Here is a 57,671-nt window from a genome sequence, read left to right as displayed (position 1 = left end):
CGGCCACCAGCGGCGTGCCCGCATCCGAGCAATAGGCGACGCTGCCGCCTTCGGCCAGCGCCGCCAGCAGCGCCGGGCGGGCGCGGTCGCCGTTATGGTCGTGATAGGACAGGATCCGCCGTCCCCGCAGCGGGATGCCGTGGATGTCCATCAGGTGGCGCAGCACGCGGGTATCCTCGGCTGCCAGCTGATCGGCGCTGTTCAGCACATCCAGCGCGCGCAGCGTGATGTCGCGCGCGGCCCCGATGGGTGTCGCGACCAGATAGAGACCCGGCGCCAGCCGCGCGGCCTCGACATGGGCACCAAGGCGGCGGGCGGGTTCCGACGGCGGCCTTGGGCCTGCGCGGTCGCCGCCTGCCCGGTCGGCTGCTGTCTGGTTGGCCCCCGTGCGGTCGGGGCCTGCGTTCTCATCGTGGCGGTCGGTCATCCTGCCTCCCCTGGGGCGCCCTGAACGGGCTGGCGCTGATTGCCATTCGCGGGCGCAGGTCATAGGCTGCTACCAGCCACGCACTGTCTATCGCCACGCGCCTTATATCACTCAGCAGGGAAATTTCACATGTTCGCCTCCGCCACAACCCGGCCCGCCCTCTCACGGCCGGCCACGGGTCTGCGCCGTGCGCTTGTCAAGACCGCCACGATCGTCTCGGCCCTGTTCCTTGCCGCCTGCGAGCCGACCGGCAGCGGCAGTCAGGCCAGCGGACCCCAGACCGGCCCCCTGATCGATCCGTCCGAGCCGGTGCGCGTGGCCCTGCTGGCCCCTGCCGGAACCGGATCGCAGGATCTGGAATGGCTGGCGCGCAGCCTGAAGAACGCCGCGCGGATGGCGGCGGGCGACGCGCAGGGCGCGGCCATCGATCTGCGGATCTATGACAGCGGCGCCTCGACCGAAAGCGCCGTGGCGCAGGCGAATGCCGCCGCCGATGCGGGCGCGCAGATCATTCTGGGCCCGCTGTTCGCGGAAGGTGCCAATGCCGTCGGCAATGCGATGCAGCCGCGCAACATCAACGTCCTGACCTTTTCCAACAACACCCAAGTCGCGGGCGGCAATGTCTTCGTTCTGGGCAACAGCTTTGAAAACATCGCCGACCGGCTGGTCGGCTATGGCGTGGACCGGGGCAAGCGCAACATTCTGGTCGTGGCCGAAGATGACGTGGCAGGCCAGCTGGGCGGTCGCGCGATCGAAACCGCGATCGCCCGGAACGGCGCCCGCCTGGCGGGACGGGTCAATCACGGCGTCTCGATCAGCGGCATCGACGCGGTGACCCCGCGCATCAGTGAGGCCGCGCAATCGGGGTCGGTCGATGCCGTCTTCATGACCGCCAACAATCAGGCCGTCTTGCCCTATCTGACCCAACAGCTGGCGGCGGCGGGCGTGCGCTCTCCGGTCAATCAGATGATGGGGCTGACCCGGTGGGACCAGCCCGCCGACCGCCTGGCGATGCCGCAACTGGCCGAGGGCTGGTTCGCGATTCCCGATCAGGCGATGCAGCGCCGGTTCGAGGCCCGCTATGCCCAGACCCATGGCGAGGCCCCTCATCAGCTGGCTTCGCTGGCCTATGACGGGGTGGCGGCGATCGCCTCGCTGGCACGCGACGGGCGGAGGGACGCGCTGACCACCTCGGGGTTGACGCAGCGCGCGGGGTTTTCCGGCGTCGGCGGGGTCTTCCGTCTGCAACGCGACGGCACCGTCCAGCGCGGGCTGGCCGTGGCCACCATCCGGGGCGGCCAGCTGGTCGTGCTGGACGCCGCCCAGCAAAGCGCGCGCGGCTTCGGGTCGTGACGGTGACCGTTGGTGACGACAGGACAGGCTGAACGATGATCCCCGATGCCCCGGCGCAGGTCCGTCCCGAAATCGACCCAACCCGGCTGCTGGCCCATCTGGACCGGCAGCTGGCGGGCGTCACCGATGCGCGCGAACTGCGCGCCCGGACCGTCGCCTTTCTGGGGCTGGCCCGCCATGACGGCATGGCCGCGATCGAGGCGGGCTTTGCCACCCATCCCCGCGCCGCGCGCGAGACCGTGCGCGCCATTGCCGGGCTGACCGATGCGCTGGTCATTGCCGTTCATCACGTCGCCACCACCTATCTGCACCCGCAGAAATCGCTGTCGGAAAACGAACGTCTGGCCGTGCTGGCCGTCGGCGGCTATGGCCGGGCCGAGATGGCGCCCGCATCAGATGTGGACCTGCTGTTCCTGACCCCGTGGAAGATCACCGCATGGGCCGAAAGCGTCGTCGAATCGATGCTGTACATGATGTGGGATCTGAAACTGAAGATCGGCCATTCGATCCGCAGCGTGGATGATTGCCTGCGTCTTGGCGCGGGCGACATGACCATCCGCACCTCGCTGGTGGAACATCGGCTGGTCACCGGCCATGCCCCCCTGGCCGAGGAATTGCGCCACCGGCTGTGGACGGAACTGTTCGCCCAGACCATCCCCGAATTCATCGAGGCCAAGCTGGACGAACGCGCCGCCCGCCATGCCCGGCAGGGCGGCCAGCGTTACGTGCTGGAACCCAACGTGAAAGAGGGCAAGGGCGGCCTGCGCGATCTGCAGACCCTGTACTGGATCGCCAAATACATCCACCGCGTCGAACGCGCGGTCGAACTGGTCGATCTGGGCGTCTTTTCGCGCGAAGAGCATTTGTCGTTCTGGCAGGCCGAGGATTTCCTCTGGGCGGTGCGCAGCCATCTGCACCTGATCGCGGGGCGTCCGTCGGACGTTCTGTCCTTTGACATGCAGGTCGAGGTGGCGCGGCGCATGGGCTATGCCGACACCACCGCCCGCCGCGCGGTCGAATATTTCATGCAGGATTATTTCCGCCACGCGACCCGCGTGGGCGAACTGACCCGCGTCTTTCTGACCGAGCTGGAAACCCGCCATGTCCGCACCGCGCCCTTTCTGGGCCGGATCTTTCGCCGGCGCCGCAAGATGCGGCCCGGCTTTGTCGATCAGCAGGGGCGCCTGTCCTATGCCGATGCGACGCAGTTTCTGGCCGATCCGCTGAACATCCTGCGCCTCTTCGAAGAGGCGTTGCGCAGCGGCACCCTGATCCATCCCGACGCGATGCGGCTGGTCGCAGCCAATCTGGATCTGATCGACGCACAGGTCCAGTCCGACCCCGAGGCGATCCGCATCTTCATGGACATGCTGCTGAAACACGGCAATCCCGAACGCGCGCTGCGGCGCATGAACGAACTGGGCGTGCTGGCGGCTTTCATCCCGGAATTCCAGCCGGTCGTGGCGATGATGCAGTTCAACCTGTATCACCACTTTACGGTCGACGAACATTCCATCCAATGCGTCGCAGCATTGGCGGAAATCGAGCGGGGCGAACATCCGTCCGACCTGCCCTTGTCCAGCGGCATCATCGATGCCGGGGTGAACCGCCGCGTTCTGTATCTGGCCACGCTGCTGCATGATATCGGCAAGGGCCGCCCCGAGGATCACTCGATCCTGGGGGCCCGGATCGCACGGCGGATCGCCACCCGCATGGGCTTTGCTCAGGATGATATCGACACGGTCGAATGGCTGGTGCGCCATCACCTGCTGATGTCGGACGTGGCGCAGAAACGCGACATTTCCGACCCCCGCACGCTGCGCGATTTCGCCAAGGCGGTGAAGACCCGCAAGCGGCTGGACATGCTGCTGGTGCTGACCGTCTGCGACATCCGGGGCGTGGGACCGGGCACCTGGAACAACTGGAAGGCCGCCCTGCTGCGCCAGCTGCACCGCGAAACCGCCGCCGCGCTGGAAAACGGTCTTGAGGAACTGAACCGCGACCGCCGCCATGCCGAGGCAAAGCGGTCCCTGCGCCACATGCTGATCGCCAAAGGGTGGGAGCCGAAGGCGATCCGGTCCGAGCTGGGCCGCCATTACGACGCCTATTGGCCGGGTCTGCCGACCGAAACCCAGGCCGTCTTCGCGCAATTGCTGAAGGGCATCGACAAGGACGAGATCCGCATCGACCTGCGCGCCGATGCCGACCGCGACGCCACCCGCGCAGCCTTCGTGCTGTCGGATCATCCGGGCATCTTTTCGCGGCTGGCGGGCGCGCTGACCCTGACCGGGGCGAATGTGGTCGATGCGCGCACCTATACGACGCGCGACGGCTATGCCACGGCGGTCTTCTGGGTGCAGGACAGCGAGGGCCATCCCTTTGCCGAGGACCGTCTGGCCAAGCTGCGCCAGATCATCCTGCGCACGCTGGCCGGTGAAATCGTCGCGCGCGAGGCCTTTGCCAGCCGCGACAAGCCCAAGAAGCGCAACCGCGAATTCAAGTTTCCCACCCATATCACCTTCGACAACGAGGGCAGCGACATCTATACCATCATCGAGGTCGACACCCGCGACCGGCCCGGTCTGCTGTATGATCTGACCCGCACCATGGCCTCGAACCATATCCAGATCGTCAGCGCAGTGATCGCGACCTATGGCGCGCAGGTTGTGGACAGCTTTTACGTCAAGGACATGTTCGGGCTGAAACTGCACAGCCCGGCCAAGCGCGACACGCTGGAAAAGAAACTGCGCACGGCGATCGCCGATGGCGTGAAACGGGCCGAGGCTGACCAAGGATGAACTGGCAACCATGAAATCCGGACTTGTGCGGGGCTTTCTGTCCGTCGGGCTGTGGACTCTGATCTCTCGGGCCTCGGGCTTTGTGCGCGACATCCTGATGGCGGCATGGCTGGGCACGGGCGCGGTGGCCGAGGCGTTCCTGATCGCCCTGTCCCTGCCAAACATGTTCCGCCGCTTTTTCGCCGAAGGCGCGTTCAACACCGCCTTCATCCCGATGTTTTCCAAAAAGCTGGAGGATCCCGACGCCGCGCAGCGTTTCGCGCGCGAGGCGTTCTCGGGTCTGTTCCTGACCGTGCTGGCTTTGTCGGCGGTGGCGATGATCTTCATGCCGGGGCTGGTCTGGCTGATGGCATCGGGCTTTGCCGGGGACGAGCGGTTCGATCTGGCGGTCACCTATGGGCGGATCACCTTTCCCTATATCCTGCTGATCTCGATGGCCTCGATGATCTCGGGGGTGCTGAATGCCAATGGCCGCTTCACCGCCGCCGCCGCCGCACCGGTGCTGCTGAACCTGCTGTTCATCGTGGCGATGGGGCTGGGGCGCTGGCAGGGCTGGGATCTGGGGCTGACGCTGGCCTGGGCCACGCCCGTCACCGGCATCGCCCAGCTGGCGCTGGTCTGGTGGGATGCGCGACGCACGGGATACACGTTCTGGCCCCGCCGCCCGCGCCTGTCGCCCGACATGCGCCGTTTGGTCGCCGTCGCCCTGCCCGCCGCCTTCGCGGGCGGCGTGGTGCAGATCAACCTGCTGATCGGGCGTCAGGTCGGATCGCGGTTCGAAGGCGCAATCGCCTGGCTGTCCTATTCCGACCGGCTGTATCAGCTGCCGCTTGGCGTGGTGGGGGCGGCGGTGGCCGTCGTGCTGCTGCCGGAACTGGCCCGCCGCATCCGGGCCGAGGATCACGCGGGCGGGCAATCGGCCTATTCCCGCGCGACCGAGTTCGGGTTCTTTCTGACCCTGCCCGCCGCCTTTGCCATCGCGGTGATCGCGCAGCCGATGGTCGCGACCCTGTTCGAACGCGGCGCCTTTACCGCCTTCGACACGCAGCAGACGGCGGCGGCGCTGGTCGTCTATGCGCTTGGCCTGCCCGCCTTCGTTCTGCAAAAGATCCTGCAGCCCTTGTATTTCGCGCGCGAGGATACGCGCACGCCGTTCCGCTTTGCGCTGCTGTCGATGGTGGTGAATGCGGTGGCGGCCTTTGGGCTGATGCCCTGGCTGGGCTTTCTGGCCGCCGCCCTGGGCACGACCATCGCCGCCTGGATCATGGTCGCGCAATTGTGGTGGGGCACCCGCAGCATGGGTCAGGCCGCGCGCGCCGATGCCCGGTTGCGCCGCGCCTTTCCGCGCATCCTGCTGGCCTCGGCCCTGATGGCGGCCGCGCTGTGGGGCATGCGCGAATGGCTGGAGGGCGCGGGTCTTGGCCGCGGCGCGGGTCTTGCGATCCTTGTCTTTGGCGGGGCGGGCCTTTATTTCGCGCTGGCCTTCGTCATCGGCGGCTATCGGATCTCGGAACTGAAAGCCGCCGTGAAACGCGGTTAACGCTGGCGGATCTGCGCCAGCGCCCGGGCCAGCCCGCCATCGACCAGCAGGAAGGACAGCGCGAAACCGGTGGCAAAGCCCGCAAGCTCGGCGATCCAGCCCGGTCCGGTGCCGCCAAAGACCAGCCCAAAGACCAGCTGGAACATCAGCAGGATGCCGATCAGCGTGAACGCCCGCAGCCGGTTCGCATTCACCGCCGCCAGCCGCGCCCACAAAAGGAAGGTGAAGGCCCCGACCAGCCCATAGACCGCCGGGTAACCGCCGATCAGCGGCGCGGCCCGCACCCCGGTCAGCGGCAGCAACGCCGCATAGACCAGCGCCCCGCCGATCGCCGATCCGAAGAACAGCGCCAGCAGCGCCGCAGGCCGGAAGCTGCCCGACACCATGTTCCCAAGCGCCAGCGTAAAGACCACCACGAACAGCGCATGGGTGAACGACACATGCACGAAGCTGAAACTGAACGCCCGGTACAGCTGCCCCGCATCCACCGCCCCAAGCGTCCAGATGCGCTGCGCCAGTTCGGGCGGAAAGGCGGTCAGACGGATCGCCTGCAGCCGCATTCCCACCCCCTCGGCCCCGCCGATCAGGCCCGCCGACCCCAGGGCAAAGATCGCCTCGGTCGCGATGATCGGCAGCGCCAGCAGCCAGATCACGGGCGGCAGCGGGTTCAGCGGCGATTCGGTCAGGCCTTGGCGCATGGGAATTCCTGTTCGGGTTTAGGGACGGTTGCGAAGGGTGCCCCCACCCGCTAAGCCACGGTGCAGGAAATTCCAAGGCAGGCCGATTATGTCCGATCCGATCAACGCCCCGTTCCGCCCGCGCATCTTTTCGGGGATCCAGCCCTCGGGGGGGCTGACGCTTGGGAATTATCTGGGCGCGCTGAAACGCTTTGCCGCCCTGCAGGGCGATCAGGCCGAGACGGTCTATTGCATCGTCGATCTGCACGCGATCACCGTCTGGCAAGACCCGCAGATCCTGCGCGCCCGCACGCGAGAGGCGGCGGCGGCCTTCCTGGCCTCGGGCGTCGATCCCGCACAGTCGATCCTGTTCAATCAGTCACAGGTCAGCGCGCATGCCGAAATGGCGTGGCTGTTCAACACGGTGGCCCGGGTCGGCTGGATGTACCGGATGACCCAGTTCAAGGACAAGGCGGGCAAGAACAGCGAAAATGCCAGCCTCGGCCTGCTGGCCTATCCGGCGCTGATGGCGGCCGATATCCTGACCTATCAGGCGACCGCGGTGCCGGTGGGCGAGGATCAGAAGCAGCATCTGGAACTGACCCGCGACATCGCCGCCAAGTTCAACCATGATTACGGCGTCACCCATTTCCCGATCACCGAACCGCTGATCGAGGGCGTGGCCACCCGCGTGATGTCCCTGCGCGACGGCAGCAAGAAGATGTCGAAATCCGACCCGTCGGATGCCAGCCGGATCAACCTGACCGACGATGCCGACACGATCGCCCAGAAAATCCGCAAGGCCCGCACCGATGCCGAGCCTCTGCCCGGCCAGATGGAGGGTCTGAAAGACCGCCCCGAGGCGCGCAATCTGGTCAACATCTATGCCGCCCTGACGGATGAGACCCCCGATCAGGTGCTGGCCCGGTTCGAGGGTCAGGGCTTTGGCGCCTTCAAGCCCGCTTTGGCCGAGGTCGCGGTCGAGGCACTGTCGCCCATCACCCGCCGCATGGCCGAATTCATGGCCGATCCCGCCCAGATCGACGCCGTGCTGGCCGATGGCGCGGATCGCGCGGCGGCGGTGGCGATGCCGATCCTGCAGCGGACCAAGGACATCATGGGCCTGCTGCGCCCCCGCGCCTGATCTGCCGCCCGATCGGGCACCGGGCAGACTGACCGACCGCCGTGCCCGCAAGGCGCGGCGGTTTTTTGCGGCGAAAGGCTTGCCCGCCCGCGCCTTTTACCGCTATCAGCGCCCCACACGCATGGACCCGGTGAGATTCCGGGTGGCTCTTCCGGCCGCCGATCCGCCGGACAATTCGAACCTCGACAGCCAGACTGTCGGATGCCGGGCGCCCTGATGGCCCCGGTCGGGAACGGATCAAACATGACTTCAATCGAACGCTACAAGGCCGAATGGCTGGGCAATATCCGCCCGGACCTGCTGTCGGGACTGGTCGTCGCGCTGGCGCTGATCCCCGAGGCCATCGCCTTTTCCATCATCGCGGGCGTCGACCCCAAGGTCGGGCTGTATGCCAGCTTTTCCATCGCGGTGATCACCGCGATCACCGGAGGCCGCCCGGGCATGATTTCCGCGGCGACCGCCGCCACGGCGGTGCTGATGATCACGCTGGTCCGCGATCACGGGCTGGAATATCTGCTGGCGGCCACGGTGCTGGCCGGGCTGATCCAGATCGGCTGTGGGCTGCTGAAGCTGGGCTTCGTGATGCGCTATGTGTCGAAATCGGTGATGACCGGGTTCGTGAACGCGTTGGCGATCCTGATCTTCATGGCGCAGCTGCCGGAACTGGACCCCAGGCTGCCGGGCGTCGGCTGGTTCACCTATGTGCTGGTCGCGGCCTCGCTGGCGATCATCTATCTGTTCCCAAGGATCACCAAGGCGATCCCCTCGCCTCTGGTCACCATCGTGGTGATGACCGGTCTGGCGATGGCGCTTGGCTGGGATGTGCGCACGGTGGGCGACATGGGCGCGCTGCCCGATACGCTGCCGGTCTTTCTGATCCCCGACATTCCGCTGAACCTTCAGACGCTGCAGATCATCCTGCCCTATGCCTTCGCGGTCGCCATCGTCGGCCTGCTGGAAAGCCTGATGACGCAGAACCTTGTGGACGAGCTGACCGACACCCGGTCCAGCCGCAATCAGGAATGCATCGGTCAGGGTCTGGCCAATACCGCCACCGGTTTCATCGGCGGCATGGCGGGCTGCGCGATGATCGGGCAGTCGATGATCAACGTCAAATCCGGCGGTCGGGGGCGGTTGTCCTCGTTCACCGCCGGGGTGGCGCTGCTGATCCTTGTGGTGGGGTTGGGCGATCTGGTCAGCCGGATTCCCATGCCGGCGCTGGTGGCGATCATGATCATGGTCTCGGTCGGGACGTTCAGCTGGTCGTCGATCGCCAACCTGCGCAGCCATCCGACATCATCATCGGTCGTGATGCTGGCGACGGTGGCGACGGTGGTCTGGACCCATAATCTGGCCATCGGCGTGCTGGCGGGCGTGCTGTTGTCGGGGATCTTCTTCGCCGCCAAGATCGCCCAGCTGTTCCGCGTCACATCGACCCTGTCGGCGGACGGACGCCACCGCAACTATCAGGTCGAGGGCCAGATGTTTTACGGCTCGGTCGAGGATTTCATGGCGGCTTTCGACTTTGCCGAACCGCTGGACCGGGTCACCATCGATGTCAGCCGCGCGCATATCTGGGACATCAGTTCCGTTCAGGCGCTGGACATGGCGATCCTGAAATTCCGCCGCGACGGGGCCGAGGTGCAGGTGATCGGCATGAACGAAGCGTCCGAAACGTTGGTCGACCGGCTTGGAACACATGACAAACCCGGCGCTTTGGATAAACTGACCGCGCATTAGGGGGAGGATGCGCCATGCCGGACAAGGTCATCGCTTTGGTGGACGGGTCGGTCTATGCGATCCCGGTCTGCGAATATGCAGCCTGGATCGCCGCGCCGGCGGGCCAGCCGGTCGAGCTGCTGCATGTGTTGGGCCGTCGCGGCCCGCCCGGGGCGCAGGATCTGTCCGGCACCATCCGGCTTGGCGCCCGCAGCGCCCTGCTGGACGAATTGGCGGTGCTGGACGCCCAACGCGCCCGCATCTCCCATGCCGAGGGCCGCGCGCTGCTGGAGGATGCCCGCAGCCTGACGGAGCGCAGCCTGTCGGCTTTTGCCGGACCCGACCACGCTGCCTGCCTGCCGGTCGCCACCCGGCTGGAACAGGGCGACCTGATCGACCACGCGACCGACCGGCAGGCCGACCCCGCCCTGATCGTCATCGGCAAGCGCGGGGCGGCGGCGGATTTCGCCAAGGGGCATCTGGGATCCAACCTGGAGCGCGTCGTGCGCGCCGCAAAGGTGCCGGTGCTGGTCGCCGCCCGCGATTTTCGCCCGGTGCACAGCGCGCTGCTGGCGTTTGACGGGGGTGCCTCGGCGATGAAGGGGGTCGATTTTCTGGCCGCCCACCCCGCCTTTCAAAGGCTCCGGGTCGAGGTGGCGATGGTCGGCCCGGTCGGCCACGCGGCCAGCGAGGATCTGGACGAGGCGATCCTGCGCCTGCGCGCCGCCGGGTGCCGCGCCGATGCGGTGATTCTGCACGGCAATCCCGAAACCGCGCTGATTGCCCGGATCAAGGATCAGAACCACGACCTGCTGGCGATGGGCGCCTATGGTCACAGCCGCATCCGGCGCCTGATCATCGGCTCGGTCACCACCCAGATGCTGATCGACAGCCGCCGCCCGGTGCTTCTGTTCCGCTGATGCGACCCCGTATTGTCCATGCATAAGGCCAGCCTCCCGCCAAAGGCGGGCTTTTTGCCGTTGCAGACAGAACCGGACGCTGTCCAAGTGTAAAACATACGGTTCAGTTTGTAAAAATAATGATGATAATTCTGCTTAACTTTTAGAAGCCTATCGCTCAATTCCAGATCACCTTTGGCGAAATTAGTCGGCAATCTCCGCCGTCTGTTCATCATATAATTGTAATTTATGTATAATTTATGGATTACGGCACACCTTCTCATCATGCCAGAAATATGACGCCCGCCGTCAAATCGTTAACCAACCATTGACAGAACCGGCCCAATTTTCTTAACACCTGTTAAAGCAGAGTTATCTGGCACCACTTTTTCACGAGGAGTACCGCTATGGCGGATATCGACGGCAACAATGATGCGAATGGCGTAACGGTCAGTAATGGCGCGGATGGGAATGGCGTCCCGCTGAGGGATCCGTCGGGCGTGACCGTGACAGGAAATGCCGGTGTCGGCGGAACCAGCGGCGGCAGCAGCCGCGGGTTCTTCGATGTCGACATGGAAGGTGGCGATGACACCCTGGTCGCCGAGAACATGATCTGGACCACCGACGAGGGCGGCCTCCGCGTCGCCTTCGACGACATCGACATGGGCAGCGGCGACGACTCGGTCAGCATGTTCCGCAGCGGCTTTGACAATCTGAAAATGGGTGACGGCAACGACACTCTGGTGCTGGACCATTCCGGCGGCAATACCGCCGATCTGGGCAAGGGCGACGATTCCGTCAGCTTTGGCGACATCACCCCCGACGTCACCCTGTCGGATGCCGAGCTGGCGCAAAAAGATCCCAAAAGCCCGATGGTTCTTGACGGCGGTGCCGGTCACGACACGCTGAACCTTGCCGGCGACTGGACGCTGACCCTGTCCAGCGGCAAGGTTTCGCTGGATTTCGACAACGATGGCGTGGCCGACACGATCACCGACACGTTCTCGAACGACGATGTGCGCTATATCATCGGCGGCTATCCCTCGGTTCTGGACGGCACGGTCACTTTTGACGGCGGCAATACGGTCAAGTTCAAGAACTTCGAAGACATCAGCGTCATCTGCTTTACTGCAGGCACGCTGATCGACACGCCCACCGGCAAGGTTGCCGTCGAAGCGCTGCGCGAAGGCGATTTGGTGATGACCCGCAAGGGGGCCAAGCAGGTCCAATGGATCGGCAAGCGGACCCTGGATTCGATCGATCTGGCGGGCAACCCCAAGCTGCTGCCCGTCCGGGTTCCCGCCGGCGCCTTCGGCAACGGTCTGCCCACCCGCGATGTCAGCTTTTCGCCCCAGCACCGGGTCGTCATCCGCTCGACCATCGCGGAACGGATGTTCGGCAGCGCCGAGGTTCTGGTATCGGTCAAGCAGCTGGTCGGCGTGAATGGCATCGATATCGATGGCGATGCGCGCCGCGTGCAGTATTTCCACATCATGCTGGAAGAGCACGAGATTCTGTCGGTCGAGGGGATCGAGGCCGAAAGCCTGTATCCGGGCCGTCAGGCGATCAGCTTTCTCAACGCCGATCAGCTGCGTGAAGTCCGGGCGATCTTCCCGAACTTTGACGAGCTGGTCGAGGCCGATCTGCCTGCAGCCTCGGCGCTGCCCTTCCTGAAGGGTCGCGAAAGCCGCACGCTGGCCGCCCGCCATGCCAAGAACGAACGCCCGCTCTACGCGTAAGTTTTTAATATAACCCTTTGGAAAAGCCCACTTTGCTGATCAGGCAAGGTGGGCTAATTTTTGGACATGAGCATCGAAACAACCCTCCCCGAATCCACTCTGCGCAAGATTACCGTCCAGTTCGGTAAGGATGTCATCGATCTGGACAAGATCCTGCCTCTGGCCCGCCAGCTGCATAAGGAAAGCATGTTTTCAGACATGCCCTTCGACCAGCCCCAGCTGGAAAAAGTCGTCAGCGACCTGAAGGGTGAGACCGGCTTTCACGGCTCGGTCTATATCGAATACGAGGGAGAGCCGGTCGGCTTTGCCTATTTCTACTTCTCGCCGCTGATGGGCAGCCGTCAGACCTGGGTGACGGTGATGCACACCGTCTATATCCGCAGCGACATCCGCTCGACCGATATCGGCAGCTATGTCTGGCAACGGATCATGCTGGCCGTGCGCGGCTGGTCGGCGCCGCGCGGATCGAAAGGCATCATGTTCAACGTCGTGTCCGGCGTGGCGATCGAGGAAACCGATCTGGTGCTGCGCGCGAACGGGGCGACGCATCTGGGCGGGAATTACTTCATGCGGCTTTGACCCCGGCTGGCCTGCCGCAACCCTTCCGACGCCCAGCCCCCCGAAAGATCGCCATGTCCCAATTCCCGATGCAGGCATCCCTGCCTGACAGCGACAGCCCGGTCATCTGCGGGCTCAGCTGTCGGGTTGCGGGGGCGCGGGGGCCCGAGCAGATGTGGCAGGTGCTGCGCGACGGGCGCTGCACCATCGGCCAGTTGCGGACACAGAATTTCGATCCGGCGCTGTTTCTGGACCCCTATCAGAACCGTCGCGGCAAGGCCTATTCGCTGGCCTCGGGGCAGATCGACGGGGTTCACCGCTTTGATGCCAATTTCTTTGGCATCAGCCCGCGCGAGGCCGCCGATATCGACCCGCAGCAGCGTCTGATGCTGCAAGCCGTGTGGGAGGCGATCGAGGATGCGGGCCTGTCGCCCCGCGATCTGGCGGGACCGCGCACCGGCGTCTTTGTCGGCGCCTCGCTGGTCGAGAATATGCTGATCTACAACGCCGATGTGGCGCGGTCGGGCTCCAGCTTTTCGCTTGGCAATACGCTGTGCATCATCGCCAACCGGGTCTCGGCCTTCTTCGATTTCGGCGGACCCAGCTATGTGCTGGATGCGGCCTGCGCTTCGTCGCTTTACGCGCTGCATCACGCGTCCGAGGCGATCCGCACCGGTCAGGTCGACACGGCCATCGTCGGTGGCGTGCATGTGCTGCTGGCGCCGGGCGGGTTCGTGGGTTTCTCGCAGGCGCGGATGATGTCGCCCACGGGCCTGTGCCGGACCTTCGATGCGGCGGCCGACGGCTATGTCCGGTCCGAGGCCTGTGTGGCGCTGGTCCTGCAGCGGCCCGACATGGCCGACCGGCTGATGGCGCGACGGCGCGCACGGCTGCTGGCGACGGGGGTGAATACCGACGGCGCGGCCTCGACCCTGACCGTGCCCTCGGCGCTGCGTCAGGAAGAACTGCTGGACCGGGTGCTGGCGCAAAGCGGCATCGACCCCGACGATCTGGCCTTTTACGAGGCGCATGGCACCGGCACGCAGGTCGGCGACCCGGTCGAGGCCCGGGCCATCGGGCAGGCGATTGGCCAGCTGCGCCGCGATCCGCTGCCCATCGGCTCGGCCAAGACCAATTTCGGCCATGCGGAACCGGCGGCGGGGCTGGTGGGGCTGGCCAAGACGCTGCTGACGCTGGAACACCGGACCCTGCCCGCCTCGCTGCATTTCCGCCAGCCCAACCCCAGGATCGATTTCGAGGCGCTGAACCTGCGCGTCAACACCGCTCTGCTGCCGCTTGGCGACGGGCGGCTGGTGGCGGGGCTGAACTCTTTCGGCTTTGGGGGCACCAATGTCGCGGCGATCGTCGCCGAGGGTGCGGCCCCGCGCCCCTCCCTGCATGCGGTCACCCTGCCCGCGCCGCCCGCCACCCCGTGGCTGCTGATCTCGGCTGCGTCCGAGGGGTCGCTGCAGCGTCTGGCCGCCGCATGGTCCGACCGCCTGCAGGGTGCCGACCCGCAGACGCGCGCGGCGCTGGTGGCGGCGTCGGCGACGCGGATGGCGCTGCCGCACCGTCTGGCCCTGCCGCTGGACGGCGATATCTGCGCGACGCTTCGCGATCCCGAGGCCGGGCTGCGCGGCGTGGCGCGACTGCGCCAGGCGCGGGGTGTGCTGGCCTTTCCGGGCAATGGCGCGCAGGTGCCGGGCATGGGCATCGCCGAATATCGCGACGATCCGGTGTTTCGTGCCAGCTTTGACGAGGTCGCGCAGGCGATGGCGCGGCAGGGCCAGCCCGGTCTGGTGGCGCTGATGCATGCCCCCGATCTTGAGACTCGGCTGGCCCGGCCGCTGGTCGCGCAGCCGCTGCTGTTCGGCTATCAGGTCGCGCAGGCGCGCAGCCTGCTGCAGGCCGGGCTGGATTGCACCGCCGTCATCGGCCATTCGGTGGGAGAGATCGCGGCCCTGCATGTCGCGGGCTGCTTTGATCTGGACGCGGCGGCGCGGATCATCGTCACCCGCTCCGAAGCGTTCGAGGGGTTGCGCGGACAGGGCGGCATGGCGGTCGTGGCCGCTGCCGCCGCCGATGTGGCCCGCGCCATTGCCGGGCTGGACATGCCGGATCTGGCCATCGCGGCGATCAACAGCCCCCGATCCGTCACCGTCGCCGGACCCGAGGCGGCGCTTGCCCGGCTGGCACGGGTCACGGTCGGTGGCAAGCGATTGCCTCTGATCCGGCTCAAGGTCCAGATCCCCTATCACTCGCCGCTGGTCCAGCCGCTGCATGACCGCTTCATGGCCGATCTGGCCGGGCTGCGGTTCGATCCGCCCCGGATGCCGGTCGGGGCGGCGGCGCTTGGCCGGATGATGCGGCCCGGCGATGCGGGCCTGGATTATCTGTGGCGCAATGCCCGCGACCCGGTTCGGTTCGCCGATGCGGTCACCGGGCTGGCCCAGGAGGGCCCCTGTCATCTGGTCGAGCTGTCGCCCGTGCCGGTCTTTGCGGCCAATATCCGCGACATCGCCCGCTATGGCGGCGTCTCGCTGGATCACCTTCTGCCAGAACGGCCCGTGGCGGGCCCCGCAGGGCAACAGATCGCCCGGGCATGGGTCGCGGGCGTGCCGGTCCGGACCGAGGCGCTGGCTGGCGCGCGGCGCGGCCCCGATCCGGATCTGCCCGCCTATCCTTGGGACGAACGGGATCATCTTAGCCGCCTCAGCCCCGATGGCGTCGATGCCTGGGGCGAGGATGGGCCGCGTCCGCTGGCCGGGCGCCGGGCCGAGGGCGACGGCATGCTGTGGGTGACCGACGTCACCCCCACGCAACCTGCATGGCTGGCCGATCACAAGGTCGGCGGTCAGATCGTTCTGGCAGGCGCCGTGCTGGCCGAGCTGGCGCTTGGCGCCGCTGCTGCCCTGTGGCCCGACCAGCCCCTGCAGCTGGTGCATTTCGACATCCTGGCCCCCGCCGTGGTCGAAGGCGAGGGGCTGCACCTGCAGACCCGTATCGATCCCGACACGGGCGCCGTCACGCTGCAGATGCGCCCCCGGCTGACCCGCGCGGGTTGGACGCTGCTGGCGCGGGGGATGGTGCGACGCGGCGCGGCCTTGCCCATCCCCCGCCTGACCGGCGGCGGCGGCAGGGCGGGCGATGTCGATACGCTCTATGATCTGCTGGGTGCGCGCGGTCTGGATTATGGCCCCGCCTTCCGGCGCATGGCGTCGTTGCACCGCCTGCGCGGCGGCGCGGTCAGGGTGGCGCTGGAGCCTGCCATGCCACCCCGGCCCTTCCTGCTGGACCCGACCGCGTTGGACGCCGCCTTTCACGGGCTGGCCGACATTGCACAGGCGCTGCTCAGCGACAAGACCCCCGCCTCGCACGATCTGGCCGCGCTGATGGGCGACGGCGCGACGCTGCTGCCCACCCGGTTGGGCCATGTGCAGCTGTTCCGCCCCGCCATCGCGCCGGCGCAGGCGCAGGTCACGGTCACGCTGTGGCGACGCCGGTCGCTGCTGGCCCGGATCGCGCTGTTCGACGCGCAGGGCGATGCCGTGGCGTTGATCGAGGATGCCGAATTCACCATGACCCGTCTGGACGCCGCCACGCGGATCGCGCCGATGCGCCTGATCGGGCGCCGGGTGCGGCTGCGATTGGCGGATCAACCCGTGACCCTGCCCCGCGATCTGGCCGATCCCGCCCGCCTGCTCGCGCGGCTTGCACCGGGGGACGCGCCCGTCCCGGACCCGTTGGGTCAGGCCTTGCGGGCGGTGCAAAGGGCCGTCACCTCGGGCGGCGATGTCGGCGAGGCGGTGTCAGCAGCGCTGCATCTGTGCCCCGATCTGGCCGATGACCTGCGCGCCGCGATGATCGCGGGCGCGGGGGGCGATCCGCGCGACACGGCGCTGCATGGACTGGTGCACAGGCGGCTTTGGGCGCGGGCGGGCGATCTGCTGCAGGATCTTCTGCGGCGCTGGCCCCGTGATCAGCGCTGCAACCTGCTGATCGTCGGACTGCCCGATCTGGCGCTGCTGCGCAGGCTGGCCGATGACGACCGACTGGACGGTTTGCGCATAGCCCCCCCGTCCGAGGCCGGGCGCAGCCTGCTGGTGCAAATCCTGCCGCCCGATCTGATGCCGCTGGTCACCGCCCACCCGATGCCGGGTGGCAGCGATCTGGCGCTGATCGTCGGAGCGCAGCCGGATAAGGCACCGCTGCACAGCGCGCTGGCCCCCGGCGGTCTGGCGCTGGTGCTGTCGACCGGGAATGACGAGCGCATCGGCAATCTGGATGCAGACGGGCTGGCGCTGAATCTGTCGCTGTGGCGCCGCCCGGCGCAACCCGCCCATGGGACGCCCACCCTGCCGGTTCTGCAGGGTCGCGATCTGTCCGACGACCTGCCTGACGACCTGCGGGCGGCGCTTCTGGCTTGCGAGGGCGGCGGCACGCCGTCGCACCGGGTCATCGCTCTGGCGCACCGGCCCGGCGCATCTTTGGCCGCAACGCTGGTCCATGCGATGATGGCGATCCGAAAACACCTGACGCAACCCGGCCCGCCCCTCGTGCTGATCGCTGCCGACCCGCAGGCGGATGCGGATTTCACCATCCTGGCCGAGGGTCTGCGCTCGATCATCGTCACGGCGGCGAATGAGGCGGGCGCGGGCGTCATCCGCCTGCTGACCCTGACCGGTCCTGCCCCGGATGCGCCCGCGCTGGCTCGGCTGATCGCCGCGACCCAAGGGGAAAGCGCCGCCCATTGCACGCCCTCGGGTCTGTGGGCCGACCGGATGCAGGCGCGCAGCCCGCGCCCCGACCCGGCCATGGCGCTGCAACTGGCGCAGCGCGATTTGGGGCGGCTGGACAGTCTTGTCTGGCGCCCCCTGCCCCGCCGCAGCCCCCGCGCGGGCGAGGTCGAGATCGAGGTTGCGGCGACCGGCCTCAACTTTCGCGACGTGATGTCGGCGCGCGGGCTGCTGTCCGAACGCATTCTGGATGCCGGGGCCTCGGGCGCGGGGATGGGCATGGAATATGCAGGTCATGTGCGGCGCGCGGGTCCGGGCTGCGCTCTGGCGCCCGGCACGGCGGTGATGGGCTTTGCGGCGCAGGCCTTTGCGACGCGGCTGATCGTGCCTGCGGCCTCGGTGTCGGCCATTCCTTCGGGGGTTGATCCGGTGGCGGCGGCGGGCCTGCCGGTGGCTTTCGTCACCGCCTATGAGGCCTTGTGCCATCTGGCGATGCTGCGGGCCGGGGAAACCGTGCTGATCCATGGCGGTGCGGGCGGTGTGGGCATGGCCGCGATCCAGATCGCCCGGATGATCGGCGCGCGGGTGCTGACCACCACCGGAACGCCCGAAAAGCGCGCCATCGCCTGCGCCATGGGGGCGGCAGAGGCCTTTGACAGCCGCAATCTGACTTTTCTGCCCGATGTCATGGCCGCCACGGACGGGCGCGGGGTCGATGTGGTCCTGAACAGCCTGTCGGGCGAGGCGATGCAACGCTCGGTCGATTGTCTGGCGCCGTTCGGGCGCTTCGTAGAACTGGGCAAGCGCGATTATCTTGAAGGCACGCAGATGGATCTGCGCCCCTTTGCCCGCAACCTGACCTATTTCGGGATGGATCTGGACCAGCGTCTGGCCGCCGATCCCGACCGAATCGCCGCAAGTCTGACCGCGATCCGCGCGGGCTTTGCGGCAGGCCATCTGCGGGCGATCCCCGTCACCCCCTTTCCGGGCGACATGACGGAAGACGCGTTTCGCCACATGCTGGCCGCCCGCCATACCGGCAAGATCGTGATCCGCCCATCCAAACCGCGCACCCCCCGCCCCGGCCCACTGCTGCGCGATGTCTGGATCATCATCGGCGGCACCGGCGGTCTGGGCCTGCAGGTCGCGCGCTGGCTGCTGGCGCAGGGTGCCTTGGATATCCATCTGCTGTCGCGCAGCGGTGAAATCCGGCCCGGCGCCGGCGCCCCTGGGAGATGGGCCCGCGAGGCGCTTGGATCGGGACTGACCCTGCATGCGGTGGATGCGACCGACCTCGACGCGATGGGGGCGTTTCTGGACAGGCTGGCCACCAAAGGACAGCGGATCGGTGGCGTGATCCATGCCGCAATGGTGCTGCGCGACCGGCTGATCAAGGATCTGGACCCGGTCGAGGCACGACAGGTGCTGGACGCCAAGCTGGCTGTGGCGCAGGGGCTGGCCGGGCTGTTGCGTCAGGGACGTCTGGCCCCCGATCAGGTCATCTTCTTTTCCTCGGTCGCGGCCTGTCTGGGAAATCCGGGGCAGGTCAGCTATTCGGCCGCCAACAGCGCCATCACTGCGCTGGCCCGGCAATTGCGCGACGAGGGCTATCCGGTGCGCAGTCTGGGTTGGGGTGCGGTCAGCGATGCGGGCTATCTGACCCGCAACGCCGCCCTGTCCCTGCAGCTGTCGCGGATAGAGGGGATGGGCCTGATGACCAGCGCCGATCTGCTGGCCGAACTGGGCGCCGCCCTGCGCGATCCGCATCCGGGCGATCATGTTCTGGCGCCGCTGCGATGGGCGCGGCTGGCCCCGGTCCTGCCCGGTCTTGGCAGCGCGATGTTCGGGTCGCTGGTCCCCGAGGATGCGGTGGGCGCGCAGGCCGACGGCCATCTGGCCGACCGGCTGCGGCAGATGGATTGGCCCGCCGCGCTGGCGCTGGTCGAGGCTCAGCTGCGCGAGATCCTGTCGGGCATCATGCGCCTGCCGCCCGATCAGTTCGACCCGCACCGCCCCTTCAACCGCTATGGCATCGATTCGCTGATGGCGATGGAATTGCGGCTGGAGATCGAGCGCCGCCTTGGCCTGTCGATGGCCAGCCTGCCGGTGACCGAGGATCTGACCGCGGCCCGGTTGGCCGCCGTCCTGGTCGACCGGACCCTTCATGACGCGGCGGCGGGCGCGCCACCCCCGGATGGGGCGCCATGACCCGGATGCCCGCGCATCGCATCCTCAGCTTCACCGACCCGCGCCTTGGCATGCGCATGGCCGAGGCGCGGGCCGATGACATGGCCACCCGCGCCGCCATGCAAATTCTGGACGATCTGTTGGCTGCAACCGGCGATGGGTTGATCGCGGCCCCGGCAATCGGCCTGCCGGTGCGCTGCCTTGCGCTGCGCCGGGGCGCCGAGGTGATCCATGTCTTGAACCCCGCCATTCCGGCTGCCGGAGACTTCGCCCTGAACCGGGCCGAAACATCCCCCCTGACCGGCCCGATCCGCCGCCATGTCTGGCGCGCAAGACAGGTCACACTGACCGGAACCCACCCCACGGGCCTGCCGGTCCACGAGCTGCTAGAGGGGAGGATGGCCGTTCTGGCCCAGCAGGCGCTGGATCTGCTGGACAATCGCGCCGGGTTCGACTGGATCACGCCCTTCCATCGCGCGTGGGTGGCCAGCAGCGATCCCGCGCTGCGCGCACGCGCTGAGGCGGTGAACCGCGCCCTGCATCTGGCCCCCTGGCAGGGCGATCCCGGCATCCCTGCGGATACACCACTGGTGGCGCTGGACAGGCGGCAGGTGCAGATCCGCGGTGATGCGGGCCAGCCGGTGGCCCTGCTGGATGCCGGTGATCCGGCCCTGCCAATCGACGCGACGGACCGGCGCTGCTTGGGGATCCTGTTCACCGCCCCAGCCCTGCGCCAGGTCATGATCCTGTCGCGCCACCGCGCCGCGCTGGCCGTTTCCCTGCTGACGATTCTGCCCGGGATTACCCTGCACCATCCCGCCAGCGGCTGGCCGCAGCGCGCGATGGAGCGAATGCAGCTGAGCGCGGCTTGTCGCGTCACAGCCCTGCGCGATCCGCCCCCCCTGCCCGACGGTCCGGACCCGAAGATGGACGCGATCGTGATGGACGGCGCGGATGACTGGCTGGAGGGCCCGGAGGCTGCCGCCCTGATGCGCCAGCAGGCCCGTCGCCTGAACGGAAATGGCGGCATCGCTGTCATCTGCTGCGCCTCGGCCTCGGCCATGATCGAGGATTTGCTGCAGGCCGTTTTTCCGTCTGTCCATGTGATCGATGAGCGGCAGGCCGGAACCCTCTATCTCGCCTTCAGGTCTAGACCTGATCTGCCCGCGGCCCATGCCCGCGCCCTGCGACTTTCAAACCAACTCGGCCGCCCCGGGCTGGTCCAGCCGGCGACCGGGGGCTGGCGGATCCTCACCAAATCGGGCGAACGGCGCGCGCCATGACCGACCCCACCGCTGCCCCCGACAGGCCGCACGCCGGCACGGTCCCCGCGACGCCGCGCACAGGTCCACGGATCCTGTTCCTGCATCAGACCGGGCCGGGGCAGTTCCAGTTTCTGGGCACATGGCTGGCGGCCCGGGGCTGGGACGTCACCTTCGCCCATGGCGGTCTGGACGGCGCCGAGACCGCGGATGGCTGCCGCATCCGCCGCTTTCGCCGACGCGAGGCGACACTGCCCACCCAGGATTTCCGCCATATCCTTGATCATGCGGCCCAGAATTGCCGTGGGGCGACAGAGCTGATGTATCAGATGCGCCACGGCGAAGGCTATATGCCCGACATCGTGATGGCGCATGTGGGCTGGGGCGTCGGGCTGGGGGTCAAGCTGGTCTGGCCCGATTGCCGCTATGTCGCCTATCATGAATGGTATTACACCGACCGGAACTGGGACAAGGGCCGGGCCGAGCGCCCCTCGGATGCGCGGACGCTGATCGCGGATCGCATGCGAAACCTGCCGATCGCGGCGGAATTCGATCTGGCCGATGCGCATTGGTGCCCGACCGCCTTTCAGGCCAGCCGCTTTCCCCCCGCGCTGCGGGACCGAATCACGATCCTGCCCGATGGCGTCGATTGCGACCAGCATTGCCCCGGCCCCAGAGCGCGGATCAATTTCGATTGGGTCAGTCTTCCCGCAGTCCAGCCGGTTGTGACCTATGCCACGCGCGGGATGGAACCCCTGCGCGGCTTTCCCCAGTTCCTGCGCGCCGTCGAGCATCTGCAACGGCAGCGCGATGACGTTCATGCGGTCATTCTGGCCAATGACAGCGTGTCCTATGGCGCCCGGCTGCCTGCCGGGGACAGCTGGTGGCTGCGGATGACGGATCAGCTGGATCTGGACCACCGCCGCATCCATGTGAACGTCATGCGGCCGCGGGCGGAATATATCGCAACGCTGCAAGCCTCCACCGCCCATGTCTATTTCACCGAGCCCTTCGTCACCTCGTGGTCGCTGACCGAGGCGCTGGCGATGGGCTGTCTGGTCGTCGGATCGAACACCGCCCCCGTTCACGAGCAGATCGAGGATATGGAAAACGGCCTGATCGTCGATATGGATGACACAGCCGAGGTGGCCGAGGCGCTGGTCTGGGCCATCGACAATCCCGCCCCGGCGCAAAGACTGCGACAGGCCGCCCGGGACGGCGTTCTGGCCCGGCAGGACGCCCGGCTGGTCTTTCCCGCCAAAGAGGCGCTTTTGCGCGCGATGATGGTCCGCTGAGCAAGGACAGATCACAGGATCACCGCACAGCCCTTTCCCGCGGCCTTGGCCTGATAAAGCGCCTTGTCGGTCAGTGCCAGCACATCCTCCAGCGTCTCTGTCCCGCCGGGCAGGCGCAGGACGATCCCGGCACTGGCCGAGACGCGACGCCCCGCCAGCCCATGCGGGGTCAGACTCTCGATCGAGCCGATGATGCGCAGCGACAGGTCGCGCAACGCCGCGTGAGAGGTCATCCCCTTCATGATCAGAAAAAATTCGTCCCCGCCGATCCGGGCTGCCGTGTCGGTCTTGCGCACCTGTTCTTGCAGGATGGTTCCGACCCGGCGCAGCAGCGCGTCACCCGCGAGGTGACCCAGAAGATCGTTCACCAGCTTGAAATTATCCAGATCCAGATGGATCAGCGCGACGGGAACAGAGGTCTCTTCCAGCCGGTGGCCTGCCGGTTGCAGCGCCTGAGCCAGATTGATTTCCAGGCCGCGCCGATTGTGCAGCCCGGTCAGAGCGTCCGTCTTGGCCTGCTGTAATGCGATTTTTCGGGCGCGCGCCAGCTCTTCGTTGAACTCGGACAGAACGGTCAGGACGCCACGATTGGCCTCCTGCAGAAACAGAAACTCCATGGCCAGATCCGATGGGCAAAAATCGTCATCGGTCAGTCCTGCGCGACGGATCGCGCGGTGCAATCCGATGCCAAAGCCAAGATTGACCAGCATCGAGCCGTCCGAGACGCGCTCTCCGTGGCCGCGCAGCACGATGTCGGGAACCTCGACCGCGCGCAGGAACAGTCGCCGCCCCAAATCCACCGCGTCACGGATTGCATTGAGCGGCGAGGGACCGCGTCCCGCGCGGGAATTGACCAGCTGACCATCCAGCCCGGCAGGCAGGTCGGGCAGCAATTTCAACAACGTGGGCCCGACCGACATTACCTTTCCGCTGTCCTGCATCCACAGATGCATCGGCAGAAAACGCCCCATCGCCCGCAGCGTCAGCCCCGGCCCCACGCGGTTCATGACAAGGCCCCGGCCACCGCTGCTTCCTGCAACATGAACCGTCGCCCTTCCGCGAACTGATCGTCACAGACATCGACCCTGATCCCCGCCGCTTCGACCGAAATGACGCACAATGCGCCGTAATCGTCGGCCATGCTGCGCACGATGCCCATCAACAGATGCTGCCAGGCCGGATCGGGGTCAGCCATGATCAACCAGACCGACCGATCCTCGGCCTTGATCGTCAGCGCCGGAACCCCCAGTCTGGGCAAGACCAGATGCGAGCGTCCGGGCAGCTCTTCCAGCCGCAGCAGAAAGTCGTGGAAATCGCGCCCCGAGAACCGCAGCAGACGCCGGATCGGTTCGATCCGCGTCATCCAGGCCCCCAGATCCTCGAACATTTCGGATGTGGGTTTCGAGACATAGTTCGCCGCGCGCGACAGCCCCGCCGTTGCAAATTCCACGACCGGCAGTTCGGGCAATGCCCTGAGGACATCGGTTTCATCCGCCACGAACCGGGCCAGATCCGGGCCGTAGGTCCTTGCCAGAAATGCCCGGAGGGCGTGGTCGATCAGCCTGTTCATGTCCACCTCGATTCGGAACGAGGCTAACGGCCGACCCTTAAGAAAAGGAGAACGAAGCCAGCTATTCGACGTCCCAGCCATAGCTGCCGGGCCCGGCAAGCGCGGTTCGGGCGGCCATGATATCCTGCGGACGCAGGTTCAGGGCTTGGGCAAAACTGGTGATCCGCTCGTCCTGTTCGACGATGAAATCCAGAAGATGCAACGCAATATCAGGCTGTTCGGCCACCGCGCGCAGATCGGCAGGGCGCAGCCCCGAGGCCTGCATGAACAGCGCCAGATCGTCGGGGCGGTCCACCAGAACGATCAGCACCTGCATCGCCAGTTCGCCCGCCTGTGCATTCGACATTGCCATCCTGCCGCTGTCCTTCTTTTTTGCTCAGGCATCGCCGCCCGGAAACCCTTTCTTAAACATTTGCGGTCAAGTTGGAATGCAGGTGGCAGGGTGCTGGACAAAACAATGACAGCAGAGATCATGGTTGCGGACGGGACGGCGACAGCGCGGATCACGCTCAAGGTCCGGCTGAGAGCGGTCTGCTATCAGGTCACCGCGGTGGCGACGGTCGGCCAGTTGCTGCAGCAGTTGCGGGTGTCGCGGCCCGATCTGATCATTCTGGGCAGCAATCTGGCGGATGGAACGGCGCTGGATCTGTGTCGTCGCCTGTCAAACGACCGTCAGGTGGCGGACATTCCGATCCTGATGCTGGTCGATCCCGACCAGCGGCTGGCGGCGCTGCAGGCGGGCGCGACCGCGACGCTGGACCCCGGCGTCGACGAACAGATGCTGATGGCACGGATCCGCACCATCCTGCGCGAAATCGACATGCCTCCGCCGGGCATGCAAGACGCGGAACCGATCGGCATGGCCGAAGCGCAGGCGGGCTTTGGCCATGCGGTTCATCCGCTGGTCGCGCTGGTGGCGGATCATCCGGCGCGGGCGCAGCGCTGGCGGCAGATGTTGTCGGGCCGCATGTCCTGCCGCTTTGACATCCAGACCCCGGATCAGGCGCTTGGTGCCGCGACATCGGGCCGCTCGGCCGACATCTATCTGATCGCCGCCGATATCCGCGCGCGTGGTGACGGGCTGAGCCTGCTGTCGGAACTGCGCACGCGCCAGGGCTCTCGGGATGCGGGGTTCGTTATTGCCATTGCCCCGGAACGGGCGGAACTGGCCGCCATCGCCCTGGATCTGGGCGCGGGCGATGTCATGCCGCTGATGCTGGGAACAGCGCAGGCCGCGCAGGCCGCCGCGATGACGCTGCAGATGCTGCTGTCACGCAAATCAAGGATCGAGCAGCGCCGCGCCGATGTGCAGCGCCAGATGCAATGGGCGATGACCGATCCGTTGACCGGCCTTTACAATCGTCGCTATGCCCTGCCGCGGCTGACCCAGATGACGCGCGAGGCGCGGGCGGGATCGCGCCGGCTGGCGGTTCTGGCCATCGATCTGGATCATTTCAAGGAGGTGAATGACACCTATGGCCACAGCGCCGGCGATGCCGTTCTGGTCGAGATCGCGCATCGTCTGCGCAACACGATCGGGCAATCGGGCCTTGCCGCCCGGATGGGAGGAGAGGAGTTTCTGGGCGTGATGCCCGATTGTCCCGTCGATCAGGCGCAACGATTGGCCGAATCTCTGCGCCGGGTGGTTCAGGATATGCCGGTCCTGCTGCCCGGGCTGTCGGGGGGCGGGCAGATCCGGGTGACCGCCTCGGTCGGGCTGGCCATGGTGATCCCTTCGGGGCAGGTCGGATCGGAACAGGCAGGGCAGATGGCGATCGAGCGGGCCGACCGCGCGCTGCTGGCGGCCAAGGCGGCGGGCCGGAACCGGGTCGTTTGTGCCTGTGCCGACCGTGCGGCATAGGCGACCCTTTCCTTGCCGCAGCCTGCGGCGTAAGCTGGGCAGCGATCCCGGACCATGCCCCCGGGCAGGAGCATTCCCATGACCCATGATATCGCCCCCGACGACGCCCTGACCGAACGCCCGACGGGTCTGGCGATGCGGCGCGCGGCACGGGGGCGCTGCCCCGCCTGCGGCGAGGGGCGGCTGTTTTCCCGCTATCTGAAGGTCGCGGATGAATGTCCCGCCTGCCACGAGGATCTACACCATCAGCGCGCGGATGACGGACCGGCCTATCTGACCATTCTGATTGTCTCGCATCTGGGGGCACCGCTGCTGCTGGCCTCGTTCGTGGCCTGGCGGCCCAGTCCGATGACGATGCTTGTCAGCTTCAGCCTGGGCGCGATCGTGCTGTCCTTGGCGATGCTGCCGGTGATCAAGGGCGCGATGGTGGGTCTGCAATGGGCGCGGCGGATGCACGGCTTTGGCGGGCGATCCAGCGGCGTCGCGGCATGACCGACAGCGTGCCCATCCGCGATGCGGCGACCGTGCTGGTTCTGCGACGCGGTGGTGAACAGCCGTCGGTTCTGATGGGGATGCGGGGGGCCGCGGCGGCCTTCATGCCGTCGAAATTTGTCTTTCCCGGCGGCGCGGTCGATCCCGGCGACGCGCAGGTGACCCTGTCCCGCCCCCTTGCGCCCCTGTGTCAGCGGCGGTTGCAGCATCAGGCCTCATCCCCGCCCGGCGCCATCGCCGCCGCCGCCCTGCGCGAACTGGCCGAGGAGACGGGCCTGCTGATCGGGCGTCCGGGCGGGCCGCCCTGCCCCTGGCCCGGCCATGGGGCGGCGGGACTGACGCCCGATGCCGCACCGCTGGTCTATCTGTTCCGCGCCATCACACCGCCCGGCCGTCCGCGCCGGTTCGATGCGCATTTCTTTGTGGCCGATGCGGCCGACATCACCGGCGATCCCGACGATTTCAGCGCCGCCTGTGATGAGCTGTCGCATCTGCACTGGGTGCCGCTGGCCGAGGCGCGGCGCCTCGATCTGCCCTTCATCACCGAGGTGGTGCTGGCCGAGCTGACCGAATTGACGGCTGGCCTGCCGCACGGTCAGCCTTTGCCGCAGCCGGACACCGTGCCGTTCTTTGACAATCGCGGCCCGGCTCCGCAGTTTCGCCAGATCGCCTAGCGGCCCGTGAACACGGGCGGGCGCTTTTGCAGAAATGCCGCGACCCCTTCGGCGAAATCGGCGCTGCGTCCGGCCTGTCCCTGCAGATGCGCCTCCAGTGCCAACTGCGCGGGCAGATCCTGCGTCAGGGAGGCGGCCAGCGCCTGGCGGATGGCCAAATAGGCGGCGGTCGGCCCCTGCGCCAGCGTCTGCGCACGTGCCGCCACGCCATCGGCAAAGCCGTCATCGGGCAGCGCCTGCCAGATCAGGCCGCAGTCCGCCGCCTTGGTGGCACTGATCGGTTCGGCAAACAGCATCATCCCCATCGCCCGCGCCATGCCCACCGCGCGCGGCACGATCCAGGTGCCGCCCGCATCGGGGATCAGGCCGATCCGTGTGAACGCCTGGATAAAGATCGCGCTTTCGGCGGCGATCACCACATCGGCGGCCAGCGCCAGGTTGGCCCCCGCCCCCGCCGCCACACCGTTCACCGCCGCAATGACCGGAACCGGACAACCGGTGATGGCAGCCAGCATGGGTTCGTATTCCTCGCGCAGCACCCGTTCCAGATCGGCGGCGGCGCCGGCATCGGTCAGATCCTGACCCGAACAGAACCCCCGCCCGGCGCCGGTCACCACCACCACCCGGACCCCCGGCGGCAGCGTCATCAGGGCCTGCGTGATCTCGGCCCGCATCGGCGCGTTCAGGGCGTTCATCACGGCGGGGCGGTTCAGCGTCAGCGTGGCGACGGCATCGCGCACGTCGAACAGGATGGTGTCAAAGGGCATGCAATCCTCCCATGGGTCTTAGGAGGATCATGCCAGAACGGGCCGCGCAAGCCAGCGCGACCCGGCGTCAGTCGCGCATGATCTCGGCCAGACGCTTGCGTTCGGCGGGGTCCAGATCGGCGACCTCGGGGGCGGATTGGTTGCGGGCGCGCAGGAAACGCGCCGCCGTCAGCACGGCGATCAGCGCCATCAGCGGTCCCGCCAGCCACAGGATCAGGTTGCTGCCAGTGGGGCGCGGATCGAACAGCACGAATTCGCCATAGCGGTCGACCACATTGTCGATCACCTGCGGATCGCTGTCGCCCGCGACCAGCCTTTCGCGCACGAACAGGCGCAGATCGCGGCTGATCGGCGCGTTCGATTCGTCGATATTCTCGCCCTGACAGACCGGACAGCGCAGCCGCTGCGAGATGTCGCGGGCCCGCGCCTCCAGCCCGGCATCCGACAGAACCTCGTCTGGCTGCACCGCAAAAGCCGGGGCCAGCGGGGCGATGGCCAGCGCCACGATCAGCGCGACGCGGGGGGCAAGGCGCCTCATTCGGCAGGCACCGGTTCGGTGCGCGCAGGTCGGGCCGCGCCCGCCGCCACGCGATAGCGCCGGTCGGTCAGGCTGATCAGCCCGCCAAGTGCCATCAGGATCGATCCGCCCCAGATCCAGTTCACGAAGGGCTTGATATAGGTCCGCACGGCCCAGCCCCCGCCCGGTTGTTCATCGCCCAGAACGACATACAGATCGCGCCAGAATCCGTAATCGATCGAGGCTTCGGTCGTGGGCATCCCCTGCACCGGATAGACGCGCTTTTCCGGGCGCAGGGTTGCGACGGGGCGACCGTCGCGGCTGGCCTCGATCACCGCCATCTGGGACAGATAGTTCGGCCCATCGGCACGGCTGACCTCGCGCAGGGTCAGGTCATAGGCGCCGACGCGAAAGGGTTCGTTCAGCTCGGCCACGCGAACATCCTCGCTTTGCCAGGCCTGCACCAGCGCGACGGCGATGAAGGTGATGCCCAGACCCGCATGGGCCACGGCCTTGCCCCAATCGGCGCGCGGCAGGCGCAACAGACGCGAGGGCCCGGAATTGCCGGTGCGCAACCACAACTCGGCCAGCGCGCCGAAGACCAGCCACGACCCAAGGCCCGCGCCGATCACCGCCAGCGCCGAATGTCCGGTCGAGACGGCAAAGACCAAGGTCATCACCGCGCCCGTCAAAATCAGCGGCGCCCTGAGGGGCCGCAGGCTGCGTGCCAGTGTCGCGCGCTTCCACGGCAGGATCGACCCCAGAGGCAGGGCGATGGCCAGCACGATCATGAAGGGCGTGAAGGCCTGATTGAAGAACGGCGGGCCGACCGACAGCACCCGGCCCCAGACCATTTCGGCCACCAGCGGCCAGATCGTGCCGATGAAGACCACGAAGGCCGCGACCGCCAGCAGGACGTTGTTCAGAACCAGCGCCCCCTCGCGGGAGACGGGGGAAAACACGCCCTTGGCCGTCATCGCCGAGGCGCGAAAGGCGTAAAGCGTCAGCGCGCCGCCGACAAAGACCGCAAGGATCATCAGGATAAAGACCCCCCGTTCGGGATCATTGGCAAAGCTGTGGACCGAGGTGATGACCCCCGAGCGCACGATGAACGTGCCGATCAGCGAAAAGCCAAAGGCCATGATCGCCAGCAGGATCGTCCAGCTTTTCAGCGCCTCGCGCTTTTCCACGACGATGGCGGAATGCAGCAGGGCGGCGGCCAGCAGCCATGGCATGAAGCTGGCGTTTTCGACCGGATCCCAGAACCAGAAGCCGCCCCAGCCCAGCTCGTAATAGGCCCACCATGATCCAAGCGCGATGCCGATGGTCAGAAAGACCCATGCCGCCAGCGTCCAGGGGCGCACCCATCGCGCCCATGCGGCGTCCACCCGCCCCTCGATCAGGGCGGCGACGGCAAAGCTGAAAGACATCGAAAGGCCGACATAGCCCAGATACAGGAACGGCGGATGAAAGGCCAAACCGGGATCCTGCAGCAGCGGGTTCAGGTCGCGACCGTCAAAGGGCGGATTGCCCATCCGCCAGAACGGGTTAGAGGTGAAGATGATGAACGCATAAAACGCCGCACTGACCGAGGCCTGCACCCCCAGCACCCGCGCCCGCAAACTGGGCGGCAGATTGGTGCCGAACAAGGCCGCCGCCGCGCCGAACAGCGCCAGAATCAGCACCCAAAGCAGCATCGAGCCTTCATGATTGCCCCAGACTCCGCTGATCTTGTAGATCATCGGCTTGGCCGTATGCGAGTTCTCATAGACCAGACGCAGCGAGAAATCCGAGGTGACAAAGGCGATGGTCAGGGCGCCAAAGCTCATCGCCATCAGCACCAGCTGGGACAGGGCGGCGGGACGGGCGCTGTCCATCCAGCCATGCCAGCCCTTATGCGCCCCCACCATCGGCACGGTCATCTGATAGATCGAGACCATGAAGGCCAGGATCAGGGCGAAATGGCCAAGTTCAGCGATCATTGGGGCATCCTTTGCTTGGTGGCCAGCATAGGGATGCGACGAAGGGGGGAAAAGCCCCCCCTTCGTGTGAGCGTGGTCAGTTCTGCGTGTCGGACTGCGGCCTAATCGCGCAGCGTCGCCTGCCAGTCGCGCAGGGCGGCATTGTCGGGGAAATCCCCGGCCGGGCGCGGCGCAGTGACGGGAAGGGTGCCCGGAACGATGGTCGTTTCTTCCGTCACGCGGGCGGGCCAGACGCGGTGGCGGAAATGATGCGCCTCGCGCGCGCCGAAATAAAAGCCCACGATGGCGCCCAGCAGCCACCACAAAGGCTCGGGGACCAGTTGCAGCCCCTGCATGCGGACGCCGAAACCGATGGGTTCGACCATCGCATAGATGAACAGTCCCATCGTGCCCAGGGCCAGCAAGGGGCGCGGCAGGCGGTTCAGCCCGTTCACGAAGCCATCGAACCAGCCCTGTCGCGGCACGGCGAATTCCTGCCCATGCTGCGCGATGGCGCGGGCATAGGCCTTTTCGTCCAGTTCCATCCGGCGGGTGGCATTCTGGGTGAACACCTCGGCCATGCCGGATGCGGCGCTGCCCAAAGCCGTGATGGCGGGTGAGACGCCGATAAAGCGGTCGATCAGGCCCATGCGGCTGTCCTTTGACGATGTTCGGCCTCGGTCAGGCGATAGCGGGGGGCGATGAATTCCTCGGCCCTCGTGATCCAGCCGCCCTTGCCGCCGGCCTTGGTGCGGGCATATTTGCGGCTGGCGGGGCGCTGATCGGCAAGCGCATAGTAATAATTGCGCCGCGCAATCCCATAGGCATCACCCAGATGCAGCGGCGCGGCGGCGGCGGCGTCACGGGCGGCGGCCACGGTCATCGGCCCGATCACCCCGTCATCGGCGCAGGAAAACCCCATGGCCGAGACCAGCCGTTGCAGGATCTTCACCGCATTCGTGCCCGCATTGACATACATGTCAAAGGCGCTGGCCTGCACGGCGTCAGGCAATTCGGCCAGACGGGGCTTGCGGAAGTAATGATCGACAAAGACTTGTTCGGCCTGCGCCCGGGTCAGCGCGCGCACATCGGCCACATCGATCCGCCCGTCGCCGTTCAGGTCCATCCCCAGGGCGCGCATCGTACCGATGGTGACGCCGTGATTGGTGGCCCCGCCCGGATCGTCGGGGTCGTTCACAAAGCCCCCTTCGCGGGCCACGATCTGTCGGGAAATCTGTTCGACGCTTGGCATGGCATCCCCCATTCGCAGACGACCGGGTATCGGTCGCATCGCGGGGATGCTGGCGCGGGGCGGTTAACCTTGCGTTAATCCGGCGCGCGTTGCGATCAGCTGTCGGGGCCTTGAAAAACGCCTGCCGCCTTCAGCGAATCCGCAACCTCTCGCGGCATATAGGTCTCGTCATGCTTGGCCAGCAGGTCGCGCGCTTCGAACCGGCCGTCGCGATACCAGCCCTTGGCAATGGTGCCCTGCCCTTCGGTGAACAGATCGGGGCGCGGGTCGCCGCCGATATAGGTCACCGGGATCTCGGCAGCCCCATCGGTGATGACGAAATCGAAGGCCACGCCCGCGCCGTTCACGATCGAGCCGTCCTTGACCAGCCCGCCCAGCTGAAAGAACTCGTCCGGCTCGGGCGCCACCTCGCTGACCTGACTGGGCGAACGGTATAGGTTGATGCCGTCGCTGAACCCGTATCCGATCAGCCCCACGGCCACGACCAGCGCGACCGAGGCCGCCGCCAGCACCTGAATGCGGCGCTGTTTCTTCAGGGATTTCATGCCGGCCATTCTCTCTCCTCCTCAGGCAGCCGCGAACCGGACGGGACGGCGCAGAAATTGCGTGGCCTTGCCCGAGACCCGCACCGGATCGCCCGTGGTCAGATGTTTCGACGCCGTGCCCCTGCCCATGAATTCAGGCCTGCGGGTCAGATAGTCGGCCAGGCTCTCGGCGACCAGTCCCGCCTGACTGTAGACGCGGACATGCGACCCAAGCGCGCGCTGAAACGCGTCCTGCATCAGCGGATAATGGGTGCAGCCCAATACGGCGGCCTCGGGGAACGGCATCCGGCGTTTCAGGGCCTCGACATGGCTGGTCACCAGCGCCTCGGCCAGGATTTCATCACCCATTTCAATGGCATCGACGACGCCGCCACAGGGCTGCGCCTCGACATCCACGCCCACGGCGCGAAAGGCCAGCTCGCGTTGAAAGGCGCGGCTGGCGACGGTGGCGGGGGTCGCGAACAGGGCGACATTGTTCACCGCGACCCGGCGGGGCGGCGAATTGTCGCCCCATGCGCGTTCGGTCAGTGCCTCGATCATCGGGACGAAGACGCCCAGAACCCGCTTGTCAGCAGGCAGCCAGGTTTCCTGCATGCGCTTCAGTGCGGCGGCGCTGGCGGTGTTGCAGGCCAGGATCACCAGATCGCAACCCTCGTCCCACAACCGTTCCACGCCCGCGCAGGTCAGGTTGAAGATGTCATCGGGGGTGCGCACGCCATAGGGCGCATGCGCATTGTCACCCAGATAGACCAGCGGCAGATCGGGCAGGCGCGCGGCGATGGCCTGATGGACCGTCAGCCCGCCCAGCCCCGAATCGAACACCCCAACCGCCATGATCCGTCCCCCTGCACCCCGCGTGGCACCCTTCATAAGGTGCCGCGCGGCATTTGGGAACGGTCACCATCATTCGGCGGCGTCACGGATCGGTGCGCGCGCCTCACGGAACTGGGCCAGCAGCTCGGCCCGGCGCAGGGCAGCCTGATCGGCGGCGGCCTCCTTGACGGGACCGAAACCGCGCACGGACAGGGGCAGACCGGCCAGCTCAATCGCGACGGGCATCATCGGATCGGTCACCTTGGCAAAGATCTCGGCCATGTCCGCCTCGAATTCCGCGATCATCGCGCGTTCCCGCCGACGTTCCGCGCCATAGCCGAAGGGGTCCAGAGGCGTGCCCCGCAGCCCCTTCATCGCCGCCAGCACCCGAAACGCCCGCAGCATCCACGACCCGAATTCGCGTTTCTTCGGACGGCCATTGGCATCCTTGCCCGTCAGCATTGGCGGGGCCAGATGCAGGGACAATGTCACGTCCCCCTCCCACCGGGCGGCGACCTGTTCGGCGGTGTTCAGATGCAGGCGCGCAACCTCGTATTCATCCTTATAGGCCAGTAGCTTGTAATAGCTTCTTGAGACGGTTTCGCGCATCCCGGCGGGCGCCGCATCGACCAGTTTGCGATAGCGCCGCGCCAGCCGCGCGCCCTGATATCCGACCAGCCGTTCGGCCCGATAGGCGACCGGATCGGGGGGCAGATGGCTGACGTCGGCGGGCCGGGCGGTCTGGTCGGGAAAGGCCATCGCCCAACGCCCGATCTGGAAGGCGCGCTGGTTCTCGGTCACCTTGGCGCCGTTCAGGCGAATCGCCTCGAGGATCGCGTCCAGCGACAGCGGGATCAGCCCCTGCTGCCAGCAGGCGCCCAGCACCAGCATGTTGGAATAGATGGAATCGCCCAGCATCCGCAGCGCCAGATCATTGGCGTCGAAGAATGCCACGCGATCCTTCAACCGCGCCTCCAGCGACAGGCGCAGCCGGTCCGAGGGCACCTGAAAATCGCGGTTGCGAGTGAATTCGCCGGTGATGATCTCGTGATCATTGACCACCGCACCGGTGCGCCCTTGGGTCATCAGACCGACCGTCCTGGCCCCCGCCGTCACCACCAGATCGCCGCCGATGACGCAATCGGCCTCGCCCACGGCGACGCGGATGGCGCTGATATCCTCGGGGCGATCGGCCAGCCGCAGATGGATATGCACGGCGCCGCCCTTTTGGGCCAACCCCGCCATCTCCATCATGCCGGCGCCCTTGCCGTCCATATGCGCGGCCTGCGCCAGCACCGCGCCGATGGTCACGACACCGGTGCCGCCGACCCCGGTGATGACGATGTTATGGGTGCCGGTGATCGCAGGCAGCGCGGGTTCGGGCAGATCGGGCAGATCGAACGCCTCGGCCTTGGGCTTGCGCAGCTTGCCGCCCTTGACGGACACGAAGCTGGGGCAGAACCCCTTGACGCAGCTGAAATCCTTGTTGCAGCTGGACTGGTCGATCTGGCGCTTGCGGCCCAGTTCGGTATCAAGCGGCACGATCGAGACGCAATTCGACTGGACCGAGCAATCGCCGCAGCCCTCGCAGACATCGGGATTGATCCAGATGCGGCGGTCGGGGTCGGGAAACTCGCCTTTTTTCCGGCGCCGCCGTTTTTCTGCCGCACAGGTCTGCACATACAGGATCGCGCTGACGCCCGTGACCTTTTCGAGTTCGCGCTGAACGACCGGCATCTGGTCGCGCGTCTCGATCCGCAAGCCCTTGGGGAACTGGGCTGGATCGACCTCTTCCTTTTCGTCATGCACGATGACCAGCGGATCGACCCCCATCGCCACCAGCTCGCGCGCGATCTGGGGCGCGGTCAGCCCGCCTTCGTTCGGCTGGCCACCAGTCATGGCCACCGCGTCGTTGTAAAGGATCTTATAGGTGATCGTCGTTCCCGCCGCCAGCGCCGCCCGGATCGCCAGGATCCCCGAATGATTATAGGTTCCGTCACCAAGATTTTGAAAAACATGAGGTCTTTTGCTGAACGGCGCCTCGCCGATCCAGTTCGCCCCCTCGCCGCCCATATGGGTGAAGCCCTCGGTCTCGCGGCCCATCCATTGCACCATGTAATGACAGCCGATCCCGGCATAGGCGCGACTGCCCTCGGGCAGTTTGGTCGAGCTGTTATGCGGACAGCCCGAACAGAACCACGGCGTGCGGGTCGCGATCTCGGGGGCGTTGTCGTTGCGGCGCACCTCGTTCAGGCGGGCCAGACCGGCGCGCAGGCGGTCGGTGCCGCGCCCTTCCTCGATAAGGATGCCGCCGATCTTCTGGGCGATGGTCACCGGGTCCAGCGCATAGCGGGTGGGAAACAGCTCCTCGCCGGTGCGGTCATGTTTCCAGCCATGGACGCGGCGACCCCGGCGCTTGTCAAAAATCGCCTCTTTCAGCTGCACCTCGATCAGCTTGCGCTTTTCCTCGACGCAGATGATCAGTTCCAGATCCTCGGACCATTCCTGAATGGATTTCATGTCCATCGGCCAGGTCTGCCCGACCTTGTAGGTGGTCAGGCCCAAACGGTCGGCCTCGGCCTGATCGATGCCCAGCAGGGACAGCGCATGGACCAGATCCAGCCAGTTCTTGCCCGCCGCGACAAAGCCGATCTTGGCGCCCGCCCGGCCCCAGACCCGGTGATCCAGCCGGTTGGCGCGCGAAAACGCCTCGGCCGCCCATCGCTTGTGGTCGATCATCCGCGCCTCTTGCGCGACGGGCGTGTCGCCAAGACGGATGTTCAGCCCGCCTTCGGGCAGGGTCAGATCGGGGGTCACGAAGGTCAGCCGGTGCGGATCGCCGTTGACCACGGATGTTGCCTCGACCGTGTCCTTCATCGTCTTGAGGCCGGTCCAGACCCCGGCATAGCGCGACAGCGCAAAGCCATAGAGCCCATAGTCCAGAATTTCCTGCACCCCGGCAGGCGACAGGACCGGGATATAAGCGTCGATCATCGCCCAGTCCGACTGATGCAGCACGGTCGAGCTTTCGCCCGTGTGGTCGTCGCCCATCGCCATCACGACGCCGCCAAGCCGCGACGAACCGGCCATATTGCCATGCTTCATCACGTCGCCGGACCGGTCCACCCCCGGCCCCTTGCCGTACCACAGCGCGAAGACGCCATCATGGCGCCCCTCGCCGCGCAACTCGGCCTGCTGGCTGCCCCAGATGGCGGTTGCGGCCAGATCCTCGTTCAGGCCCGGCTGAAACAGTACGTTCGACGCGGCCAGCCGCTTGCCCTCGCGCATCATCGCCAGATCGACGCCGCCAAGCGGGCTGCCGCGATAGCCCGTGACCAGCCCCGCCGTGTCCAGCCCTGCGGCTTTGTCGCGTGCCGATTGCATCAGCATCAGGCGAACCAACGCCTGCGTGCCGTTCAACAAAACGTGTGGCTTGCTCAGGTCGAACCGGTCGGCCAGAGAAAATTCCTGCTTGCTCATGTTGTGTCTCCTCCCACGCCTTGCGGCGCCCTTGGGCATTATAGGTCAGAAAGGCTGACTTACGAAGATAAAATTCTGTCCTTGACCTATGGGCGGCTTGACCTCAGGTGAAGGGACAGGTCTGCAAAGGGCGCATGGCTGATATGACAGGATTATAAAGGATGGACTGGGACAAGCTCAGAATCTTTCACGCGGTGGCCGATGCGGGCAGCCTGACCCATGCGGGCGACACGCTGCACCTGTCGCAATCCGCCGTCAGTCGCCAGATCCGGGCGCTGGAGGAATCGCTTGGGACCACGCTGTTTCACCGCCACGCGCGCGGGCTGATTCTGACCGAGCAGGGCGAATTGCTGTTCGAGGCGACCTCGGCGATGGCGCGCAAGCTGGACAGCGCCTCGGCCCGGATCCGCGACAGCGAGGAAAACGTGCTGGGAGAGCTGAAGGTGACCACCACGGTCGGTTTCGGCACCCTGTGGCTGGCCCCGCGTCTGGTGAAGCTCTACGAAAAATTCCCCGATCTGCGCATCGATCTGCTGCTGAAGGAACGCGTGCTGGATCTGCCCATGCGCGAGGCCGACGTGGCCATCCGCATGAAAGAGCCCAGTCAGTCCGACCTGATCCGGCGCCGCCTGCTGAACATCCGCATGCGGCTTTATGCCAGCCCCGAATATGTCGCCGCGCGCGGCATGCCCGTGACGCTGGACGATCTGTCCAAGCATCGGCTGATCTGCCAGAAGCCCGATCAGCCGCAGGTCGCCGCCGGTGCCCGTCTGGTGCAGGAACTGATGGCCCAGAATGTCGGATCGACGCTGACGGTAAACAATTATTTCGGTGTCTTGCAGGCGGTGCTGGCCAATCTGGGCATCGGCGTGCTGCCCGATTATCTGACCGCCGACAATCCGACGCTGATCCGCATCTTCCCCGAAACCGAGTCGGGCGAGGTTCCGGTCTTCCTCGCCTACCCCGAGGAATTGCGCCAGACCCGCCGCGTCGCCGTCTTCCGCGACTTTGTTCTGGAAGAAATTCAGGCCTATCGCCGGTTTCAAAGCGAGGCCGGGCAGGACTGACAGGTTTTGCCCGCCAGACAGGCAGTAAACTGCTGAATCCGCGCGCATTTCTACCTGCGCGTGTAGCTATTACCACACTGCATGGCGGCTATGCCTTACGCGAGCCCCCAAATCTCTTGAAGAGTTCACAAACTGCACATAGATCAGGCTTCGAAGGCGATGCTCGGCTTAATTGCTCATCACCTTCTACCTCCCTGTTGGACTTAGGCCGGGCCTTGTGCCCGGCTTTTTTTTGTCCCGCGCCCGGGCCACGCGGCCTTTCCATGGCCGCCGCCAGCGCCTAAAAGGCCGGTGATTTCATGCGCAGGAAGGGCCCCGTCATGCAGGAACCGCAGGTCACACCGGAACTGATCGCCGCGCACGGGCTGAAACCCGACGAATATGACAGCATCCTGCAGATCATCGGGCGCACCCCCAGCTTCACCGAACTGGGCATCTTCAGCGCGATGTGGAACGAACATTGTTCCTATAAATCCTCCAAGAAATGGCTGCGCACCCTGCCGGTCGACGGCCCGCAGGTCATCTGCGGCCCCGGTGAAAACGCTGGCGTGGTCGATATCGGCGACGGTCAGGCCGTGGTCTTCAAGATGGAAAGCCACAACCACCCCAGCTATATCGAACCGCATCAGGGCGCGGCGACCGGCGTCGGCGGCATCCTGCGCGATGTCTTTACCATGGGCGCGCGCCCCATCGCCGCCATGGACGCGCTGTCCTTCGGCCGTCCCGCGCACCCCAAGACCCCGCATCTGGTCAAGGGCGTAGTCGAGGGGATCGGCGCCTATGGCAATGCCTTCGGCGTTCCCAATGTCGGCGGAGAGGTCCGTTTCCACGCCAGCTATGACGGCAATTGTCTGGTCAACGCCTTTGCGGCGGGTCTGGCCGATGCCGACAAGATCTTTTATTCCGCAGCCTCCGGTGTCGGCATGCCGGTCGTCTATCTGGGCGCCAAGACCGGGCGCGACGGCGTCGGCGGTGCCACAATGGCCAGCGCCGAATTCGACGACACGATCGAGGACAAGCGCCCCACCGTGCAGGTCGGCGACCCCTTCACCGAAAAATGCCTGCTCGAGGCCTGTCTGGAACTGATGGCCTCGGGGTCGGTCATTTCCATTCAGGACATGGGCGCGGCGGGCCTGACCTGTTCGGCGGTCGAGATGGGCGACAAGGGCGGGCTTGGCATCAAGCTGATCCTCGACCACGTCCCGCAGCGCGAAACGAACATGACCGCGTATGAGATGATGCTGTCGGAATCCCAGGAACGGATGCTGATGGTGCTGAAGCCCGACATGGAATCCGTGGCGCGCGCGATTTTCGCCAAATGGGATCTGGATTTCGCCATCGTGGGCGAGACGATCCCCGAGGACCGCTTTCTGATCCTGCACCGCGATCAGGTCATGGCCGATCTGCCGCTGTCGAAACTGGCCTCCAGCGCGCCCGAATATGACCGCCCCTGGGTGGAAACCCCGGCTGCCGCCCCTGCGCCCGCCCTGCCCGCCATCGCGCCGCTGGACGCCCTGCGCGCCCTGATCGGCAGCCCCAACCACGCCCACAAGGCCTGGGTCTGGGAACAATATGACACGCAGGTCGGCGCCGACACGATCCGCCGCCCCGGCATGGGGGCGGGCGTGGTGCGCGTCCACGGCACCCGCAAGGCGCTGGCCTTCACCAGCGACGTGACCCCCCGCTATGTCATGGCCAACCCCTATGAGGGCGGCAAGCAGGCCGTGGCCGAGGCCTATCGCAACCTGACCGCCGTGGGCGCCCTGCCTTTGGCCACCACCGACAACCTGAATTTCGGCAATCCCGAAAAGCCCGAAATCATGGGCCAGCTGGTCGGCGCCATCAAGGGCATCGGAGAGGCCTGCCGCGCGCTGGATTTCCCGATCGTGTCGGGCAATGTCTCGCTCTATAATGAAACCGACGGCAAGGGCATCCTGCCCACTCCCACCATCGGCGGCGTCGGTCTGATCGCCGATCTGGACGACCTGATCGCGGGGCTGCCCTCGACGGGCGATCTGGCGCTGGTCATCGGCACCACCCACGGCCATCTGGACCAATCCGCCTTGGCCCTCGAGGCTTTCGGCATCGAGGCCGGCGACGCCCCGCATGTCGATCTGGCTGCCGAACGCAAGCATGGCGAGTTCCTGCGCGCCAACCGCGCCCGTCTCGCCTCGGCCACCGATCTGTCGGATGGCGGGCTGGCGCTGGCCGCCTTCGAGATGGCCGAGGCTGCGGCCTTGGGCGTCACGCTGGACAGCGCGGACATCGCCCAACTGTTCGGCGAGGATCAGGCCCGCTATCTGGTCGCCTGCACCCCCGACGCCGCCAAGGCGCTGATGCAGGCTGCCACGGCGGCAGGCGTACCGGTGGCCCCTGTGGGCCGCTTCGGCGGCGATACCGTGACCTTCGGCACGGATAGCGCGCCGCTGGCCGGTCTGTCGCAGCTATACCGCACCGCCTTTGCGGCGGCGATCGGGGGCGACATCCCGGATCACGCATGACGCTGACCGCGCCGCCGGGCTATGCCGCGCTGATCACGGCGGCGGGACGCGGCAGCCGCGCGGGCGGCGGGCAGCCCAAGCAATGGCGCGATCTGGGCGGCCAGCCGATCCTCGACCGGACGCTGGCGGCCTTTGCCGGGTTCGACCGCGTCGTGCTGGTCGTCCATCCCGACGACATGGCCCAAGCGATGGCGCGTTACGCGGGCCCCGTCACCTTGGTCACCGGTGGGGCGACCCGCGCCGCCAGCGTCCGCGCCGGGCTTGCGGCCCTGCATGGTCAGGCCAGCCATGTGCTGATCCATGACGGCGCCCGCCCCCTCGTCCCCGACGCGGTCATCCAAGGCGTCATCGACGCGCTGCAATCGGGCGCCGCTGCCGCCGCCCCCGCCCTCCCCGTCTCGGATGCGCTCTGGCGCGGCGCGGGCGGCATCGTCAGCGGCACCGCGCCCCGCGACGGTCTTTACCGGGCGCAGACGCCTCAGGGTTTCATCTTGGCCCAAATATCCATGGCGCATGATCTTCACCCGAATGACGCTGCCGATGATGTCGAACTGGCCCGTCTGGCCGGGATCGAGGTTGCCATCACCCCGGGTTCCGAAGACAATCTGAAAATCACCTTCCCCGCCGATTTCGCGCGGGCCGAACGCATGTTGGACCGCCCGATGGATATCCGCCTTGGCCATGGCTATGACGTGCATGCCTTTACGGCAGGCGATCATGTGACGCTCTGCGGCGTGCAGGTACCCCATGATGCCGGCCTTCTGGGCCATTCGGACGCCGATGTCGGCATGCATGCGCTGACGGATGCGATCTATGGGGCGCTGGCGCAGGGCGATATCGGGCGGCATTTCCCGCCCTCGGACCCGCAATGGAAGGGCGCCGACAGCGCGATCTTTCTGGCCCATGCCGCAAGCCTCGCCCGCGACAAGGGGTTCCGCATCGGCAATGCCGACGTGACGCTGATCTGCGAGATGCCGAAGATCGGCCCCCATGCGCTGGACATGGCCCATCGCCTGTCGGAAATCATGGGGCTGGAGGCCAGCCGCATCAGCGTCAAGGCCACCACCTCGGAACGCTTGGGCTTTACCGGCCGGGGCGAGGGCATTGCCGCCATCGCCACCGCCACCCTGATCAAGGAATAACCTCATGGCGCGCCTCCTCTGCATCTGGTTCGGCGCGGGGCTGCTGCGCCCCGCCCCCGGCACCTGGGGCTCCGCCGTTGCGGTGGCGCTTGGGCTGCTGATCCACCGCATCGGGCATTTTCCGCTGCTGGCGCTGGCCACCGGGCTGGTCATTGTGACGGGCTTCTGGGCCGTCGGGCGTCACACTGCGGGCATGGCCGATCCCGACCGCAGCGAGATCGTCATCGACGAGGTCGCGGGCCAGTGGCTGACGTTGATGTTTCCGTCCTTCGGATTCTGGATGATGGGCCTGCCGGCCGAGACCTTCCCCTATCCGGGCTGGCTGGCGGCTTTCGTATTCTTCCGACTGTTCGACATCTGGAAACCCTGGGTCATCGGCCGCGCGGACCGGCGCCATGATGCGGCGGGCGTGATGCTGGACGATCTGTGGGCGGGATTGTTCGCCGGGGTCGCGACGATGATCGCGGCGGCGGCCTTTCACATCCCGATGATGCTGTGATGCTGGCAGCCGAGGTCCTGCAGGCGGCCCGCGACCGCCGCGTCCGGATCGCCACCGCCGAAAGCTGCACCGGCGGGCTGATCGCCGCCGCCCTGACCGAGGTACCAGGATCCTCGGACGCCTTCGACCGGGGCTTCGTGACCTATTCCAATGCCGCCAAGATCCAGATGCTGGGCATCACCCAAGCCGTTCTGGACGACCACGGCGCGGTCAGCGAACAGATCGCCGCCCAGATGGCCTCGGGCGCATTGCGTCATTCGGATGCGGGCATCGCCGTGTCGGTCACCGGCATCGCCGGTCCCGGCGGATCGGAACATAAGCCCGAGGGTCGGGTCTGTTTCGGCGTCGCCCAGCCCTTCGGCACCGTCACCCACACCGTCGAGTTCGGCGCCATCGGTCGCCACCGCGTCCGTGCCGCCACCGTCGAACATGCGCTGCAACTGCTTCTGGACGCGCTGACCGCCTGACCTGACCTGACCTAGCCGCGCAGGATTGCGGCCAGCGCGGCAACGTCGGCCTCTGGCGTGTCCCAGGCACAGACCAGCCGCAGCGGCACCGGGTCCAGCCCCTCGGCGGATTTGTCCGGCCAGAGGTAATACAAGGCCCCCGCCGCCCGCGCCCGTGCATGAATGTCCGCCGGAATGGTCGCAAAAACGGCATTCGACTGCACCGGTTGCAGCAGGGTGCCGCCGCCTTCCAGCACGGCATAGGCCAGCACCTGCGCATGGGCATTGGCGCGCGCTGCCAGATCCCGCCACAGCCCGTCCGAGGCCAGCGCCAGCATCTGGGCGGCCAGATATCGGTTCTTGGAAAACACATGGCCAGATTGCTTGCGGCGGTAATCGAACCCCTCGGCCAGCGCGGGATCAAAGAATACCACCGCCTCGGCGGCCATGGCGCCATTCTTGGTCCCGCCGAAGCACAAGGCATCGACGCCCGCGCGCCATGTCAGATCCTCTGCCGAACAGCCCAGATGCGCCACCGCATTGGCAAACCGCGCCCCGTCCATATGCAGGGGCAGTCCGGCCTGATGCGCGATCTGGGCCAGCGCAGCAACCTCGGCGGGGCTATAGACGGTGCCCCATTCGGTCGCGTTGGTGATCGACACCATCGCGCTTTTGCCGCCGTTCAGACCCGCCCCGGCCCCCACGCGCAGCGCCTGCGCCAGCGTCGCCGGGTCCAGCTTGCCGCCCTGACCGGGCAGCGTCACCAGCTTGGCGCCATGGGAAAAGAACTCGGGCGCGGCGCATTCGCTGGTCTCGATATGCGCATCATCATGGCAATAGATGCGACCGTAGGGCGGCGACAGCTGCGCGCAGACCAGCGCATTGGCCGCCGTGCCGGTGGACACGAACCGCACCACGGCCTCGGGCGCCTCCAGCACCTCGCGGATGGCCTCTTGCGCGCGCGCGGTCACCGGATCGGCGCCATAGCCCATCATCGCGCCTGAATTGGCGTCATTCAGCGCCCCCATGACAGCGGGATGGGCGGCATAGGCGTTGTCCGATGCGAAATTCACGACAGATCCTCGATGATGTGGTCTTCCCAATCCTCTTCGCTGACCGACAGCTCATTGACGGTCCAGCCCCGGACGCTGACCCCGGCATCATGCACGCTGTCGGTGCTGCCCGAGATCAGGTGATGCCAGTCATACAAGGGCCGCCCCTCGTGCCGCAGGCGATAGGCGCAGGTGGCGGGCAGCCACCAGGCGATTTCCTTGATCTTGTTCGGCGTCAGCACCACGCAATCGGGGACATAGTCATGGCGGTTGGCATAGCTGGAACAGCGGCAGGCATCGCCGTCCAGCAGCTTGCAGGCGACGCGGGTAAAGGCCAGTTCGTTCGTATCCTCGAACTCGATCTTGTTCAGGCAGCATTTGCCGCAGCCGTCGCACAAAGCCTCCCACTCGTCGCGGGCGAGCTTGGGCAGAGGCAGTTCCCAGAACCGGTCGCGCATCTCAGCGGCCCGCCAGCAGGCGGCGGGCATCGACGGCGTCCTGCGCGATCTGGTCGATCAGCACCTGCACGCTGTCGAATTTCGCCTCGTCGCGCAGGAAATCGACCAGCGCCACGGACAGATGCTGACCATACAGATCGCCCGAGAAATCGAACAGATGCACCTCGAGGTTGGGGGCGTTGCGCCCGAACATGGGCCGCACCCCAAGCGAGGCGACGCCCTGACAGGACAGCCGGTCCGGCCCGGTCAGCACATCGACCAGCACCGCGTAAACGCCAAGGCGCGGCAGATGCAGATCGTCCATCGCCATGTTCGCGGTGGGCCAGCCGAAATCGCGGCCCCGCTTGTTGCCGTGCAGAACCTCGCCCTCGATCCGGTGCCAATGGCCCAGCATGCGTTCCGCGTCATGGGTGCGCCCCTCGGTCAGCGCCGCACGGATCGCGGTCGAGCTGTATTCCCCCTCGGCCGCCCCAACCAGCGGCACGATGGTGACGCCGAAACCAAACCGCTGGCCCATCTCGCGCAGCGTGTCCGCCGTGCCCGCGCGGTTCTTGCCGAAACAGAAATCCGCGCCGACCGTAACATGCGCGATGCCCAGCCCTTCGGCCAGAACCTCGCGCGCAAAGGCCTCGGGCGTCAAACCGGCCAGAACCGGGCCAAAGGGCAGCTCGTACAGCTGCTGCACACCAAGCCGGGCCAGACGGTTGGCGCGAGATTCGGAATTCATCAACCGGAACGGGGCCGCATCGGGGGCGAAATACTGGCGGGGATGGGGTTCAAAACACAAGACGCCCAAGGGCGCGTCGCAGGCGGCACGCGCGGCGTCGATGACCGCACGGTGGCCTTTGTGGACGCCATCGAAATTACCCATGGCGACCGAGGCGCCCCGCGCCTCTGTCCCCAGTCCTGTCCAGTCGCGATGGATTTGCACTGCGCCCCCAGCAGGCGCCAGCTGCGCCCGGTCAGTCGAACTTGCGGCTTGGGGCCAGCACGACCGCCTCGCCTTTCAGAACGACCGTATCGCCGACGAGGCAGCGGGTTGCAAGCGTGACCCGCCGTCTGGCGTGGTCGATCGTCTCGACCGTGACCTCGGCCCGGACCAGATCGCCGGGGCGCACGGGGGCCATGAATTTCAGCGTCTGGCCCAGATAGACGGTGCCATGACCCGGCAGCTGTTCCCCGATCACCGCCGAGATCAGGCCCGCCGTCAGCATCCCATGCGCGATGCGGCCTTCAAAGATGGTGTCCTGGGCGTAAGCCTCGTCCAGATGCACTGGATTGCGGTCGGTCGAGACCTGGGCGAACAGCTCGATATCATGGTCGGTGACCTGCTTGTGCAGGTGGCGGGTCATCCCGATCTCCAGATCCTCGATGACGATCGTGCCGCGCGGAAGATTGTCCAGCATCTTGGGGTCCATTCGCATCTGCCCGGTCCTTGATCATTGCTGCATAGCAGCATCGGGACCATTGCGCAAGAATAGACCTTGGTGTGGTATTTTTCGGCAATATTATTATTGACCAAAGCCCCCCCCCGGAATGCAGAACGCCCGCACCCAGGAAGGGGTGCGGGCGTCATGGTCCTCGTGGCAGGTCTAACGCAGGCGGCCGATGGAATAGGTCGGGGCCTTTTCCAGAATGCGCAGCCAGTCGATCAGCAAATCGGCATCGGGTGTCTCGATATCGGGACCGAAGGCCTCGGCGGCCAGCCCCCCGGTCACGAAGATCGAATCGATCCCCTGCGCAACGGCCCCGGCGATATCGGTGTTGATCCCATCGCCCACCGCCAGATAGCGCGCGTCAGTGCCAAGCCCCATCAGCGCCCGCGCCCGGTCATAGATCGGGGCATGGGGCTTGCCGAAATACAACGTCCGTCCCCCAAGGCTTTCATAGAACTCGGCCAGCGCGCCCGCACAATAGATCCGCGTCTCGCCCATATCGACGACGATATCGGGATTGGCGCACAGCATCGGCAGGCCCCGGTCGCGCGCATCCAGAAAGCGCGCGCGGTAATGTTCGGGCGTCTCGCTGACCTCTTCGAAGGGCCCCGAGGCGACGATGCCCTCGGCCTCGGCCAGATCGACGCGGGCGATGGGGGCGGCCCCGGCATGGGCATCGGGAATGTCGGTGAAGAAGCCGTCATCCTTGGCGGTGCCGATATGCCAGACCTTGCGCCCGACAGCGCCCGCAAACATCGCGTCCTGCGCGGCGTCGCCGGAACTGACGACCAGATCCCAGGCATCGCGCGGCACGCCCATCAGGTCCAGCTGCGCGATGACATAGGGGCTGGGGCGCGGCGCATTGGTCATCAGACAGACCGTGCCACCCTGCGCCCGGAACGCCTGCAGCGCCGCAACCGCCGCCGCATAGGGTTCCTTGCCATTGTGCAGACAGCCCCACAGATCGCAGAACAGCGCGTCATAGCCGGCCGAGATTTCGGCCAGCGACGAGATGATGCGGCTCATCAGACGGCCAGGACCGGGATGATCTGCTTTTTGCGGCTCATCACGCCGGGCAGCACGACCGTGTCGCCGGTGACGGTGACGCCAAAGCTGCGTTCGGCGACGGATTTGATAAAGTCGTTGGGAACCAGCAGGGTGGCCTCTTCGCGCAGGATGTCGATGACGAACAGCAGCACCTCTTCGGCGCCATCTTCGGCGGCCACGGCGGGCATCGCGGCCATCAGCGCGGCCTTGCGGTCCAGAATGACCTTGGGCGAGGTGGTTTCCAGAACCGAAATGCGCAGCTGACGCCCGCCCAGCTCGTATTCCTTGCTGTCCATCTTCAGCAGCGCGGCCTCGCTGAAGGCGCTGACATCGGATTTGGCGGCGAACATCTCGGCCGCCAGATCAGCGATGCTGACACCCAGATCGGTGGCCAGCTTTTCGGCGACCGCGCGGTCATGCGGCGTCGTGGTCGGGCTGCGGAATTCCAGCGTGTCCGAGATGATGCAGGTCAGCATCGCGCCCTTGATGCCCTCGGGGGCGCGGGCCATGTCATCGCCGATCAGGTCATGCATGATCGTAGCGGTGCAGGCCAGCGGACGGATGGTGATGTTGATCGGCGAGCGGGTCTTGATGCCGCCGGCCAGCAGGTGGTGGTCGATGATCTCGATCACCTCGGCCTCGGCCAGCGACGCGGGCAGCTCGGCGGGGTTGTTGGTGTCCACGATCACGCAGCGATCGGTGGCGGTCACATCGCTGATGATCTGCGGCTTGACCAGATTCCAGCGGTTCAGCATCCACAGCGCTTCGGTGTTCGGCTCTCCCTGCAGGACCGCCTCGGCGGGGGTCTTGCGGCATTCGGTCAGATACCACGCCCAGATAAGGGGCGAGCCGGTGGAATCCGTGTCGGGAGAGGTATGGCCGAAGACCTTGATCATGATGCACCTTTGATTGTTGTGCGAAAAGAGGGATGCTGAGCGCCTTATAGGCAGCCCTGCCCCCGCTGTCCACGTTTGGAAAAGCGGGGCGCCGGTCATGCAAAAGGGCGCCCGAAGGCGCCCTGTCGCAATGAATGGCGGATGGGGTCAGGCCGCGCGGGTCAGCAGAACTTCTTCGACGCGCTTCTGGGCGCCGCCCTCGTCCAGACCGCCGACGGCGGCGACTTCGCGGGTCAGACGGTCCAGCGCAGCCTCGTACAGCTGGCGTTCGGAATAGGACTGCTCGCGCTGGTCATCGCAGCGATGCAGATCGCGAACGACTTCGGCAATCGACATCAGATCGCCGGAATGGATCTTCTGTTCATATTCCTGCGCGCGGCGCGACCACATCGCGCGTTTGACGCGGGCCTTGCCCTTCAGGGTTTCCAGCGCGCGGTCGATCAGGTCGGGGGTGGACAGGCTGCGCATGCCGATTTCGCTGGCGCGGGCGGTGGGAACGCGCAGGGTCATCTTGTCCTTGTCGAACGAGATCACGAACATTTCCAGCCGCAGACCCGCGACCTCCTGTTCCTCGATGGACACGATGCGACCCACACCATGGGCCGGATAGACGACAAATTCGTCGGGACGGAATTCGTTTTTCTTGGATTTCGACATCTGGCTTCCTCTGACATGCGCCCGCGAGACGGGCACAAAGGGCCGCAGGGGGGCAATGCCACCCTCGGTCCATTTTCGATCTTGTTGGGCAACCCCCGCCCGGCAGAGGGCAAGGATGCAACAGCTTGGGCGCAACCGGCTAAGACCGCTGACCTGCGACCAGCTGCGCGACATGGTAGATCATAACACAAAAATGACATTGAAAAAAGCGCCGCCTTGGCGACGCCTTTTACGCGGCAAACCCTTGCACAGACTGCAAAATCAGCCGATCGCGCCGCGCTGGCGCAACCGGACGGCGTGCGTCGAGCGAATCAGTCGCCCTCGCCCGGGGCTTCGGAAAAGTACTTCTCAAGCTTGCCGTCCTGCCCATCCATTTCGGTCGCGGTGGGCAGCGGATCCTTTTTGCGGGTGATCACAGGCCACAGTTCCGAATATTTCCGGTTGAACTCGACCCATGTCTCCATCTTGGGTTCCGTGTCCGGGCTGATCGCATTGGCGGGGCATTCGGGTTCGCACACGCCGCAATCGATGCATTCATCGGGATGGATGACCAGCGTGTTCTCGCCCTCGTAGAAGCAATCCACGGGGCAAACCTCGACGCAATCGGTGTATTTGCACATGATGCAGTTGTCGGTCACGACATAGGTCATCGGGGCGCTCTTGTCCTAGTGTTCGGCCTGTCACCTAGTCGCTTCGGGCGGATCAATCAACCCGTCGCCGCCGATTGCGTCATCGCCGCCCGGATCGTTCGCGTCATGGTAAAGCTGGCGCGCCTCGACCGCCGGGCCGCGCCGTTCGCCCAAGGCCCGCACGGTCAGCGCCCGCACCTCGCCATAGGCCGACACGGTCAGCCGGTCGCCCGCATGAACCGCGCGGCCCGGCTTGCGGCAGGGCTGGCCGTTCACACGAATGCCGCCGCCCTCGATCCGGGCGGCGGCAAGGCCACGGGTCTTGAAGATCCGCGCATGGAACAGCCATTTATCCAGTCGCAGACCTTCGGCCTTGTCGTTCAACTCAGCTTTTATCCTTCAGCTGAGCGAGGATCGCGAAGGGGCTGTCGGGATCGGCCTTCTTTTCGGGGCGCGCGGAAAAGGTCTTGGGGCCCTGATGCGAAGACGGCTTGCCGCCCTCGCGCTTGCCACCGCCCGGCTTGCCGCCGAACTTGCCACCGGGCTTGCCCTGACCCCCGCGTTCGCGACGCTCGCCCTGCGGCGCATCGCCACGGGGGCGGTCGCCCGAAGGCGCGGCGGCTGCAGCGCCGTCACCGGCCTGACCTTCACGGGACTGACCTTCACGGGACTGACCTTCGCGGGGCTGACCGTCACGGGGTCCATCACGGCGGGGACCGCGACGCTGGCCCTGCGGACGATCCCCTTCGGCGCGATCGCCCTGGGGACGATCACCCTGAGGACGACGATTACCCCGGGGCTTGGGCGCCCATTTGAAGCTGTAGAACACCTCCATCTCGGGCGGTGCCTCGGCAGCAGCATCCGCCGCTGCCGTATCAGCGGGCGCGGCCTCGGCAGGTGCAGCGTCAGCCGCATCAGCCGGTGCGGGCTCAGCCACATCGGTCTCGCCCTCGGGCGCCGCGGCGGCGGCGGCTTCGGCCTCAAGACGGCGCTTTTCGGTCTGCTCGGCCTCCCATTTCGCGCGTGTCTCGGCGGCCAGCACCGATTCCTCTTCGGTCATCGGCGCATCCGAACCTTCGCCCTCGGGCATCGGCGCCACGACCGGCGCCTCGGCTGCCTTGACCTTGGGGCGTTCACCCCGTTCGGCGGCATAGCCCAGACCCTGCATCAGGCCGGAAAACTGCTCCAGCGTCATGCCGGTGATCGACAGCATGTCGGGATTGGCCTCGAACCCGCCGCGCGTGTCCTGCGCGCGCAGCAGATCGGCCAGACGTTCCAGCATGTCGATGCGGATCGCCCGTTCACCTGCGGGGCGATAGCCCGACAGCGCATAGACCTGATCGGGGACCACATCCAGATGCGGGATCGTCACCAGACCCGGCGGCGGGCTTTCGGGAAATTCCGACAGACCTTCGTGCAGCGACCACAGCACCAGACGCAGGCGCGTCGGCGCAGGCTTCAGCAGCGCGGGCAGGAAGATCGTGAACTGGCCAAAGCGGACGCCGTGCTTGCGCAGCGCGCCGCGCGCCTCCTGATCCAGTTCCTTGACCTCATTGGCGATGGCGTCGCGGGGCAGGATGCCAAGCGATTCCACCAGCCGGAAGGCAAAGCCGCGGGCCAGACCCGTCAGGGCCTCGTCATGCTGCAGCGTCACCAGCGGCTCGAACAGCGCGGCGGTCTTGCGGTCGATGAAATGCTGGGCGCGGCGGCGCACTTTGTCGGCGATCTCGGGCCCTGCCTCTTCGTCGACAAAGACCTCGACGCCGGGATGCAGGGGATCGGCGCCCTTGACCAGCTTGCCCACCGCCTGCGTGCCCCACATCAGGCCACCCTGTTCGGTGTAATCCATCTCGCTGTCGGGGGCGTTATAGAACCGGTCGGCGCGCAGATGAAACTCGGGTTTCAGCGCGTCATAGCTGGCGCGGCTAAGCATCTTCGCCTCGTCCGCCGATGCGGTCTGGTCAGGGCGGAAGCGGAAGCCCTCAAGACGGCCGGCGAATTCGCCCTCGACCGTCACTTCGCCCTTGTCATTCACTTCGGCCACGAGGCTCTCCTTCTGCTTGAGCCGGCGCAGAAGCACGGATGTGCGCCGGTCCACAAATCTCTGCGTCAGCGCCGCGTGCAGCGCGTCCGACAGGCGGTCTTCTACAGCGCGCGTTTCCTCGCGCCAATGCTTTTCGTCCGCCACCCAGCCCGTTCTTTGCGCGACATAGGTCCAGGTGCGGATATAGGCCAGTCGTTTGGACAGGGCGTCGATATCGCCCTGCACCTTGTCGATGCGTGCAATGGCACTGCCCAGCCAGTCGGCGGGAATATGGCCATCCTGCAGGAAACCATAGATTCGGGCCAGCAGGGTTGCATGTTCCATCTGCGAAATCCCGCGAAAATCGGGCACGCGGCACACATCCCACAACAGGCGCACATCCCGCCCGCCCTGCACGCGGTCACGGATTTCCGGCAGCGCGCTGAGAATCTTCAACGTCGCCAGATCGTCGGCCTCGCGACCCCGGCCCAGCAATTCGTGCCCCGAACCGGTTTCCAGACTGTTGACCAGCCGCTCCATCGTGCCGAATTCCAGCGCCCCGTTGCGCCAGATCAGCCGCTGGATGGGCGCAAAGCGGTGGTTCTCCAGCGCCTCGATCAGCCCCTCATCGGGGATCTCGGCCTCGCCGGTCACGCCAAACGTGCCAGGTTCGGTATGGCGCCCGGCCCGACCCGCGATCTGGCCCATCTCATGCGGGAACAGCGGCCTGACCCGGCGCCCGTCGAATTTATGCGTGGCGCTGAAGGCTACATGCTTGATGTCCAGATTAAGACCCATGCCGATGGCATCGGTCGCGACCAGATAATCGACCTCGCCATTCTGGTACATCTCGACCTGAGCGTTGCGCGTGCGCGGGCTCAGCGCCCCCATGACCACGGCGCAGCCGCCCTTCTGGCGGCGCAGCAATTCCGCCATCGCATAGACGTCATCGACGCTGAACCCCACGATGGCGCTGCGGGCGGGCATCCGGGACAGCTTTTTCGACCCCGCCCAGTTCAGTTTTGAAAACCGCTCGCGCCGGATGAACTGGGTCTCGGGGACCAGCGCGGCAATGGCCTTGCGCATTGTATCGCTGCCCAGAAACAGCGTCTCGACGGTGCCGCGCATATGCAGCAGGCGGTCGGTAAAGACATGGCCCCGGCCCGGATCGGCGCACAGCTGGATTTCGTCGATGGCCACGAAATCGACGGCGATATCGGGCATCGCCTCGGTCGTGGCGACCCAATATTGCACACGCGGCGGCACGATGCGTTCCTCGCCCGTGACCAGCGCCACGACCGAGGGGCCGCGCGCCTTCACGATCCGGTCATAGACCTCGCGCGCCAGCAGGCGCAGCGGCAGCCCGATGACCCCCGATCTGTGGCCCAGCATCCGTTCGATGGCGTGATGCGTCTTGCCGGTGTTCGTCGGCCCCAGAATGGCGGTGATCCGCCCGCGCGTGGTCATGTTCATCGCCTATATATCGGTGCCGCGGCGCGCATGTTCCAGACGGGCGATGCCGTCAATCGCCTCTTGCTGATGCGGATGGATCTCCAGACTGGCGCGATAGGCGGCCAGCGCGCGATCCTCTTCGCCCATCTCCTCCAGCATGGCGCCCAGCTGGGTCAGGGCCGCGAAATGGCGCGGCTCCAGCTCCAGCGTGCGGGCCAGATCGGCCAGCGCCGGGCCGAACTGGCCGGTCATGGCATAGGCCGCTGCCCGGGTCTGAAACCCCGCCGCGAAATCGGGCGCATGATCGGTCAGCGCGGTCAGATGGCCGATGGCACTGGGCAGGTCGCCCTGATCCAACGCGGCCTCGCCGCGCTGCAACAGCAGATCCATGGCGGGCGACCCCGACCGCGACCAGGCGCGCAAGATGTCGCTTTCGGCCATCCGCCAGCCCTCGCCGCCGGGCTGGGCCAGCCGCGCAAAGGCATCGTCCAAAGGCTGGGCTGCGGCATTCAGCGGCAAGGCGCTTGCAATGAGCACGGAAATCGTCAGAAGGCGGTGACGCAGTGCCGCGACGGCAGTCTGGAAAACGGGGCGGACCGGGCTCATATTGTGGGTGTAACCCAGCCCGCAGGTCGGGCGCCAGCCAAAGCGCATCAGGAGAGATGAAATGAGCGAAGTCGTGACCAAGGCCGTCGAGCAATTGTCCACCAAGATCGACAGCTTCGATTCGACCGCCAAATTCGTCATCACCGGCGAAGGCGCGATCATGATCGACGAAGACGGCGTGCGCGCCGGCGATGACGAGGCCGAGGTCACCCTGACCGCCAGCCGCGAAACCTTCGAAGGCATCATGACCGGCGATGTGAACCCCGCCACCGCCTTCATGACGGGCAAGCTGAAAATCGACGGCAACATGGGCGTGGCGATGCAGCTGGGCCAGAAACTGTCCTGACCCCCGATGCAGCAGGCGCCCTTTCATCAACTGCCTGACGACCGCTCGGCGCCCGCCACGGCGTTCTGGATGCAGGCCGATGACGGGCTGCGCCTCAGGCTCGGACTGTGGCGCGCGGGCGGGGAACCCTCGCGCGGCACGATCCTTCTGTTTCCGGGCCGCACCGAATATCTTGAGAAATACGCCCCCACCGCCCATCGCCTGATGGCCCAAGGGTATGACGTGCTGTCGATCGACTGGCGCGGACAGGGAATGTCCGACCGCCTGCAATCCGACCCACGCCCGGGCCATATCGGCGCCTTCGCCGATTACCAGCGCGACGTGATCGAGATGGTCGTGGCCGCCGGCGATCTGGATCTGCCCCGTCCCTGGCATCTTCTGGCCCATTCCATGGGCGGCTGCATCGGTCTGGCCGCGCTGGACGGCGGGCTGCCGGTGCAATCGGCGGTGTTCTCGGCGCCGATGTGGGGGATCAACCTGCGCCGCGTCCAGCATGGCGTGGCGCTTGGCATCGCCTATCTGGCGGGCCGGGTCGGGCGCGGCGGGCTGACCGCCCCGGGCAGCGGCGGCGCCTCGACCACCTATCCGCTGGATGAAAGCTTCAACGCGAACCTTCTGACCCGCAATGGCGACGAATGGGCCCGGCTGGTACGCGAGGCCGTGGCATGGCCCGACCTGACCATCGGCGGGGCGACCTATGACTGGGTCAGCAAGGCGCTGAACGAATGCGCGCGCCTGTCGCGCCTCCCCTCGCCCGACCTGCCGATGCTGGTCTCGCTCGGCTCCGACGAACGCATCGTCTCGCCGCAGGCCATCCGCGACCGCACCGCCCGCTGGCCCGGCGCCGAACTGATCCAGATCGCAGGCGCCCGTCACGAGATCCTGATGGAAACCCCCGACCTGCGCGACGCCTTTTTCGACGCCATGTTGGCCCATTTCGACACTCCCTGACCCCTGCAGCGGTCCGGAAATATCCTCAGGGGGGAGGCGCCGAAGGCGACGGGGGGCGCGATCGCCCCCCTTCCGCGCCGCCGCGACACCACCCCTAGCCCTTGCTGCCCGACCGCTCAGACGGGGTGGACACACTGGGCATCCGCAGCCGAATCCGCTTCAGGCGCCGGGGGTCGGCATCGACCACCTCGAATTCCGCACCCGAGGGGTGGGTGATCACCTCGCCGCGCAAGGGCACCCGTCCCGCCAGCATGAAGATCAGCCCGCCAAGCGTATCGACCTCGTCATCCTCGTTCTCGACCAGACGCAGGCCGGTCTCGGCCTCGACATCATCCAGTGCGGCGCGGGCCTGAATCAGCCATTGGCCGGTCTTTTCGTGGATCCACAGCCCACCTTCATCCTCGTCATGCTCGTCCTCGATCTCGCCGATGACCTGTTCGATCAGATCCTCGATCGTGACCAGACCATCGACGCCGCCATATTCGTCGATGACCAGCGCCATATGAGTGCGCTTTTGCTGCATCTGCTGCAGCAGCACCCCGATCGGCATCGAGGGTGGCACATACAGCATCGGGCGCAGCATCGGGCGCAACGTGAACTTCCCCCCTGCCCCAAAACCGTGCTTCAGCGTCAGATCCTTGAGGTGGATCAGGCCAAGCGGGCTGTCCAGCGTGCCCCGAAAAACCGGAATGCGCGAGAACCCGTGTTCGCGAAACATCGTCACCAGATCGTCCAGCGTGATGTTCAGAGGCGCCGCAATGATCTCGACCTTGGGGATGGCGACGTCATCGACGCGCATCCGGCGCAGGTTCATCAGACCCGGCTTGCCCTCGACATGGCGGTCGGCCTCGTCATCCTCGCCCGATGCCTCCGATCCGGTCAGCGCCGACAGCACCCGCCCGAAGAACCCGCGTGGACTGGCTGCGGGTTCGTCCTCTTCCTCGGGGCGGATCACCGAAACCTCTGTCGGGGCACGCTCGGCCAGCAGGTCGCCGCTGGCGTCCGGGGTGCCCTCGACAGAGGCACCGGCTAATCGGCTGTCGGAATTCATCAGGCTTTCTCCTCATAGGGATCGGGAATGGTCATCCGGGCCAGAATCGACCGCTCTGTCTGTTCCATCAGAGCGGCGTCGGGATCGGTCTGGTGATCATAGCCCAGCAGATGCAGCGTCGCATGGACCAGCAGATGCAGGACATGATGATCAAAGGGTTTGCCCTGCGCCTGCGCTTCGGCCGTGCAGGTGTCGAACGAGATGGCGATATCGCCCAACTCGTCCTCGTCGGGGATCTCGGGCATCGCGCCCGGCGCGTGGGGCAGATGGTCGACCGCAGGCCATGACAGGACATTGGTCGCACGGGGCTTTCCCCGGAAATCGGCGTTCAGGCTGGCGATGCGGGCATCGTCGCAGCCCATGACCACGACCTCTCCGCCGATGCGGTGCCATAGCAGCGTCGCGTCTATCGCTTGGGCCGCCAGGTCTTCCAGACCGGCGGCCTCCCATCGGTCATCTTCGATGACGCAATCGGCAGATCTTTCGTCAGGCATCGTTCCGCATCATCCGGCGCGGCACATATTGTCCGCGCATCTCCTCGGTTTCGCCGCGCGCATGGGCCGCGACTTCCTCGGCGTCATACGCCTTGATGATGCGCGCGACAAGCGGGTGGCGCACGACATCGTCGGCGGTGAAATAGCTGAAGCTGATGCCCTTGACATCCTTGAGCACTTTTTCCGCGTCGATCAGCCCCGATTGCATGCCGCGCGGCAGATCGATCTGGGTGCGGTCGCCGGTGATGACCATCCGCGACCCCTCGCCCAAACGGGTCAGGAACATCTTCATCTGCATGGAACTGGCGTTCTGCGCCTCGTCCAGCACGACAAAGGCGCGCGACAGGGTGCGGCCCCGCATGAAGGCCAGCGGCGCGATCTCGATCCGCTTTTCCTCCATCAGCTTCTGCATCTGCTTGCCGGGCAGGAAATCGTTCAGCGCGTCATAGAGCGGCTGCATATAGGGGTCGACTTTTTCCTTCATGTCGCCGGGCAGAAAGCCCAAACGTTCACCCGCCTCGACGGCGGGTCGCGACAAGATGATCTTGTCGACATGGCCGCCGATCAGCATGGTCACGCCAACCGCCACCGCCAGATAGGTCTTGCCGGTGCCCGCAGGCCCGATGCCAAAGGCCAGTTCGTTCTGAAACAGCGCCCGGACATAGGCCTTTTGCGCCTCGGTGCGCGGCTCGACCGATTTCTTGCGGGTGCGCAATTCATAATTGCCCTGGGCGAACATCTCCATCTGTTCGGCGGGCGTGACCTCGACGGCGGGTTCGACGCCCATGCGCAACGCGGCCTCGACCTCGGCCAGACTGACGGGGCGGTGCTGTTCCAGCCGGGCGTACAGACCACGCAGCAGCGTCGCGGCCTCGGACTGCGCCTCGGGGCCGCCGACGACGGCGATCTGGTTGCCGCGTCGCAGGATGTGAACGCCAAGCGCCTCTTCGATGCGGGCCAGATGACGGTCATTGGCGCCGCAGAGATCGATCAGCAATCTGTTGTCAGGAAATTCCAGAAGGGTTTCGACCGGGGGGGTGGTGACGGGTGGCGTCGGGGTCAGGCCCAAATTGCTCTCCTGCTCAGGCATGTGGGTTGAAGGTGGCAAGGCTGTGGGATTCGCACAAGACCATCCTGTCGGCATTTCCTTAAGAATTGCCCCAGAACAGGGCAAAATGCGGCAGGACAAGCAAAAGTTGCATCACGTCCCGGCAAAATCAGCCCCTTGCGGGGGCATTTTGCCCAAAAAAGCGGCCAGTGCGGGGGCATGATCCATCTGCGCGACCGGTCCGTCATGGACGATCCGGCCATCCTGCAGCATCGCGACGCGGTCGCCGATGATGCGGACGGATGCCATGTCATGGGTGATGGTGATGGCGGTCGCGCCGGTTTCGGTCACGATCCCACGGATCAGCGCATCGATGGCCCGCGCCCGGATCGGGTCCAGACCGGTCGTCGGTTCGTCGAAAAAGATCACCTGCGGGTCGTCGGCGATGGCGCGGGCCAGACCGACCCGCTTGGCCATGCCACCCGACAGCTCCGAGGGCATCAGATCGGCGATATCAGGGCCCAGACCCACGCGGGCCAGCTTGTCCAGCGCGATGGACCGGGCGCGGGCGTCGGGCATGCGCTGGCGCAGGCGAAAGGCGACATTCTGCCAGACCGACAGGCTGTCAAACAGCGCCGCCCCCTGAAACAGCATCCCGAAACCCGCCAGAAAGCGGCCGCGCGCGGCCCGGTCCAAGGGCTGGCCCTGCCACAGGATCTGTCCCGAATCCGGTACCTCGAGCCCCAGAATACAGCGCAGCAAAACCGATTTTCCGGTGCCAGACTGGCCAATGACGCACAGGCTTTCGCCCTGCCCCACGGCCAGATCGATGCCGTCCAGCACCCGTTTCGGGCCAAAGGATTTCGACAGGCCCCGAACCCCGATCATTCGAAAAACAGCCCCGTCAGCAGGAAATTCGCGGCGAGGATCCCGACGGCGGCGGCGACCACGGCATTGGTCGTGGCCCGGCCCACGCCCGCCGCACCCCGGCCCGCGCGCAGCCCGAACCAGCAGCCCGACAGCGTCACCACAAGCCCGAACACGGCGCCCTTGATCAGGCCCGAGGTGACATCCCAAGCCTCGAGATAGGCCCAGCTGTTGGCGATGTAGGTGGCCGAGCCGAAGCCAAGCGATCCGGTCCCGACCATCCAGCCGCCCATGATGCCGATGATGTCGCCCACCGCGACCAGCACCGGCATCGACAGGATCCCCGCCCACAGGCGCGGCGTGACCAGCCAGCGGATCGGGTCGGTGGACAGGGTCACCAGCGCGTCGATCTGTTCGGTGACGCGCATCGTCCCCAGCTCGGCCGCGATGGAGCTGGCGACGCGGGCAGCGACCATCAACCCGCCCAGCACCGGGCCCAGTTCGCGCACCATGCCGATGGCGACGATCGCGGGCACGACATCGCTGGCCTGAAACCGGGCGCCGCCGGAATGGATCTGCAAGGCCAGCGCCGCGCCGGTGAACAGCGCCGTCAGCCCCACGACCGGCAGCGACAGCCAGCCGATCTGGACCAGCTGATGCGCGATCGCCCGGGCCGGAAAGGGGCGCAGGCCGCCAAGCCCCCGCCCCGCAAAGATCGCCACCGCCCCCATCCCGCG

The 57,671-nt window shown here is 66.3% G+C and carries 50 protein-coding genes and 1 other annotated feature (1 of these 51 running past the window's edge); of the genes, 21 read left to right on the top strand and 29 right to left on the bottom strand.

From position 1 onward, the window contains the following. Positions 1–427: the start of a 16S rRNA (cytidine(1402)-2'-O)-methyltransferase gene (rsmI, locus tag EG885_RS06880; protein ID WP_131573743.1), read on the bottom strand. The gene continues 557 nt to the left of window position 1, outside the view; 427 of the gene's 984 nt are visible here — the first part of the coding sequence; the start codon lies at positions 425–427; its stop codon lies beyond the left edge, outside the window. Positions 428–556: 129 nt separating this feature from the next. On the opposite strand from rsmI, the gene EG885_RS06875 reads away from it, so the two are divergent. The 3 genes from EG885_RS06875 to murJ are packed head-to-tail and all read left to right on the top strand — an operon-like array spanning position 557 to position 6,118. Continuing rightward, a complete protein-coding gene (locus tag EG885_RS06875; RefSeq protein WP_131573742.1) occupies positions 557–1,780 on the top strand; it encodes a penicillin-binding protein activator in 1,224 nt (407 codons plus the stop codon). Positions 1,781–1,815: 35 nt separating this feature from the next. Further along, positions 1,816–4,578, top strand: a complete 2,763-nt coding sequence (locus EG885_RS06870; RefSeq protein ID WP_131573741.1) for a [protein-PII] uridylyltransferase — start codon at positions 1,816–1,818, stop codon at positions 4,576–4,578. A gap of 10 nt (positions 4,579–4,588) precedes the next feature. Then, entirely contained in the window at positions 4,589–6,118 is a 1,530-nt protein-coding gene (murJ, locus tag EG885_RS06865) for a murein biosynthesis integral membrane protein MurJ (protein WP_131573740.1), read from the top strand. On the opposite strand, the gene EG885_RS06860 is transcribed toward murJ, so the two are convergent. After that, positions 6,115–6,816, bottom strand: a complete 702-nt coding sequence (locus EG885_RS06860; RefSeq protein WP_131573739.1) for a rhomboid family intramembrane serine protease — start codon at positions 6,814–6,816, stop codon at positions 6,115–6,117. The two genes, murJ and EG885_RS06860, sit on opposite strands and share 4 nt — an antisense overlap. 88 nt (positions 6,817–6,904) lie before the next feature. Between EG885_RS06860 and trpS the strand changes: the two genes are divergently transcribed. The 8 genes from trpS to EG885_RS06820 all read left to right on the top strand — a co-directional run bounded on the left by trpS (position 6,905) and on the right by EG885_RS06820 (position 22,334). Further along, positions 6,905–7,939 carry a tryptophan--tRNA ligase gene (gene trpS, locus EG885_RS06855; RefSeq protein ID WP_131573738.1) on the top strand — a complete coding sequence of 345 codons (1,035 nt, stop codon included), beginning with the start codon at positions 6,905–6,907 and terminating at the stop codon, positions 7,937–7,939. A gap of 120 nt (positions 7,940–8,059) precedes the next feature. Then, positions 8,060–8,115, top strand: a sequence feature (sul1 is cis-regulatory element that is thought to sense ions involved in sulfur or methionine metabolism; They are found in Alphaproteobacteria). Between the two features lie 67 nt (positions 8,116–8,182). Continuing rightward, a complete protein-coding gene (locus tag EG885_RS06850) occupies positions 8,183–9,679 on the top strand; it encodes a SulP family inorganic anion transporter (protein ID WP_131573737.1) in 1,497 nt (498 codons plus the stop codon). A gap of 14 nt (positions 9,680–9,693) precedes the next feature. Continuing rightward, entirely contained in the window at positions 9,694–10,578 is an 885-nt protein-coding gene (locus tag EG885_RS06845) for a universal stress protein (RefSeq protein ID WP_131573736.1), read from the top strand. 386 nt (positions 10,579–10,964) lie between these two features. Further along, a complete protein-coding gene (locus tag EG885_RS06840) occupies positions 10,965–12,296 on the top strand; it encodes a Hint domain-containing protein (RefSeq protein WP_131573735.1) in 1,332 nt (443 codons plus the stop codon). Between the two features lie 66 nt (positions 12,297–12,362). Next, a complete protein-coding gene (locus tag EG885_RS06835; RefSeq protein WP_131573734.1) occupies positions 12,363–12,875 on the top strand; it encodes a GNAT family N-acetyltransferase in 513 nt (170 codons plus the stop codon). Between the two features lie 53 nt (positions 12,876–12,928). Beyond that, positions 12,929–19,798 carry a type I polyketide synthase gene (locus tag EG885_RS06830; RefSeq protein WP_131573733.1) on the top strand — a complete coding sequence of 2,290 codons (6,870 nt, stop codon included), beginning with the start codon at positions 12,929–12,931 and terminating at the stop codon, positions 19,796–19,798. Further along, entirely contained in the window at positions 19,795–21,060 is a 1,266-nt protein-coding gene (locus EG885_RS06825) for a peptide deformylase (protein WP_131573732.1), read from the top strand. The genes EG885_RS06830 and EG885_RS06825 overlap by 4 nt, the downstream gene beginning before the upstream one ends. Next, positions 21,057–22,334, top strand: coding sequence for a glycosyltransferase (locus EG885_RS06820; protein ID WP_131573731.1), 1,278 nt, complete (start codon positions 21,057–21,059; stop codon positions 22,332–22,334). Before EG885_RS06825 ends, EG885_RS06820 begins: the two co-directional genes overlap by 4 nt. An 11-nt stretch (positions 22,335–22,345) precedes the next feature. Here the strand turns inward: EG885_RS06820 and EG885_RS06815 are convergent, their stop codons facing one another. From EG885_RS06815 to EG885_RS06805, 3 genes are all read right to left on the bottom strand, one after another. Continuing rightward, positions 22,346–23,341, bottom strand: coding sequence for a GGDEF domain-containing protein (locus EG885_RS06815; RefSeq protein ID WP_131573730.1), 996 nt, complete (start codon positions 23,339–23,341; stop codon positions 22,346–22,348). Continuing rightward, positions 23,338–23,904, bottom strand: coding sequence for a heme NO-binding protein (locus EG885_RS06810; protein ID WP_131573729.1), 567 nt, complete (start codon positions 23,902–23,904; stop codon positions 23,338–23,340). Before EG885_RS06810 ends, EG885_RS06815 begins: the two co-directional genes overlap by 4 nt. A gap of 61 nt (positions 23,905–23,965) precedes the next feature. Next, positions 23,966–24,256, bottom strand: a complete 291-nt coding sequence (locus EG885_RS06805) for a DUF3572 family protein (RefSeq protein WP_131573728.1) — start codon at positions 24,254–24,256, stop codon at positions 23,966–23,968. Positions 24,257–24,361: 105 nt separating this feature from the next. Between EG885_RS06805 and EG885_RS06800 the strand changes: the two genes are divergently transcribed. The 3 genes from EG885_RS06800 (at position 24,362) to EG885_RS06790 (ending at position 26,931) form a co-directional block, all read left to right on the top strand. After that, entirely contained in the window at positions 24,362–25,765 is a 1,404-nt protein-coding gene (locus EG885_RS06800; RefSeq protein WP_131573727.1) for a diguanylate cyclase, read from the top strand. A 78-nt stretch (positions 25,766–25,843) separates the two neighbouring features. Further along, complete coding sequence (locus EG885_RS06795; RefSeq protein WP_131573726.1) at positions 25,844–26,257, top strand: DUF983 domain-containing protein; 414 nt, start codon at positions 25,844–25,846, stop codon at positions 26,255–26,257. Beyond that, on the top strand, positions 26,254–26,931 hold the full coding sequence (locus EG885_RS06790) for an NUDIX hydrolase (RefSeq protein ID WP_131573725.1): 678 nt from the start codon (positions 26,254–26,256) through the stop codon (positions 26,929–26,931). Before EG885_RS06795 ends, EG885_RS06790 begins: the two co-directional genes overlap by 4 nt. On the opposite strand, the gene EG885_RS06785 is transcribed toward EG885_RS06790, so the two are convergent. The 8 genes from EG885_RS06785 to EG885_RS06750 all read right to left on the bottom strand — a co-directional run bounded on the left by EG885_RS06785 (position 26,928) and on the right by EG885_RS06750 (position 36,266). Continuing rightward, positions 26,928–27,698, bottom strand: coding sequence for an enoyl-CoA hydratase-related protein (locus EG885_RS06785; RefSeq protein WP_131573724.1), 771 nt, complete (start codon positions 27,696–27,698; stop codon positions 26,928–26,930). The two genes, EG885_RS06790 and EG885_RS06785, sit on opposite strands and share 4 nt — an antisense overlap. Before the next feature lie 67 nt (positions 27,699–27,765). Next, positions 27,766–28,236 carry a cytochrome c-type biogenesis protein gene (locus EG885_RS06780; protein WP_131573723.1) on the bottom strand — a complete coding sequence of 157 codons (471 nt, stop codon included), beginning with the start codon at positions 28,234–28,236 and terminating at the stop codon, positions 27,766–27,768. Continuing rightward, on the bottom strand, positions 28,233–30,197 hold the full coding sequence (locus EG885_RS06775) for a heme lyase CcmF/NrfE family subunit (protein WP_131573722.1): 1,965 nt from the start codon (positions 30,195–30,197) through the stop codon (positions 28,233–28,235). The genes EG885_RS06780 and EG885_RS06775 overlap by 4 nt, the downstream gene beginning before the upstream one ends. Positions 30,198–30,298: 101 nt before the next feature. After that, the gene (locus EG885_RS06770) at positions 30,299–30,826 is read right to left on the bottom strand and encodes a holin family protein (protein WP_131573721.1); all 528 of its coding nucleotides are present in this window, start codon (positions 30,824–30,826) and stop codon (positions 30,299–30,301) included. Next, a complete protein-coding gene (locus EG885_RS06765; RefSeq protein WP_131573720.1) occupies positions 30,817–31,428 on the bottom strand; it encodes a holin-associated N-acetylmuramidase in 612 nt (203 codons plus the stop codon). Before EG885_RS06765 ends, EG885_RS06770 begins: the two co-directional genes overlap by 10 nt. Before the next feature lie 95 nt (positions 31,429–31,523). Continuing rightward, the gene (gene ccmE, locus EG885_RS06760; protein ID WP_131573762.1) at positions 31,524–31,973 is read right to left on the bottom strand and encodes a cytochrome c maturation protein CcmE; all 450 of its coding nucleotides are present in this window, start codon (positions 31,971–31,973) and stop codon (positions 31,524–31,526) included. A gap of 21 nt (positions 31,974–31,994) precedes the next feature. Beyond that, a complete protein-coding gene (locus EG885_RS06755) occupies positions 31,995–32,807 on the bottom strand; it encodes a glutamate racemase (protein ID WP_131573719.1) in 813 nt (270 codons plus the stop codon). 69 nt (positions 32,808–32,876) lie between these two features. Further along, positions 32,877–36,266: an indolepyruvate ferredoxin oxidoreductase family protein gene (locus tag EG885_RS06750; RefSeq protein WP_131573718.1), complete on the bottom strand. Its 3,390-nt coding sequence runs from the start codon at positions 36,264–36,266 to the stop codon at positions 32,877–32,879. A gap of 161 nt (positions 36,267–36,427) precedes the next feature. Between EG885_RS06750 and EG885_RS06745 the strand changes: the two genes are divergently transcribed. From EG885_RS06745 to EG885_RS06725, 5 genes are all read left to right on the top strand, one after another. Continuing rightward, the gene (locus EG885_RS06745; protein WP_131573717.1) at positions 36,428–37,333 is read left to right on the top strand and encodes a LysR family transcriptional regulator; all 906 of its coding nucleotides are present in this window, start codon (positions 36,428–36,430) and stop codon (positions 37,331–37,333) included. A gap of 320 nt (positions 37,334–37,653) precedes the next feature. Next, a complete protein-coding gene (gene purL, locus EG885_RS06740; RefSeq protein ID WP_131573716.1) occupies positions 37,654–39,834 on the top strand; it encodes a phosphoribosylformylglycinamidine synthase subunit PurL in 2,181 nt (726 codons plus the stop codon). Further along, positions 39,831–40,976 (top strand): bifunctional 2-C-methyl-D-erythritol 4-phosphate cytidylyltransferase/2-C-methyl-D-erythritol 2,4-cyclodiphosphate synthase, encoded by a 1,146-nt coding sequence (locus EG885_RS06735; protein WP_131573715.1) that lies wholly within the window; start codon positions 39,831–39,833, stop codon positions 40,974–40,976. The genes purL and EG885_RS06735 overlap by 4 nt, the downstream gene beginning before the upstream one ends. Positions 40,977–40,980: 4 nt before the next feature. Continuing rightward, positions 40,981–41,475, top strand: coding sequence for a phosphatidylglycerophosphatase A family protein (locus tag EG885_RS06730; protein ID WP_131573714.1), 495 nt, complete (start codon positions 40,981–40,983; stop codon positions 41,473–41,475). Then, complete coding sequence (locus tag EG885_RS06725) at positions 41,475–41,942, top strand: CinA family protein (RefSeq protein ID WP_131573713.1); 468 nt, start codon at positions 41,475–41,477, stop codon at positions 41,940–41,942. Before EG885_RS06730 ends, EG885_RS06725 begins: the two co-directional genes overlap by 1 nt. 11 nt (positions 41,943–41,953) lie before the next feature. Here the strand turns inward: EG885_RS06725 and EG885_RS06720 are convergent, their stop codons facing one another. From EG885_RS06720 to EG885_RS06670, 11 genes are all read right to left on the bottom strand, one after another. Continuing rightward, on the bottom strand, positions 41,954–42,994 hold the full coding sequence (locus EG885_RS06720; protein ID WP_131573712.1) for a threonine aldolase family protein: 1,041 nt from the start codon (positions 42,992–42,994) through the stop codon (positions 41,954–41,956). Further along, positions 42,991–43,431, bottom strand: a complete 441-nt coding sequence (locus EG885_RS06715; RefSeq protein WP_131573761.1) for a YcgN family cysteine cluster protein — start codon at positions 43,429–43,431, stop codon at positions 42,991–42,993. The genes EG885_RS06720 and EG885_RS06715 overlap by 4 nt, the downstream gene beginning before the upstream one ends. 1 nt (position 43,432) lies before the next feature. Further along, positions 43,433–44,362 carry a bifunctional riboflavin kinase/FAD synthetase gene (locus tag EG885_RS06710; RefSeq protein ID WP_131573711.1) on the bottom strand — a complete coding sequence of 310 codons (930 nt, stop codon included), beginning with the start codon at positions 44,360–44,362 and terminating at the stop codon, positions 43,433–43,435. Positions 44,363–44,393: 31 nt separating this feature from the next. Continuing rightward, positions 44,394–44,837: a MaoC family dehydratase gene (locus EG885_RS06705; RefSeq protein WP_131573760.1), complete on the bottom strand. Its 444-nt coding sequence runs from the start codon at positions 44,835–44,837 to the stop codon at positions 44,394–44,396. Between the two features lie 186 nt (positions 44,838–45,023). Next, entirely contained in the window at positions 45,024–45,893 is an 870-nt protein-coding gene (locus EG885_RS06700; protein WP_131573710.1) for a TIGR01459 family HAD-type hydrolase, read from the bottom strand. Beyond that, positions 45,893–46,810, bottom strand: coding sequence for a manganese-dependent inorganic pyrophosphatase (locus EG885_RS06695; RefSeq protein ID WP_131573709.1), 918 nt, complete (start codon positions 46,808–46,810; stop codon positions 45,893–45,895). Before EG885_RS06695 ends, EG885_RS06700 begins: the two co-directional genes overlap by 1 nt. Positions 46,811–46,957: 147 nt before the next feature. Further along, on the bottom strand, positions 46,958–47,467 hold the full coding sequence (locus tag EG885_RS06690; protein WP_131573708.1) for a CarD family transcriptional regulator: 510 nt from the start codon (positions 47,465–47,467) through the stop codon (positions 46,958–46,960). A 311-nt stretch (positions 47,468–47,778) separates the two neighbouring features. Continuing rightward, entirely contained in the window at positions 47,779–48,117 is a 339-nt protein-coding gene (gene fdxA / locus EG885_RS06685) for a ferredoxin FdxA (RefSeq protein ID WP_131573707.1), read from the bottom strand. Positions 48,118–48,147: 30 nt separating this feature from the next. After that, positions 48,148–48,480, bottom strand: a complete 333-nt coding sequence (locus EG885_RS06680; protein ID WP_131573706.1) for an RNA-binding S4 domain-containing protein — start codon at positions 48,478–48,480, stop codon at positions 48,148–48,150. Position 48,481: 1 nt separating this feature from the next. Then, positions 48,482–51,586, bottom strand: coding sequence for a helicase-related protein (locus EG885_RS06675; protein ID WP_131573705.1), 3,105 nt, complete (start codon positions 51,584–51,586; stop codon positions 48,482–48,484). 9 nt (positions 51,587–51,595) lie between these two features. Next, positions 51,596–52,108 carry a tetratricopeptide repeat protein gene (locus EG885_RS06670; RefSeq protein WP_379106709.1) on the bottom strand — a complete coding sequence of 171 codons (513 nt, stop codon included), beginning with the start codon at positions 52,106–52,108 and terminating at the stop codon, positions 51,596–51,598. Between the two features lie 130 nt (positions 52,109–52,238). On the opposite strand from EG885_RS06670, the gene EG885_RS06665 reads away from it, so the two are divergent. Continuing rightward, complete coding sequence (locus tag EG885_RS06665; RefSeq protein WP_131573704.1) at positions 52,239–52,523, top strand: SCP2 sterol-binding domain-containing protein; 285 nt, start codon at positions 52,239–52,241, stop codon at positions 52,521–52,523. Between the two features lie 6 nt (positions 52,524–52,529). Further along, a complete protein-coding gene (locus tag EG885_RS06660) occupies positions 52,530–53,474 on the top strand; it encodes an alpha/beta fold hydrolase (RefSeq protein WP_131573703.1) in 945 nt (314 codons plus the stop codon). Between the two features lie 94 nt (positions 53,475–53,568). Here the strand turns inward: EG885_RS06660 and EG885_RS06655 are convergent, their stop codons facing one another. The 5 genes from EG885_RS06655 to EG885_RS06635 all read right to left on the bottom strand — a co-directional run bounded on the left by EG885_RS06655 (position 53,569) and on the right by EG885_RS06635 (position 57,665). Further along, the gene (locus tag EG885_RS06655; RefSeq protein WP_131573702.1) at positions 53,569–54,525 is read right to left on the bottom strand and encodes a CBS domain-containing protein; all 957 of its coding nucleotides are present in this window, start codon (positions 54,523–54,525) and stop codon (positions 53,569–53,571) included. Continuing rightward, complete coding sequence (gene ybeY / locus EG885_RS06650; protein ID WP_131573701.1) at positions 54,525–55,019, bottom strand: rRNA maturation RNase YbeY; 495 nt, start codon at positions 55,017–55,019, stop codon at positions 54,525–54,527. The genes EG885_RS06655 and ybeY overlap by 1 nt, the downstream gene beginning before the upstream one ends. After that, entirely contained in the window at positions 55,012–56,109 is a 1,098-nt protein-coding gene (locus tag EG885_RS06645) for a PhoH family protein (protein WP_131573700.1), read from the bottom strand. The genes ybeY and EG885_RS06645 overlap by 8 nt, the downstream gene beginning before the upstream one ends. 111 nt (positions 56,110–56,220) lie before the next feature. Beyond that, positions 56,221–56,955, bottom strand: a complete 735-nt coding sequence (locus EG885_RS06640; protein ID WP_131573699.1) for an ABC transporter ATP-binding protein — start codon at positions 56,953–56,955, stop codon at positions 56,221–56,223. Beyond that, a complete protein-coding gene (locus EG885_RS06635) occupies positions 56,952–57,665 on the bottom strand; it encodes an MlaE family ABC transporter permease (RefSeq protein ID WP_131573758.1) in 714 nt (237 codons plus the stop codon). The genes EG885_RS06640 and EG885_RS06635 overlap by 4 nt, the downstream gene beginning before the upstream one ends. Positions 57,666–57,671 lie beyond the last annotated feature (6 nt).

The sequence above is a fragment of the Paracoccus nototheniae genome (genome assembly GCF_004335005.1).
GTDB classification, from domain to species: domain Bacteria; phylum Pseudomonadota; class Alphaproteobacteria; order Rhodobacterales; family Rhodobacteraceae; genus Paracoccus; species Paracoccus nototheniae.
This window is presented reverse-complemented; position numbering and strand designations above follow the sequence as displayed.

Excerpts from the sequence above, each read along its gene's own strand:
- EG885_RS06875 (WP_131573742.1), top strand. The coding sequence starts at position 557 with ATGTTCGCCTCCGCCACAACCCGGCCCGCCCTCTCACGGCCGGCCACG.
- EG885_RS06870 (WP_131573741.1), top strand. The coding sequence starts at position 1,816 with ATGATCCCCGATGCCCCGGCGCAGGTCCGTCCCGAAATCGACCCAACC.
- murJ (WP_131573740.1), top strand. The coding sequence starts at position 4,589 with ATGAAATCCGGACTTGTGCGGGGCTTTCTGTCCGTCGGGCTGTGGACT.
- EG885_RS06860 (WP_131573739.1), bottom strand. The coding sequence starts at position 6,816 with ATGCGCCAAGGCCTGACCGAATCGCCGCTGAACCCGCTGCCGCCCGTG.
- trpS (WP_131573738.1), top strand. The coding sequence starts at position 6,905 with ATGTCCGATCCGATCAACGCCCCGTTCCGCCCGCGCATCTTTTCGGGG.
- EG885_RS06850 (WP_131573737.1), top strand. The coding sequence starts at position 8,183 with ATGACTTCAATCGAACGCTACAAGGCCGAATGGCTGGGCAATATCCGC.
- EG885_RS06845 (WP_131573736.1), top strand. The coding sequence starts at position 9,694 with ATGCCGGACAAGGTCATCGCTTTGGTGGACGGGTCGGTCTATGCGATC.
- EG885_RS06840 (WP_131573735.1), top strand. The coding sequence starts at position 10,965 with ATGGCGGATATCGACGGCAACAATGATGCGAATGGCGTAACGGTCAGT.
- EG885_RS06835 (WP_131573734.1), top strand. The coding sequence starts at position 12,363 with ATGAGCATCGAAACAACCCTCCCCGAATCCACTCTGCGCAAGATTACC.
- EG885_RS06830 (WP_131573733.1), top strand. The coding sequence starts at position 12,929 with ATGTCCCAATTCCCGATGCAGGCATCCCTGCCTGACAGCGACAGCCCG.
- EG885_RS06825 (WP_131573732.1), top strand. The coding sequence starts at position 19,795 with ATGACCCGGATGCCCGCGCATCGCATCCTCAGCTTCACCGACCCGCGC.
- EG885_RS06820 (WP_131573731.1), top strand. The coding sequence starts at position 21,057 with ATGACCGACCCCACCGCTGCCCCCGACAGGCCGCACGCCGGCACGGTC.
- EG885_RS06815 (WP_131573730.1), bottom strand. The coding sequence starts at position 23,341 with ATGAACCGCGTGGGGCCGGGGCTGACGCTGCGGGCGATGGGGCGTTTT.
- EG885_RS06810 (WP_131573729.1), bottom strand. The coding sequence starts at position 23,904 with ATGAACAGGCTGATCGACCACGCCCTCCGGGCATTTCTGGCAAGGACC.
- EG885_RS06805 (WP_131573728.1), bottom strand. The coding sequence starts at position 24,256 with ATGGCAATGTCGAATGCACAGGCGGGCGAACTGGCGATGCAGGTGCTG.
- EG885_RS06800 (WP_131573727.1), top strand. The coding sequence starts at position 24,362 with ATGACAGCAGAGATCATGGTTGCGGACGGGACGGCGACAGCGCGGATC.
- EG885_RS06795 (WP_131573726.1), top strand. The coding sequence starts at position 25,844 with ATGACCCATGATATCGCCCCCGACGACGCCCTGACCGAACGCCCGACG.
- EG885_RS06790 (WP_131573725.1), top strand. The coding sequence starts at position 26,254 with ATGACCGACAGCGTGCCCATCCGCGATGCGGCGACCGTGCTGGTTCTG.
- EG885_RS06785 (WP_131573724.1), bottom strand. The coding sequence starts at position 27,698 with ATGCCCTTTGACACCATCCTGTTCGACGTGCGCGATGCCGTCGCCACG.
- EG885_RS06780 (WP_131573723.1), bottom strand. The coding sequence starts at position 28,236 with ATGAGGCGCCTTGCCCCCCGCGTCGCGCTGATCGTGGCGCTGGCCATC.
- EG885_RS06775 (WP_131573722.1), bottom strand. The coding sequence starts at position 30,197 with ATGATCGCTGAACTTGGCCATTTCGCCCTGATCCTGGCCTTCATGGTC.
- EG885_RS06770 (WP_131573721.1), bottom strand. The coding sequence starts at position 30,826 with ATGGGCCTGATCGACCGCTTTATCGGCGTCTCACCCGCCATCACGGCT.
- EG885_RS06765 (WP_131573720.1), bottom strand. The coding sequence starts at position 31,428 with ATGCCAAGCGTCGAACAGATTTCCCGACAGATCGTGGCCCGCGAAGGG.
- ccmE (WP_131573762.1), bottom strand. The coding sequence starts at position 31,973 with ATGAAATCCCTGAAGAAACAGCGCCGCATTCAGGTGCTGGCGGCGGCC.
- EG885_RS06755 (WP_131573719.1), bottom strand. The coding sequence starts at position 32,807 with ATGGCGGTTGGGGTGTTCGATTCGGGGCTGGGCGGGCTGACGGTCCAT.
- EG885_RS06750 (WP_131573718.1), bottom strand. The coding sequence starts at position 36,266 with ATGAGCAAGCAGGAATTTTCTCTGGCCGACCGGTTCGACCTGAGCAAG.
- EG885_RS06745 (WP_131573717.1), top strand. The coding sequence starts at position 36,428 with ATGGACTGGGACAAGCTCAGAATCTTTCACGCGGTGGCCGATGCGGGC.
- purL (WP_131573716.1), top strand. The coding sequence starts at position 37,654 with ATGCAGGAACCGCAGGTCACACCGGAACTGATCGCCGCGCACGGGCTG.
- EG885_RS06735 (WP_131573715.1), top strand. The coding sequence starts at position 39,831 with ATGACGCTGACCGCGCCGCCGGGCTATGCCGCGCTGATCACGGCGGCG.
- EG885_RS06730 (WP_131573714.1), top strand. The coding sequence starts at position 40,981 with ATGGCGCGCCTCCTCTGCATCTGGTTCGGCGCGGGGCTGCTGCGCCCC.
- EG885_RS06725 (WP_131573713.1), top strand. The coding sequence starts at position 41,475 with ATGCTGGCAGCCGAGGTCCTGCAGGCGGCCCGCGACCGCCGCGTCCGG.
- EG885_RS06715 (WP_131573761.1), bottom strand. The coding sequence starts at position 43,431 with ATGCGCGACCGGTTCTGGGAACTGCCTCTGCCCAAGCTCGCCCGCGAC.
- EG885_RS06705 (WP_131573760.1), bottom strand. The coding sequence starts at position 44,837 with ATGCTGGACAATCTTCCGCGCGGCACGATCGTCATCGAGGATCTGGAG.
- EG885_RS06700 (WP_131573710.1), bottom strand. The coding sequence starts at position 45,893 with ATGAGCCGCATCATCTCGTCGCTGGCCGAAATCTCGGCCGGCTATGAC.
- EG885_RS06695 (WP_131573709.1), bottom strand. The coding sequence starts at position 46,810 with ATGATCAAGGTCTTCGGCCATACCTCTCCCGACACGGATTCCACCGGC.
- EG885_RS06690 (WP_131573708.1), bottom strand. The coding sequence starts at position 47,467 with ATGTCGAAATCCAAGAAAAACGAATTCCGTCCCGACGAATTTGTCGTC.
- fdxA (WP_131573707.1), bottom strand. The coding sequence starts at position 48,117 with ATGACCTATGTCGTGACCGACAACTGCATCATGTGCAAATACACCGAT.
- EG885_RS06675 (WP_131573705.1), bottom strand. The coding sequence starts at position 51,586 with ATGACCACGCGCGGGCGGATCACCGCCATTCTGGGGCCGACGAACACC.
- EG885_RS06665 (WP_131573704.1), top strand. The coding sequence starts at position 52,239 with ATGAGCGAAGTCGTGACCAAGGCCGTCGAGCAATTGTCCACCAAGATC.
- EG885_RS06660 (WP_131573703.1), top strand. The coding sequence starts at position 52,530 with ATGCAGCAGGCGCCCTTTCATCAACTGCCTGACGACCGCTCGGCGCCC.
- EG885_RS06655 (WP_131573702.1), bottom strand. The coding sequence starts at position 54,525 with ATGAATTCCGACAGCCGATTAGCCGGTGCCTCTGTCGAGGGCACCCCG.
- ybeY (WP_131573701.1), bottom strand. The coding sequence starts at position 55,019 with ATGCCTGACGAAAGATCTGCCGATTGCGTCATCGAAGATGACCGATGG.
- EG885_RS06645 (WP_131573700.1), bottom strand. The coding sequence starts at position 56,109 with ATGCCTGAGCAGGAGAGCAATTTGGGCCTGACCCCGACGCCACCCGTC.
- EG885_RS06640 (WP_131573699.1), bottom strand. The coding sequence starts at position 56,955 with ATGATCGGGGTTCGGGGCCTGTCGAAATCCTTTGGCCCGAAACGGGTG.
- EG885_RS06635 (WP_131573758.1), bottom strand. The coding sequence starts at position 57,665 with ATGGGGGCGGTGGCGATCTTTGCGGGGCGGGGGCTTGGCGGCCTGCGC.